The sequence below is a fragment of the Nostoc cf. commune SO-36 genome, assembly GCF_023734775.1.
Taxonomy (GTDB): Bacteria; Cyanobacteriota; Cyanobacteriia; order Cyanobacteriales; family Nostocaceae; genus Nostoc; species Nostoc commune_A.
In genome coordinates this window covers 3,298,109-3,355,779 of sequence record NZ_AP025732.1, presented here as the reverse complement: position 1 = coordinate 3,355,779, position 57,671 = coordinate 3,298,109, and the positions used below count along the sequence as shown (strand labels likewise).

At 41.4% G+C, this 57,671-nt stretch carries 38 protein-coding genes and 15 pseudogenes (1 of these 53 cut by a window edge); 24 read left to right on the top strand and 29 right to left on the bottom strand.

Annotated features, from left to right (window positions below; genetic code table 11):
* Positions 1-1,473: 1,473 nt before the first annotated feature.
* Positions 1,474-1,905: a hypothetical protein gene (locus ANSO36C_RS15085; RefSeq protein WP_251960181.1), complete on the top strand. Its 432-nt coding sequence runs from the start codon at positions 1,474-1,476 to the stop codon at positions 1,903-1,905.
* 70 nt (positions 1,906-1,975) lie between these two features.
* Here the strand turns inward: ANSO36C_RS15085 and ANSO36C_RS15080 are convergent, their stop codons facing one another.
* Positions 1,976-4,825: a hypothetical protein gene (locus ANSO36C_RS15080; RefSeq protein WP_251960339.1), complete on the bottom strand. Its 2,850-nt coding sequence runs from the start codon at positions 4,823-4,825 to the stop codon at positions 1,976-1,978.
* A 419-nt stretch (positions 4,826-5,244) separates the two neighbouring features.
* On the opposite strand from ANSO36C_RS15080, the pseudogene ANSO36C_RS34890 reads away from it, so the two are divergent.
* From ANSO36C_RS34890 to ANSO36C_RS15055, 5 genes and pseudogenes are all read left to right on the top strand, one after another.
* A pseudogene (locus ANSO36C_RS34890) lies at positions 5,245-5,537 on the top strand (sensor histidine kinase); the annotation flags it as partial.
* 238 nt (positions 5,538-5,775) lie between these two features.
* Positions 5,776-8,334 (top strand): annotated as a pseudogene (locus tag ANSO36C_RS15070) (GAF domain-containing protein).
* 20 nt (positions 8,335-8,354) lie between these two features.
* Positions 8,355-8,780: a response regulator gene (locus tag ANSO36C_RS15065; protein WP_410174713.1), complete on the top strand. Its 426-nt coding sequence runs from the start codon at positions 8,355-8,357 to the stop codon at positions 8,778-8,780.
* A gap of 5 nt (positions 8,781-8,785) precedes the next feature.
* Entirely contained in the window at positions 8,786-11,086 is a 2,301-nt protein-coding gene (locus tag ANSO36C_RS15060; protein ID WP_251960338.1) for a hybrid sensor histidine kinase/response regulator, read from the top strand.
* Between the two features lie 204 nt (positions 11,087-11,290).
* On the top strand, positions 11,291-12,202 hold the full coding sequence (locus tag ANSO36C_RS15055; RefSeq protein ID WP_251960337.1) for a hypothetical protein: 912 nt from the start codon (positions 11,291-11,293) through the stop codon (positions 12,200-12,202).
* Positions 12,203-12,418: 216 nt separating this feature from the next.
* On the opposite strand, the gene ychF is transcribed toward ANSO36C_RS15055, so the two are convergent.
* The 3 genes from ychF to yidD form a co-directional block, all read right to left on the bottom strand.
* Entirely contained in the window at positions 12,419-13,510 is a 1,092-nt protein-coding gene (gene ychF / locus ANSO36C_RS15050; RefSeq protein ID WP_251960179.1) for a redox-regulated ATPase YchF, read from the bottom strand.
* A gap of 45 nt (positions 13,511-13,555) precedes the next feature.
* A complete protein-coding gene (locus ANSO36C_RS15045; RefSeq protein ID WP_251960178.1) occupies positions 13,556-13,756 on the bottom strand; it encodes a hypothetical protein in 201 nt (66 codons plus the stop codon).
* A gap of 179 nt (positions 13,757-13,935) precedes the next feature.
* Positions 13,936-14,172, bottom strand: coding sequence for a membrane protein insertion efficiency factor YidD (yidD, locus tag ANSO36C_RS15040; RefSeq protein WP_251960177.1), 237 nt, complete (start codon positions 14,170-14,172; stop codon positions 13,936-13,938).
* A 61-nt stretch (positions 14,173-14,233) separates the two neighbouring features.
* Here yidD and ANSO36C_RS15035 point away from each other — a divergent pair, with 61 nt between their 5' ends.
* Positions 14,234-14,938: a diacylglycerol/polyprenol kinase family protein gene (locus ANSO36C_RS15035; RefSeq protein ID WP_251960176.1), complete on the top strand. Its 705-nt coding sequence runs from the start codon at positions 14,234-14,236 to the stop codon at positions 14,936-14,938.
* A gap of 33 nt (positions 14,939-14,971) precedes the next feature.
* Here the strand turns inward: ANSO36C_RS15035 and ANSO36C_RS15030 are convergent.
* Positions 14,972-15,879: pseudogene (locus ANSO36C_RS15030) on the bottom strand (alpha/beta fold hydrolase).
* A 468-nt stretch (positions 15,880-16,347) separates the two neighbouring features.
* On the opposite strand from ANSO36C_RS15030, the pseudogene ANSO36C_RS15025 reads away from it, so the two are divergent.
* The 5 genes and pseudogenes from ANSO36C_RS15025 (at position 16,348) to ANSO36C_RS15005 (ending at position 19,983) form a co-directional block, all read left to right on the top strand.
* Positions 16,348-16,903: pseudogene (locus ANSO36C_RS15025) on the top strand (thioredoxin family protein).
* Positions 16,904-16,974: 71 nt separating this feature from the next.
* Positions 16,975-17,703 carry a UMP kinase gene (gene pyrH, locus ANSO36C_RS15020; protein ID WP_251960174.1) on the top strand — a complete coding sequence of 243 codons (729 nt, stop codon included), beginning with the start codon at positions 16,975-16,977 and terminating at the stop codon, positions 17,701-17,703.
* A pseudogene (frr, locus tag ANSO36C_RS15015) lies at positions 17,690-18,240 on the top strand (ribosome recycling factor). Before pyrH ends, frr begins: the two are co-directional and overlap by 14 nt.
* A 137-nt stretch (positions 18,241-18,377) precedes the next feature.
* A pseudogene (locus tag ANSO36C_RS15010) lies at positions 18,378-19,503 on the top strand (geranylgeranyl reductase family protein).
* Positions 19,504-19,557: 54 nt separating this feature from the next.
* A complete protein-coding gene (locus tag ANSO36C_RS15005; protein WP_251960173.1) occupies positions 19,558-19,983 on the top strand; it encodes a hypothetical protein in 426 nt (141 codons plus the stop codon).
* Positions 19,984-20,759: 776 nt separating this feature from the next.
* Here the strand turns inward: ANSO36C_RS15005 and ANSO36C_RS15000 are convergent.
* Together ANSO36C_RS15000 and ANSO36C_RS14995 are read right to left on the bottom strand one after the other, a co-directional pair.
* On the bottom strand, positions 20,760-21,410 hold the full coding sequence (locus tag ANSO36C_RS15000; protein WP_251960172.1) for a hypothetical protein: 651 nt from the start codon (positions 21,408-21,410) through the stop codon (positions 20,760-20,762).
* A gap of 100 nt (positions 21,411-21,510) precedes the next feature.
* On the bottom strand, positions 21,511-21,714 hold the full coding sequence (locus ANSO36C_RS14995; protein ID WP_251960171.1) for a hypothetical protein: 204 nt from the start codon (positions 21,712-21,714) through the stop codon (positions 21,511-21,513).
* A gap of 349 nt (positions 21,715-22,063) precedes the next feature.
* On the opposite strand from ANSO36C_RS14995, the gene lysS reads away from it, so the two are divergent.
* Positions 22,064-23,602 (top strand): lysine--tRNA ligase, encoded by a 1,539-nt coding sequence (lysS, locus tag ANSO36C_RS14990; RefSeq protein ID WP_251960170.1) that lies wholly within the window; start codon positions 22,064-22,066, stop codon positions 23,600-23,602.
* A gap of 69 nt (positions 23,603-23,671) precedes the next feature.
* Here lysS and purF read toward each other — a convergent pair whose 3' ends face one another.
* The 6 genes and pseudogenes from purF to ANSO36C_RS14960 all read right to left on the bottom strand — a co-directional run bounded on the left by purF (position 23,672) and on the right by ANSO36C_RS14960 (position 30,950).
* Positions 23,672-25,168: an amidophosphoribosyltransferase gene (gene purF, locus ANSO36C_RS14985; RefSeq protein WP_251960169.1), complete on the bottom strand. Its 1,497-nt coding sequence runs from the start codon at positions 25,166-25,168 to the stop codon at positions 23,672-23,674.
* A 191-nt stretch (positions 25,169-25,359) separates the two neighbouring features.
* Positions 25,360-27,732, bottom strand: a complete 2,373-nt coding sequence (gene purL / locus ANSO36C_RS14980; protein ID WP_251960168.1) for a phosphoribosylformylglycinamidine synthase subunit PurL — start codon at positions 27,730-27,732, stop codon at positions 25,360-25,362.
* 161 nt (positions 27,733-27,893) lie between these two features.
* On the bottom strand, positions 27,894-27,968 hold the full coding sequence (locus ANSO36C_RS14975; RefSeq protein ID WP_251960336.1) for a Fic family protein: 75 nt from the start codon (positions 27,966-27,968) through the stop codon (positions 27,894-27,896).
* A gap of 2 nt (positions 27,969-27,970) precedes the next feature.
* Complete coding sequence (locus ANSO36C_RS14970) at positions 27,971-28,150, bottom strand: Fic family protein (protein ID WP_251960167.1); 180 nt, start codon at positions 28,148-28,150, stop codon at positions 27,971-27,973.
* Between the two features lie 109 nt (positions 28,151-28,259).
* Positions 28,260-29,438, bottom strand: coding sequence for an RNA-guided endonuclease InsQ/TnpB family protein (locus tag ANSO36C_RS14965; protein WP_251960166.1), 1,179 nt, complete (start codon positions 29,436-29,438; stop codon positions 28,260-28,262).
* A 1,024-nt stretch (positions 29,439-30,462) separates the two neighbouring features.
* Positions 30,463-30,950, bottom strand: a pseudogene (locus ANSO36C_RS14960) (allophycocyanin).
* A 211-nt stretch (positions 30,951-31,161) separates the two neighbouring features.
* On the opposite strand from ANSO36C_RS14960, the gene ANSO36C_RS14955 reads away from it, so the two are divergent.
* The 3 genes from ANSO36C_RS14955 (at position 31,162) to ANSO36C_RS14945 (ending at position 33,435) form a co-directional block, all read left to right on the top strand.
* A complete protein-coding gene (locus ANSO36C_RS14955) occupies positions 31,162-31,578 on the top strand; it encodes a TRAM domain-containing protein (protein ID WP_251960165.1) in 417 nt (138 codons plus the stop codon).
* A gap of 173 nt (positions 31,579-31,751) precedes the next feature.
* On the top strand, positions 31,752-32,591 hold the full coding sequence (gene rlmD / locus ANSO36C_RS14950; protein WP_251960164.1) for a 23S rRNA (uracil(1939)-C(5))-methyltransferase RlmD: 840 nt from the start codon (positions 31,752-31,754) through the stop codon (positions 32,589-32,591).
* Between the two features lie 394 nt (positions 32,592-32,985).
* Positions 32,986-33,435, top strand: a complete 450-nt coding sequence (locus tag ANSO36C_RS14945; RefSeq protein WP_251960163.1) for an ATP-binding protein — start codon at positions 32,986-32,988, stop codon at positions 33,433-33,435.
* Between the two features lie 72 nt (positions 33,436-33,507).
* On the opposite strand, the gene ANSO36C_RS14940 is transcribed toward ANSO36C_RS14945, so the two are convergent.
* Positions 33,508-33,783: a DUF6439 family protein gene (locus ANSO36C_RS14940; protein ID WP_041565907.1), complete on the bottom strand. Its 276-nt coding sequence runs from the start codon at positions 33,781-33,783 to the stop codon at positions 33,508-33,510.
* A 44-nt stretch (positions 33,784-33,827) separates the two neighbouring features.
* Between ANSO36C_RS14940 and ANSO36C_RS14935 the strand changes: the two are divergent.
* Positions 33,828-34,192 (top strand): annotated as a pseudogene (locus ANSO36C_RS14935) (hypothetical protein).
* Between the two features lie 2 nt (positions 34,193-34,194).
* Positions 34,195-35,611: pseudogene (gene asnS, locus ANSO36C_RS14930) on the top strand (asparagine--tRNA ligase).
* An 88-nt stretch (positions 35,612-35,699) separates the two neighbouring features.
* On the opposite strand, the pseudogene ANSO36C_RS14925 reads toward asnS, so the two are convergent.
* The 4 genes and pseudogenes from ANSO36C_RS14925 to ANSO36C_RS14910 form a co-directional block, all read right to left on the bottom strand.
* A pseudogene (locus ANSO36C_RS14925) lies at positions 35,700-36,480 on the bottom strand (Rpn family recombination-promoting nuclease/putative transposase).
* 418 nt (positions 36,481-36,898) lie between these two features.
* Positions 36,899-37,318, bottom strand: a pseudogene (locus ANSO36C_RS14920) (IS1634 family transposase); the annotation flags it as partial.
* Positions 37,312-37,566: pseudogene (locus ANSO36C_RS14915) on the bottom strand (DUF4277 domain-containing protein); the annotation flags it as partial. The pseudogenes ANSO36C_RS14915 and ANSO36C_RS14920, both read right to left, overlap by 7 nt.
* Positions 37,567-37,783: 217 nt before the next feature.
* Complete coding sequence (locus tag ANSO36C_RS14910; protein WP_323374589.1) at positions 37,784-38,014, bottom strand: 4-Cys prefix domain-containing protein; 231 nt, start codon at positions 38,012-38,014, stop codon at positions 37,784-37,786.
* A 637-nt stretch (positions 38,015-38,651) separates the two neighbouring features.
* Between ANSO36C_RS14910 and ANSO36C_RS35285 the strand changes: the two genes are divergently transcribed.
* Positions 38,652-40,484, top strand: a complete 1,833-nt coding sequence (locus tag ANSO36C_RS35285) for a S8 family peptidase (protein WP_251960161.1) — start codon at positions 38,652-38,654, stop codon at positions 40,482-40,484.
* A 326-nt stretch (positions 40,485-40,810) separates the two neighbouring features.
* On the opposite strand, the gene ANSO36C_RS14900 is transcribed toward ANSO36C_RS35285, so the two are convergent.
* The 7 genes and pseudogenes from ANSO36C_RS14900 to ANSO36C_RS14870 form a co-directional block, all read right to left on the bottom strand.
* Positions 40,811-42,319, bottom strand: coding sequence for an HlyD family efflux transporter periplasmic adaptor subunit (locus tag ANSO36C_RS14900; RefSeq protein ID WP_251960160.1), 1,509 nt, complete (start codon positions 42,317-42,319; stop codon positions 40,811-40,813).
* A gap of 63 nt (positions 42,320-42,382) precedes the next feature.
* Positions 42,383-43,258, bottom strand: coding sequence for an SDR family oxidoreductase (locus ANSO36C_RS14895; RefSeq protein ID WP_251960159.1), 876 nt, complete (start codon positions 43,256-43,258; stop codon positions 42,383-42,385).
* A gap of 314 nt (positions 43,259-43,572) precedes the next feature.
* On the bottom strand, positions 43,573-44,661 hold the full coding sequence (locus tag ANSO36C_RS14890) for a fatty acid desaturase family protein (protein ID WP_251960158.1): 1,089 nt from the start codon (positions 44,659-44,661) through the stop codon (positions 43,573-43,575).
* Positions 44,662-45,081: 420 nt separating this feature from the next.
* Positions 45,082-45,984, bottom strand: a complete 903-nt coding sequence (locus ANSO36C_RS14885) for a S1 RNA-binding domain-containing protein (protein WP_251960157.1) — start codon at positions 45,982-45,984, stop codon at positions 45,082-45,084.
* A 127-nt stretch (positions 45,985-46,111) separates the two neighbouring features.
* Positions 46,112-46,468 (bottom strand): annotated as a pseudogene (locus ANSO36C_RS14880) (dienelactone hydrolase family protein); the annotation flags it as partial.
* Between the two features lie 17 nt (positions 46,469-46,485).
* Positions 46,486-46,998, bottom strand: a pseudogene (locus ANSO36C_RS14875) (reverse transcriptase N-terminal domain-containing protein); the annotation flags it as partial.
* A gap of 565 nt (positions 46,999-47,563) precedes the next feature.
* Positions 47,564-47,932: pseudogene (locus ANSO36C_RS14870) on the bottom strand (dienelactone hydrolase family protein); the annotation flags it as partial.
* Positions 47,933-48,240: 308 nt separating this feature from the next.
* Between ANSO36C_RS14870 and ANSO36C_RS14865 the strand changes: the two are divergent.
* Both ANSO36C_RS14865 and ANSO36C_RS14860 read left to right on the top strand, forming a co-directional pair.
* On the top strand, positions 48,241-49,224 hold the full coding sequence (locus ANSO36C_RS14865; RefSeq protein WP_251960156.1) for a GntR family transcriptional regulator: 984 nt from the start codon (positions 48,241-48,243) through the stop codon (positions 49,222-49,224).
* A gap of 132 nt (positions 49,225-49,356) precedes the next feature.
* On the top strand, positions 49,357-49,950 hold the full coding sequence (locus ANSO36C_RS14860; protein ID WP_251960155.1) for a Uma2 family endonuclease: 594 nt from the start codon (positions 49,357-49,359) through the stop codon (positions 49,948-49,950).
* Here ANSO36C_RS14860 and ANSO36C_RS14855 read toward each other — a convergent pair.
* The 3 genes from ANSO36C_RS14855 to clpP all read right to left on the bottom strand — a co-directional run bounded on the left by ANSO36C_RS14855 (position 49,947) and on the right by clpP (position 52,947).
* The gene (locus ANSO36C_RS14855; RefSeq protein ID WP_251960154.1) at positions 49,947-50,867 is read right to left on the bottom strand and encodes an alpha/beta fold hydrolase; all 921 of its coding nucleotides are present in this window, start codon (positions 50,865-50,867) and stop codon (positions 49,947-49,949) included. The genes ANSO36C_RS14860 and ANSO36C_RS14855 overlap by 4 nt on opposite strands.
* Positions 50,868-50,964: 97 nt before the next feature.
* Complete coding sequence (gene clpX, locus ANSO36C_RS14850; RefSeq protein WP_251960153.1) at positions 50,965-52,305, bottom strand: ATP-dependent protease ATP-binding subunit ClpX; 1,341 nt, start codon at positions 52,303-52,305, stop codon at positions 50,965-50,967.
* A 9-nt stretch (positions 52,306-52,314) separates the two neighbouring features.
* Positions 52,315-52,947, bottom strand: coding sequence for an ATP-dependent Clp endopeptidase proteolytic subunit ClpP (gene clpP / locus ANSO36C_RS14845; RefSeq protein WP_323374603.1), 633 nt, complete (start codon positions 52,945-52,947; stop codon positions 52,315-52,317).
* Between clpP and ANSO36C_RS14840 the strand changes: the two genes are divergently transcribed.
* Complete coding sequence (locus ANSO36C_RS14840) at positions 52,928-53,092, top strand: hypothetical protein (RefSeq protein ID WP_251960151.1); 165 nt, start codon at positions 52,928-52,930, stop codon at positions 53,090-53,092. The two genes, clpP and ANSO36C_RS14840, sit on opposite strands and share 20 nt — an antisense overlap.
* Positions 53,093-53,352: 260 nt before the next feature.
* Here ANSO36C_RS14840 and tig read toward each other — a convergent pair whose 3' ends face one another.
* Complete coding sequence (tig, locus tag ANSO36C_RS14835) at positions 53,353-54,795, bottom strand: trigger factor (protein WP_251960150.1); 1,443 nt, start codon at positions 54,793-54,795, stop codon at positions 53,353-53,355.
* An 832-nt stretch (positions 54,796-55,627) separates the two neighbouring features.
* On the opposite strand from tig, the gene ANSO36C_RS14830 reads away from it, so the two are divergent.
* Together ANSO36C_RS14830 and dapA are read left to right on the top strand one after the other, a co-directional pair.
* On the top strand, positions 55,628-56,665 hold the full coding sequence (locus tag ANSO36C_RS14830; RefSeq protein ID WP_251960149.1) for an aspartate-semialdehyde dehydrogenase: 1,038 nt from the start codon (positions 55,628-55,630) through the stop codon (positions 56,663-56,665).
* 168 nt (positions 56,666-56,833) lie between these two features.
* Positions 56,834-57,671, top strand: the 5' portion of a protein-coding gene (gene dapA, locus ANSO36C_RS14825; RefSeq protein ID WP_251960148.1) for a 4-hydroxy-tetrahydrodipicolinate synthase. 47 nt of this gene lie beyond the right edge of the window; 838 of the gene's 885 nt are visible here — the first part of the coding sequence; it begins with the start codon at positions 56,834-56,836; the stop codon falls past the right edge of the window.

Sequence of the window (57,671 nt, the reverse complement as noted above, 5' to 3'; positions counted from 1 at the left end):
TTATCCATAAAGATGCACTTAAGATTTAGCAAAGATATGACATAGGCACTTCTGACAACTTGTGACGAATTATTAAGCATTGTTTACAGAGGATTATGGCATTGAAAACAGTCTAAAGCTTTACCTCTAGTCCTTTCTAAATTTTGTTTTCCAAAATACGAATTTTGGTAAGTATTGCGACAACTTTAATACAGGCATTCAGTAGATAAAAACCTTGCTGTAACTCTATTTTTATTTTGTTTTTCAAGCCTTTGCTCAGATCCACGCTAACAGTTACATCTATTAGTTTTTTTAATTTATGACTGATGGAGTTTATATAAATTTCAGTGCTATTACTGATAATTTTATGGAATCTAATGGTTATATTGAAAACGTAAAGAGAAACATACGAGGAGTTTGTTAATCATGAAAATTTCTGCGATCGTTAAAGCGCAGCATTTGCTTGTTAGGTTTGGTTGGCGTTGCTAGTATCTTGGCGTGCACCAGCAAGTGCAGGGCAAGCATCAGCCCGTGGTGCTGCAACTTTTGTTAGAGCTTCAGGTGCTTCTAAGCAGTGTCAGTGCGGAATTAACTTTGCCTAATAACGCTTACCTACGACACGGATGGATCTGCTGAGGCTTTAATTGTTGGTGTTGATTATGGGGATGGCACATCACTAATAGACAATGAAACCATAACTGGTCTATCTCTTACCACAGGTGCAGTTGCTGGTGTTGATGATGATGGCTTTGTTGCAGGTAGTGGCAATGCATTTGTTCAGGCAGCAGCAGCAGCTTTAGACACAGCTGTTACTAATGGAGACATTGGCGGACAAGCAGCCATCATTCGTGCTGGTGCTGGCACTAATGGCTTAGGTGGTTTAGAGTAAATTAAATTTTTGTTTCGTAAATACTTACAAAGTTTTTAGCAACTGACAGAACAGTTGAATAAATCAATACATAATAGGGAAAAGAAATAGCAACGCTATATCTCTTCCCTATATTTATATTTGTATATATGACTCCGATTTTATTTCTGAAAACATACTGAGATTGAAAAGCCTAATTCCCTACTCCCTACTCCCCACTCCCCGCCTACGCAGATAATCTCAAAATCAAATACGATTCCTATATATGATATTGCGCTTCTTTGTGGCTCAGATTCCCGATTTTTTAAAAAAGTCGGGAATCTTGTTATATAGGTCTTTAGGGCGCATAGTTCGTCCCTTCCTCATAATCGCTTTACATAGCTTTAGTGATATCAATATAAACTCTGAAACTCCCAGAAAATAATGAATAGAGCGCTTGCGTAACAATACGAATTCTCAAAATGTTCATTGTTAACAAAATGCTCATATCAGGGATTCTATATTTTTATCTTAAGAAAGTAATAAAAAATATTCCGCCTTTACTTTTGCTAGTCGAGGTTGATTTTGCATCCCTAAGCAAAATCTAGAAACAACCTAAAGCGAACAACACTAGGAGCTTATAAAACATGAATAGCTTATCCAATAACTTATTTATAATTATTCGGGGAAGTTTTTGTTTATTAGGTTTAATAAATGGAGGAAATTTTTTAGCGCCATCGGCAATTGCACAACAAGCTACTGCTCGTGGTGCTGTTACTTTAATTAGACCTTCTGGTACTTTTCTCAGCGTCAGTGGCGAGGTGACTTTACCTTCTGGCTCTTACTATGGCGGAAGTTTAACAATTTCTCCTACCTATGGAGGTATAGCAGGTGGAAATGATGAGACCATAACTAGTCTGACTATAAGCCCAGGAGTAACTAAAACTACTATCCTCTCTAACCCAAACCCATTTATTAATACAGTAGCGAATTTATTAAATAATAGTACTTCTGTTGAAGATTTAACAACTATAATCCGAGCGGGCGCTGGTAATAATGGCTTAGGTGCTTTAGATTAGACATAATTGGCAAATTAAAAATCTTATATCTCTGACTTGTTTGAGAAGCCAGGGATATTTAACAACGCTATTAAAATCGATAACCACCTTGAAGCTTTAGGTCAAATCCATTCTCACCTGTACCAATTTTAGTTTCTATAAACACACTATTTTCTGGGAAATTATGCCTCATAATGACTCCATAATTATAGCCGGGAACTCGGCTGTTCAAACCCAAATTATTAATACTATAGTTTTTTAGATAAATACCAGCAGAAATATTTTTACTGACTCTCTGTAAACCCTGAAATTCAAAGAAAAACTCTTTGCCAATTTCTAAATTTGTCTTGAAATTTAAACCATGACTGGTACTAAATTCCCCATTGAAAAGACCTAAAAATTCACCATTGCTATTATTCTCAATAAAAGCGATGCCAGGAGCTAAAGAAAAACCAAAATTCCTTTCTTGATGCTGATATAAATAACTTAAATAGCTAGAAAAAGGATTATTTTTATTAGAAGCACTATTCCAATCAACCCTCAAGTATGGTACGTGAGTATTGATAGCTACAGGTTTTTTAGCTGCATTTAACCGTATATCAGTTTTAATATAGTTGAAAAGTATGTTAGTATAAAAACCTAATGTTGGTTCTTCCTCCCCTAAATTATTATTAGAAACGCCTGGTGCTGAATTAGCATCTATATTAAACCATGTTCCTAAATTAGCACTATAGTTAAAATTTCCAGAAGAACCTGCTGCTAGCAATTCAACTGTTGGTAAAGATAGAGAACCGCTAAAGTTATTAAAACTAATACCTATTTTATCAACTCTAGTGAGTTCCATATAATCGAACGCTAAATCTGCTGCTCTTACCTGGAGCGGTACTAGTGTCGAATCTGCTGAATTAAATTTTCGTATAAATCTTTGCCCTTGGGGGTTTGTCAAAATGACTTCGACAGCAGAGGCTTCGTTAATAGGATCAATAGAAGTATCATTTAAAGGAACTGGAATACCAATGTAGGTTAAAGGGCCAAATTTTTCGTTAGAGAGCCTGAGATCAGAAAAAAATGTATCACCTTCATCTAAAACAGAAATGTTTCTTTCAAGAAACTGAACTGCTCGTTTGTGGTTTCCGGTTCTTATTTGCAAGATGCTAGATTTATTCGGAGTGACTTGACTAGGAAATGTGTAAGTCCCAGATACCTGCTCTAACCCACTAGATGCATTGGCAAAAGAGAAAGTGCGATTCAACCTGTTATTGATTTGTCTTCTTTGTTCAGGTGTAGCAGGTGTATTTAAAGGAACAAAATCTTCCCCATTTTTTAATTTTTGTTTAGCTTCTTCTAGCCCTTGTTGAATATTATCAATTTTTATGGCTTCAAAGACTCCACCTAATAGCAAACCTAATGTAGAATTTATTGATTGAATAGCATCAATACTAGTATCGCTAAAATTAGCTGTTAGGGATAATCCTGGAGCAGAAAAAATATTAGAGTAAGTAACTTTAATGGCAACTGGATCATATTGAATTAAGCTGCGATTATGAGGATGGCTAACATACAGTCTATGCCAATCAGAAGTTTCTTGAGTTTGAGATAGTGTCTTAAATATAGGCTCTCTTTTTCCTAAAGATAGCCACTGTAAAGAGTTAAGATAATGAAAATCTTTATCGGATTGAGAGAGAAAAGGATTGATTGCTACATTTAACAAATCAAAGTTATCAAATTCTCCAAGTTGAGCAACTTTAATACCTGGAAAGGAAGAAACAGGTGCAGTAAAACCAAAACCTTCTCCTGTCAAGATATCTCCCCAAAAAATGCCAGCAGCTTCTAGGGCACTATTAGGAATGATTTCGCCTTCTTGGAGTTTGACGTTTCTATCATCTAGTAAAGGTTGTAGGTTCGTCGTTGGAAAGCCTTGTAGAATTTTAGGAGCATTGGTAGCATCTAAAGCTTGAAATAAAGCTTGTCCACCATCAACACTCAAAGTAGAGGCACTACCAATAGCTGGAATAGGATTTTTTAGAACTGTGACATTAGGATCGTTTGGGTCAATTCCACTATTAATAATAACTCTGCCAGCAGGTATCCCTTCAGGATTTACCACTTGTCCAGCTATTGAGATTACAGAAAAGTTAGTAGTATCAACTTCTCCAGCTAACTCCCGAAAATCTGTCGGTATAGCGAACAGAGTTTGCAATCCCCAAAATGCCTGTTCTGAAGTAACATTCCGGGTAATATAAGTATTAGTTTGTCTTCCTTGAGAAAGGATACCGGCTTGATAGCCTTTAGTTTCAACTACTATTCTATTTTGATCAAGAACCCAGTAAAACTGGTCAGCCTTGGGAAATTTGGCATAAGTAAACTTATCAATAATCTGATTTTCTCCAGAAAATTTGACGCTTATATCCGTATCTATATAGTTTTCATTTTTATTTGGCTTAAATAATTCTATAGGAAAAGTCAGGTTATCTGTTGGATTAACAATCCAAGGATACTTATCGGCACTAGTAGTCAGAGCGTCAATAATTATTTTTTTTTGAATTGCTTGTTGTTGTGTTTTTGTTCGACGTAATTTTTGTATTAGTATTTGTTGCTGGAGTGTGTATGGTTTTGATGGATTTGAATTTGATGGTTGAATTGTATTTGGTTGAGGCTTTTCTTCCTCTTCTTCAGGTGGCTTAGGAGGTTTGGCTTTATATTCTTCGATTGGGATAACGTCAGCTATGATGAATCTGCGTAACTTTTTTAGCTTCTCTAAGTTAAAGCTAGCATTTTTTAAAGCTTGCTTTAATAGTACTGTGTTTCGGGATTTATCTATTTTATTGTGCTTTTCAATAGCGATTAAATCAACCTTGTTTTGACTTTTAATATTTAAAGCGATCGCAGATAATTCAATAAATATAATTTTGTATAAAATTGTTGAAGACAACAAACACATTCCCAGAACTATTGCGTTTTCTTGGGATTTTTTTAGGAAATTAATGAGGTTTTTTTGACTTGATATCTTCAAGGGTTTCACAATAAGAGTTTTGGCAGTTAAAGCTAAACAAATTTAGCATTGGCTAAGATGAAACTAAATCGTTCTTTAATACTTAAAATTCGGATTTATTGTTAATTTCCTTGATTCGATGGATTCAACAGTGTTTGAGTGAATATAGATAGTCGAAAAAAGTTTGATTTCTTATCCTGGCTGTAAAGAATAAAATAGGATTAAGCAGATTTACTGCAACAAGAGTGTAATTCTTGAGCAAAAATTAAACCTCAGCAAAATCACCACAACTCAAAAATAGAGCTATTGTTTAGCCGTATAAATACGTAATATAAGAATATTGACTTAAAAAAATAGACTAAAAAAACATATTTCAGACTACTCGCCGCCGTCTGGCAATTTGGTACACTGCCCTATTACTACTACTGTTTGCCAGTGGCGTTAATTTATACGTCCCAGTACACTGATTGAGCGAATGATACCTTAACCATGTAGGGGAAATAGTAAAGCGATGTCTCACAACTAGCCTCTATGCATCTATGTTGATGCAGATAAATTTCACATTAATGTAGAAGCCAGTTTTCCTGAGAATACCGACAAAGTAGATGATGATCACATCTATCTAGAATGGTTTAGTCCGACTGCTAAATCTTTTATGTCTAATAAATAAACCTAATCATGCATAGTAAATAATATCAGTCCTAAACTTGTCTACACTAGGATTAGTGCGATGTCTAGGACGAGCTACGCCTATGCAATAACCTTGTGGCGTATTTAACAGACTTTCCTGAACAGCCAAAGGTAAAGAAACCACTAAAATTATTAAAAAAGATTAAGCTCTTTTTGAGATAGCCACGCTGCTGAATGGATATCACACTTAAATTTATTAAAAAAAGTTAATGAAAGCTAGACATATTGATACAGAAGTGGCGAGGTTAGAAGCGCTCCGCCAGTATCAAATTCTTGACACAGAACCCGAAGAAGCATACAACAATCTTGCTCAATTAGCAGCCTTTATTTGTGGTACTTCCATATCCTTGGTAAATTTCATTGATGAAAACCGTCAATGGTTTAAGGCAAAAGTAGGTTTAGATGTATCAGAAATGCCCCGGTGTGTTGGGTTATCTTATCTTTGCCAAGAGCAGCGTGGTGTTGTGGTGGTTCCTGATACCCTAGCTGATGAACAGTTGGCAAATAATCCAGCTGTGACTGGCTATCCATATATACGGTTTTATGCGGGTGTTCCCTTAATTACTCCGAAGGGAGATATACTGGGAACTTTATGTGTAATTGACCAATTTCCCAAAGAATTGAGCTAAAAACAAGTGGGGGCGCTTGTGGCTCTGAGTCGTTTGGTAATCGACCAACTAGAACTCAGACTTCGTGTAACTGAGGTAGCTCAAATTACCGAGGAATTAGTGGCCCATGAGCAAGCAGCCCACGCTCAATCTAAAGCGGCCAGAACCCGCATTGCTAATTTGCTTGAAAGCATTAGTGATGGTTTTTTTGCTTTAGATAAAAAGTGGCGATTTACTTATGTTAATGGTCAAGCAGAAAGGCTGTTGCAAACAACCCAAAATCAGCTTTTGGGTAAAAACATCTGGGAGGTGTTTCCAGAAATTATCGGCACAACATTCTATCGTGAGTATCAGAGGGCAATATTAGAGCAGGTAAGTGTCGAATTTGAGGAGTTTTATCCACTACTAAATTGCTGGCTTCAAGTCCACGCTTATCCAGCAAAAGACGGCTTGTCTGTTTATTTTCAAGACATTACTGAACGACGGAAGACATCAGTTGCACTACGAGAAAGTGAAGAACGTTGGCAACTAGCATTACATGGTAATAATGATGGTATTTGGGATTGGAACTTCAAGACTAATGAAGTGTTCTTCTCAACTCGATGGAAGGAAATGCTCGGCTATAAAGACCACGAGGTTTCCAACCGTTGGGATGAATGGACAAAACGAATCCATGCCGATGAGCGAGAGGGGGTACTTCAAGCCTTTCAAGACCACTTTGCCAAGAAAACACCATTTTACGTCTGTGAATATCGAGTCCAGTGCCAAGACGGCAGCTATAAATGGATTCTAGATCGAGGACAGGCACTTTGGGACGCATTGGGTGATATAGTGCGGATGGTGGGTTCTTATACTGATATCACAGATCGCAAGCGGGCAGATAAAGAATTAAAACAGCAAAATCTGCGATCGCAATTATTTGCAGAAATCACCCTGAAAATTCGAGAATCTTTACAAATAGATGAAATTCTTAAAACCACGGTGACAGAGGTACAAAAATTACTAGAAGCTGACCGAGTTTTAATTTTTCAACTAGAGGTTGATGGTTCAGGGACAGTAGTGCAAGAGTCGGTGCTACCTGGTTGGCCCGTAATTCTGGGAAAAAATCTTTTTGACCCCTGCTTTAAAGAAGAATACATAGAAAGATATCAGCAGGGCAGAGTGAGCGTGATGGAAGACATTGAAACTGCTCACATTCATCCATGCCATCGAGAATTTCTTCAGCAGTTTGCTATCAGAGCTAACCTCGTAGTGCCAATTATTGTCAGGAACCAGATTTGGGGCTTGTTAGTGGCTAATCAGTGTGCTGCGCCTCGACGGTGGAATCACTCTGAGACTGAGTTGTTACAGCAATTAGCTAACCAAATTGGGATTGCTTTATCTCAAGCGCAACTATTAGAAAAAGAAACCAAGCAAAGTCAGGAACTTATTCGTTCTAATGCTGAATTAGAACAGTTTGCCTATGTGGCCTCCCATGACTTGCAAGAACCGTTACGGATGGTAACTAGTTATTTACAGCTATTAGAGCGGAGATACAAAAATCAACTGGATGCCAATGCAGATCAATTTATCACCTACGCAGTAGATGGGGCACGGCGGATGCAGACCCTAATCAACGATTTGTTGAACTATTCCCGCGTCACCAGCCGGGGACAGTCTTTTGTGCTTGTTGATTGTAATGCTGTTTTAGCGCAGGTGCTTGCTAATCTGCAAATTGCGATCGCAGATAGTAAAGCAGTTGTCACCTATGATACTCTACCTCAAGTGATGGCTGATGCTACCCAATTGACACAAGTATTTCAGAACTTGATCGCCAACGCAATCAAATTTTGCCATCATCAACAGCCACTAATTCACATTGGGGTAAGCAAGGGAGATGTAGATATAAATAGAAAAAATTTAAATTTTCTCCCGTCGGAGGATGAATGGCTGTTCTCAGTACGTGATAATGGGATTGGTTTGGAATCCCAATATACTGAACGTATTTTTATAATTTTTCAGCGTTTGCACGGTAGAGAAAAGTATCCAGGTACTGGAATTGGTCTGGCAATTTGTAAGAAAATTATCGAACGCCACGGCGGCCATATCTGGGTTGAATCAAAACTAGGTCAAGGGTCAACTTTCTACTTCACAATTCCAGAGAGAGCAGTTAAGCAATAGTGAGCACCATAACAGCGATTATGCCTATTGAGGTTTTGTTAGTAGAGGATAATCCTGGTGATGCCCAACTTACACGCATCGCCCTGGAAGATAGCAAAATCTCGATTCACTTGAACGTAGTCGAAGATGGTGTAGAGGCAATGGCTTTCTTGCGAAAACAGGGAAAATATGCTAAAGTACTTCATCCAGATATTGTACTGCTCGATTTTAACCTTCCTAGAAAAGACGGGCGAGAGGTATTAGCAGAAATTAAAGGAGATGAAAACCTCAAACGAATTCCTGTAGTGGTTTTAACGACTTCCCAAGCTGAAGAAGACATCCTCAAAGCCTATAACCTTTCTGCCAACTGTTATATAACTAAGCCAGTAGATTTCGATCAATTCGTTAAAATTGTCCAATCAATAGAAAATTTTTGGTTTGCAATTGTAAAACTGCCACCGGAGTAGTGGAAATGGCAGGTGAAAATATAAAAGTCTTATTAGTAGAAGACAACCCTGGTGATGTCTTGCTGTTACAGGAGTTATTCAAGGAAGTTACCACAGTTGTAGTTGATCTGATGCCTGTTGAGCGGCTTTCTGAAGCACTAAACTACCTAAAAAATGAAATTTTTGATGTGATTTTGTTAGACCTTTCGCTGCCAGATAGCCAGGGATTACAAACTTTTATCATTGCTCATAATCAGGTAAAAGCAACTCCAATCATTGTGTTGACGGGTATGAATGATGAAACTTTGGCAACTAGGGCAATGCAACAAGGAGCGCAAGATTATTTAGTAAAGGGGCAAGTAACTGGCGACTTGCTGGTGCGATCTATGCGTTATGCCATCGAACGCCAACAGGCAGACAACGCACTGCGGCAGAGTGAGGAGCGATTTCGGGTTGCTCTGAAAAACTCTCCAATTTTTGTCTACAACCAGGATAGAGATTTGCGATACAGCTGGGTTTACAATCCCCCATCTGGATTAACAGTTGAGAAAATATTAGGTAAACAAGACTTAGATATCATCCCAATAGAAGATGCTCAACGTCTGATGACAATTAAACGTGGGGTGTTGACGACAGGTATAGGAACGCGAGAGGAAGTATCAATTACCATCAAAGATACAACCCGATATTACGATTTAACTGTCGAGCCATTGCGGAATGAAACCCAAGAAATTGTTGGGGTGACATGCGCTAGTATAGATATTAGCGAACGACAGGCTGCATTACGCGAACAGCAAGCCGCGCTACGCGATCGCAAGCTAGCTGAAGAAAAAATCCGCGAACAAGCAGCGTTACTAGACGTCACCACAGATGCTATTTGTCTACGAGATTTAAACAATCAAATTATCTTCTGGAACAAAGGCGCAGAAACACTTTACGGCTGGCAAGCTACAGAAGCTAGGGGCAAAAATGCTAGTGAGCTTTTGTATGACGAACCTTCACCAGAAATTGAAGCGGCTCTGTTGCAAGCTATTAGTAAAGGTAAGTGGCAGGGCGAGTTAACTAAACTTACTAAAAAGGGGAAAGAAATCCTCGTTGCTAGTCGCTGGAGTTTGGTGTGCGATGAACAGGGGAAACCTAAATCAATTCTCTCCGTTGACACAGATATTACTGATAAAAAACACCTAGAAGCCCAATTATTTCGCGCTCAACGTTTGGAAAGTATTGGTACTTTAGCTAGTGGCATTGCTCACGACCTCAACAACATTTTGACACCGATTTTAGCAGGAGCGCAACTGCTACCGCTCAAATTTCCCGATGCAGATGAGCGAACTCGCCATCTACTAGAAATTCTGGAAATCAACGCTAGACGCGGCGCTGATTTAGTTAGACAAGTGCTGTCCTTTGCGCGGGGCGTGGAAGGTAAGCGCATCACTTTGCAGCTCAGACATATAATTGTGGAAGTTGCCAAGATTCTGAAAGAGACATTTCCCAGATCCATAGAAATCAGCACTGATGTACCGCAAGATTTGTGGATGGTTTGTGGAGATAGTACCCAACTGCATCAAGTACTAATGAACCTCTGCGTTAACGCCCGCGATGCTATGCCTAATGGCGGTACTTTGAGTATCTATGCCGAAAATCTGTTGATTGACGAAAATTATGTCCGCATCAACCTGGAAGCCAAAGAGGGGCCTTACATAGTGATTACTGTCTCCGATACTGGCGTTGGCATTCCGAAAGAAATGCTAGATAGAATTTTCGAGCCATTCTTTACTACAAAAGATGTAGGACAAGGTACAGGCTTAGGACTTTCCACAGTACTAGGGATAATTAAAAGTCATAGAGGTTTTGTAAACGTGTATAGTGAACCGGGAAATGGCACTAGCTTTAAGGTTTACTTACCAGCCGTGGAGGGAATGGAAACACTCAGCCCTGAAGATTTGCCACCACAGACAGGACATGGAGAATTGATTTTGCTTGTGGATGATGAAGTTGCCATTCAAGAAATTACGAAAACATCGCTCGAAGATCACAATTACAAAATATTAGTTGCCAGTGATGGCATTGAAGCGATCGCATTATACGCTCAAAATAGAGACAAAATTAGTGCTGTACTAATGGATATTATGCTGCCCTCGCTAGATGGTTTAACTGCCATTCGTACCCTGCGAAAAATCAATCCCCAAGTCAGAATTATTGCTAGTAGTGGACTGATGTCTGACAATAAGCTCAGTGCAGTAGCTGCTATTGGTGTAAATACGTTTTTGTCGAAGCCCTATACTGTCAACGAATTATTGCTTTCTTTACAGAAAGTCCTATCGTAAGTCAACCAATTACGTAAATATGCTGTCAAGTGCGAGTACGAAAGGCTGCTTCATTAACGTGGGTGCAAATTGCCTGGATTTGATATGATTGAGCATCGCATCGGTTAAGGCACTTCTTTTACTGATACTGGAAACTAGGTATTGGGAAGAGTTTTCCTAACCCAATGCCCAATTATCAATGCCCAATGCTCAATTCCTTATACTATGCCTCGGTTTCTTAGGTTAATCATCAATATAGTAGTCTTAAGTACATTGTTACTTGTATCACAGCAAGTTTGGGCGCAAGATTGGCGTCCGGTTCGCGGTGGTATTCCTTTTGGTATCAGTGGTATGGCTTTGATAGAGCAACAAAGCAATACGCTAGATTTTCTGATTGCCCATGACAACAAACAAAAAAATCAAGGTCGTTTAGCAATCATCAGCATTAAGGGTAAAAACCAACCTGAATATTTCCCACTAAACTGGCCAAATAACATAGAATTGCCCATCGATTTAGAAGCTTTAACATCTGTCCCAGAAAAAACAAAATCCTCTTTTATAGCCTTAAGTAGTTCTGGAAAAGCTTATTACATCCGTTTAGAGCCTGCCAATAAGACTATTTCTATTATCAAAGAATTCAACTTACCAGGAATTATTCAAGGAAATAATTTTGAAGCATTTGGATTGCAAAATATAGATGGTAAATTAGTTGCGATTTGGGGACATCGCGGTGAAGGAGAACAACCAGCAACTATTTTTTGGGGAATGTTTGACTTAGCTAAATATGAAATTACTCTCACAGGTTCTGCCAATCTGAAAGTACCATTTCCATCTAGGAATGTTCGTCATATTTCAGATATTAAGGTAGACCCCGTAGGAATTGTATACATCACCTCAGCAAGTGATGCTGGAGATGATGGCCCATTTCAGTCAGCTGTGTATGTCGCTGGTTACTTGGGATTGCGTGGCAACAAAATTGTATGGCGGCAAAATTCTCAACTTGTTCCTCTTTACCGCTCTGATTACCACAAAATTGAAGGTATGGAACTTGTTCCCGGTGCAAAAGGCGGTGTAGTGGTTGGTACAGACGACGAAAATTTGGGTTCTTATCTATATATTGTGGGTGGAAGTAGCTAAACGGTATTGTCGAATATTTCGGGAGCGTATGATACGCGATGCCTACGGCGCTCTACGCCTACATATTTCTACTTTAAGCTTGGAACGATTAGAAGCATTAGCCCTAACATAAGATGCACATATTGAAATTATTGTTAAGTTATTTAGTGCGATGCCTACGCAACTTGGTGTAAGTTGACCATTATCTTATCGATAACGGTCACTCATTAATTACCCCTACACATTAAATCGGAACAACATTACATCCCCTTCCTGCACAACATACTCTTTACCTTCACTGCGAACCAACCCTTTTTCCTTCGCAGCATTCATCGAACCAGTTGTTACCAAATCTTTATAAGCAACAGTTTCGGCGCGAATAAATCCCCGCTCAAAATCACTGTGGATTACACCAGCAGCTTGAGGTGCAGACATTCCCGCATTAATTGTCCAAGCGCGAGTTTCTTTGGGGCCACAGGTGAAATATGTCCGCAAACCTAAAAGCGTGTAAGTTGCCCGAATCAACGATTTCAAACCACCTTCTTCCACACCTAAAGACGCGAGAAAATCAGCTTTATCTTCCTCTGGTAATTCCACTAATTCAGCTTCAACTTGAGCCGAAACTATCACAACTTGGGCATTTTCTGTGGCTGCAATTTGTCGCACTGTTTCCACAAAATGATTACCAGTTGCCAACTCATCCTCAGATACATTGGCGGCGTAGATAATCGGTTTATAAGTGAGCAGTTCTAATCCTTTAATAATTTCTGCTTCTTCTTCATTCAAACTTACCTGACGCACCGATTTACCTTCATTCAAAGCCGCAGCTAATTTTTCTAAAACTGTGATTTCAAACTGTGCATCTTTGCTGGTACGAGCTTGTTTGCGAGTGCGGTCAATTCGCCGCTCAATTTGTGCTAAATCTGATAAACCCAACTCTATATTAATGATTTCAATATCTCGCGCAGGGTCAACAGAACCAGCAACGTGGATAATATCGTCATTCTCAAAACAACGTACCACATGGATGATCGCATCAACTTCCCGGATGTGGGATAGGAATTGATTCCCTAATCCCTCACCCTGACTTGCACCTTTAACTAAACCGGCAATATCGACAAATTCAACCCGTGCCGGGATAGTTTGTACCGAACTAGCAATCTTAGCAAGAACATTTAACCGTTCATCCGGTACTGCGACAACGCCGACATTCGGTTCAATCGTGCAAAAAGGGAAGTTAGCTGCTTCTGCCTTGGCATTAGCAACTACAGCATTAAATAAAGTAGATTTTCCGACGTTGGGAAGTCCGACAATTCCGGCTCTTAGCATTTTGGATTTTAGATTTGAGATTTTGGATTACATTACCAAGTTAATCTAAACAGGTTCCGGTATGGTTTGGGGAATTGGTGCTGGAACTGTTTGAGGAATGGGAGCAGGTACTGGTTCTGGTACAGGCCCCGGTACAGGTTCAGGACTAGGTAACGGATTCGGCTCAGGATTGGGGCTAGGTAGCGGACTCGGTCCAGGAGTAGGAATTTGTGGTTCAGGTATAGAAATCGCAGTAGGATTAATCATCGTAAATCTAAATTAAATTATTCAACCTCCCCACGCTAGATGACAACCTCATCTGTTGACATCTCCCCAAATAGCTATACCCACGAACACATCCTTTAATAATTTCCCCCTCTTCTCATCCTCTGCGTCCCTCCGCGCTTCCCTCCGCGCTCCTTTGCGTTTAAACTCCAATCCTCAAACTACTCCTCCTTAACCTTTTCCACCACCTCTGGCACTGGATCGTAACCACCTGGATGAAACGGATGACAGCGCAAAATCCGCCGAGTTGCCATCCACCCACCACGCAACACTCCAAATCGTTCAATAGCTTCAATAGCATACATCGAACAAGTTGGTTGAAAGCGACAAGTCGGCAGAAACAACGGCGAGATAAACATTCGGTAGCCCCGAATCAGCCAAATAAATAATAATTTCATTGCAGCTACCCAAATCTTATAAATTAGTAACAGGGGTAAAACTTTTCATTTTGTCGCATCTTTGCTAATTACATTTTCTGACTTCACCTCAATTCCGGTTTTCTGGCTGCAAATTGCGATAGCTGCAATTTGGGTGTTACTCATCCTCTTGATTGCAGGGGTGGTAAACCGCTTTACCGAAAAGCCAGAAATCGTGCGGAAGATAGTTCATATTGGCACTGGTAATGTGATTTTAATCGCTTGGTGGCTCGATATTCCCGCCAGTGTAGGGATTACAGCTTCTATTCTAGCGAGTGCAATCACCTTATTATCCTACCGATTACCAATTCTTCCTGGTATTAATAGCGTTGGACGCCAAAGTTTAGGGACGTTTTTTTACTCTGTCAGTTTCGGTATTTTAGTTGCCTGGTTCTGGTACTTGCAACAACCCCAGTACGCAGCACTCGGAATTTTAGTAATGACTTGGGGAGATGGATTAGCAGCCTTAATTGGGCAACGTTTTGGTAAACATAAGTATAAAGTTTTTGGGACAGAAAAAAGTTGGGAAGGCTCCCTAGCTATGATGCTCGTTAGCTATCTTGTCAGTAGTTTGATTTTAATTGGAACTCAAGGAAGCAATTGGCAAACTTGGGCAGTATCACTGTTAGTAGCAGTTATAGCTACTGCTTTAGAAGCTGTTTCATTTTTGGGTATTGACAATTTGACAGTTCCTTTGGGCAGTGCAGCACTTGCCTTCTTTTTAAGTCAGTTAGTTTTGAGTTACTAATCTTTCCATTATGTGAAAATTGAGCCAAATCTATTACCGCGATCGCTCCAAAATCCAATCGAGTAAAATCGGATTGACTAACTCCGGCGCTTCATCCTGCGGACAATGCCCCACCCCTTCTAAAGGAATAAACTTTTCTACTTGGGGAAAGTTAGCTAATTCTCTCCCTAATTTAATTGGTTCCCACGGATCAGCTGTTCCCCACAAGATAATCGCCGGACACTGTAACAGTGGTAAAATGTCTTCTGGTAATGGCCCTGTAGAATAAGAAGTAAAAGCCAGAAACACAGCCCCAGCCCCCGGATCGCTTGCTGGTGACATGAGAAATATCTACCAACTCATCTGTCACCATCTCAGGATTTGAGTATGCTTGCAGCAAAATCTTCCGCACTGTTTTCGGTTTGGCGAGTTGATTGAAAAAAGAAATCACCAACTGGTTTGATAGATAACAAGCGTTGTAGTACCAGGCGCTCCGTAACGACGAGATAAAGGTAAAGTTACCCCGTTTGCGATCGTGCAACAGCCGGGTAAAGAACAGTTGAGCAAAGCAACTCCCAAGGCAATATCTGGATTACTTACTGCTGCTTGCATAGCTACAATACAGCCAATAGAATTACCGACTAAAAAAGCTGGCTCACCGACAACTTCACGGCAAAAATCTGCTACTTGTTTGTCCCCAAGTTTCCAGTGTGTAGGCAATTTCTTCTCGCAGGTTGAGGTTTTGCAGAAGCGCCAAAACCAATCAAATCGATTGCATAAACACGGCAACTTTGTGCTAATACGGGAATATTCTTCCGCCAGTGCCACCAAGAAGCACCAAATCCATGTACCAGGACAACAGCTGGCCCAGTGGTTCCTTGGGTTTGATAGCAGATCGGAAAATCTTGCCAAATCCAGGTTTTTGTAGAGTTAAGTGCTGTTTTTGAACTTGAGGTTGTCATGGTAAATTTGATTAAAACAAGACTAGAAGACTTTTAGTAGCAAGGCACAAGTAAAATTGTTTTTAATTGGAATAAAATTTATCAGATTTTTAAAGTAAAGCTTTTGCTATGGTGATAGCCTATACATACACCACGGAAGCTTCTCGGCTGATAACACTAGCATCAAGCTGATAGTTTTATCCACTGTAGAGAGTTTTAATTTGGTTGATAGAGCTAATTCATTCACAACTGAGATTATGTCAGTATTATGAATCATAAGTTTTGTAATGTGAGTAATATTTTGGCTATTTTTTAGATGTAAGCGAATTAGCATCAGTGCGAGATTCAGTAGTTTCACAATTTACGATCGCAAATTTGGTCTATAAGATTGGCGAATATGAGGCATCGGCTAAGGGGTGGTTTGCAACTGGAAACTGACGCTGAATTTAATAATATTTTTCTTGTTCGTAGTTCTGCGGGTCAGAAATCATGAATCTACTAGAAACAATTGATACTCCCGTTGGGAGCTATGCACCAGATTTTGAACTGCCAGGAATTGATGGTCAAGTACACCATCTCAGGCGTTATCTTGAGAAGTTCCGAGCAGTGGGCGTTATTTCTCTATGTAACCACTGTCCTTATGTAGAGTGGTATTTAGGCAGGCTAAAAAACATTCAAGCCGAATTTGCTCCAAAAGGTTTTACACTAATTGGACTCAATGGTAGTAATGTTGATCGCGAAACTAAGTCAAGCTTTGAAAATATGAAAGCTTTTGCCCTGCGTCACCAGCTGAATTTCCCCTACCTGTGGGACTCAACCCAAGATGTGACCGGTAGTTTCGGGGCAACCAAAACACCAACAGCTTTTTTAATAGATAGCAATGGTATAGTCCGTTACAAAGGTAAAATTGATAATCATCCCCAAGACGCATCATCAATAGGAGAGGATTATTTGAGAACTGCGATCGCTTCTCTGTTTCTTGGTAAAGAAATAGAGATACCACAAACAGAAGCGATAGGTACTAACATTGATTTGGCGTAACTAGACATAGATAGTCCCTGTAACTGCTATCTTAAATTGGAGGCAATTGCAACTTTTTTGATAAAGCAGAACTTCATGGGAACGAATTACCGACGGGTTTTACTCAAACTGAGCGGTGAAGCCTTAATGGGCAACATGGGCTATGGCATTGATCCCGAAGTGGTCAAAGGAATAGCAGAAGAATTAGCAGAGGTGATAGCCACTGGCACTCAAATCGCCATAGTTGTTGGCGGCGGCAATATTTTTCGTGGCGTCAAAGCAGCGTCGGCAGGGATGGACAGGGCAACCGCTGACTATATCGGGATGATTGCCACGGTAATGAATGCCATGACGCTGCAAGATTCGTTAGAACGCATAGGAGTTCAGACGCGGGTGCAAACCGCGATCGCTATGCAAGAATTAGCAGAACCATATATTCGTCGTCGTGCCATCCGTCATCTTGAAAAAGGGCGGGTGGTAATTTTTGGTGCTGGTTCTGGAAATCCCTTCTTTACTACAGATACGACTGCGGCATTAAGAGCAGCAGAAATTGATGCTGAGGTGATTTTTAAAGCCACCAAAGTAGATGGAGTATATGATGCCGATCCTCATATTTATCCAGAGGCCAAGCGTTACAATAGCCTTACCTACGCGCACGTTTTAGCCAAAGATTTGCGGGTGATGGATAGTACTGCGATCGCCTTGTGTAAAGAAAATAATATCCCAATTCTGGTATTTGACCTAACGGTGCGAGGTAACATCCACCGAGCAGTCTTGGGAGAATCCATCGGCACCCTTGTGGGAGGTTCTTGTGAAATTAGCTGAAGCTGAAAGTACGATGCAAAAAACCGTTGAGGCAACTCAACGAGCTTTTAACTCAATTCGCACTGGTCGCGCCAATGCGAGTCTATTAGATAAGGTATTGGTGGATTACTACGGTTCGCCTACTTCGTTGAAATCACTGGCAAATATTAGCACGCCGGATGCTACGACGATCTTAATTCAACCCTACGAGCGCAACACCCTAAACATCATTGAGAAGGCTATTTCCCTCTCAGATGTGGGTTTAACACCCAGTAACGACGGTTCTGTAATCCGGTTGAATATTCCGCCCTTAACGAGCGAACGCCGTAAAGAATTCGTCAAAATGGCATCTAAATATGCTGAAGAGGGTCGTGTTGCTATTCGTAACATTCGCCGCGATGCCATAGACGCCATTCGCAAAACAAGGAGAAAGCCTCTGAAATCTCCAAAGATGAATCAAAAGACCAACAAGACAACTTGCAAAAACTAACAAACGAGTACACTGCCAAAATAGACTCACTGTTGGCGGAAAAAGAAAAAGACATTACGACTGTTTAAAGTCTCAAGTCTGAAGCATAAAGGCTGAAGGATGATGGAAAAATTCTTCAGCCTTTATTATTTCTTTGGTTTTTAACAAAAATTGATCGACTATCTCAATAGAAAATAAACTAATTAAGGAGCAAAAATTCAACCTTATGTACGACTGCATCATCGTCGGCGCTGGGCCATCTGGTGGAACAGCTGCATATCATTTAGCCAAACAAGGTCGCTCAGTATTAATTTTAGAAAAAGAATCCCTGCCAAGATATAAACCTTGTGGCGGTGGTGTATCTCCAGCGATCGCTCAATGGTTTGACTTTGATTTTAGCCCAGTGATTTCTGTAAAAGCCGACTCCCTTCGCTTTACCTGGAATTTAGGCGACCCTGTAGAAGCAAAAATCGCCACAATTGAACCAGTCTGGATGGTGCGACGAGATATTTTTGACCATTTTATAGTGCAGCAAGGGCAAAAGCAAGGGGCTGAACTACGAGATAATACGGAAGTAACGGGTATTGAGTTTCAAAGCGACTATTGGCAAGTTAACACAACTAATGGCTCAGTTAAAGGTCGCTACTTAATCGCGGCTGATGGTGTCAAAGGGCCAATGGCAAAATGGCTAGGCTTCAAGAGACCGTAAACATCGTTTAGCAGGAGCTTTGGAAGCAGAAGTTGCCGCAGAGGTCCAAGGATAAATCTACAATTCACTTCGAGTTTGGCTTGGTGAAAAAACGGCTACATTTGGAACTTCCCAAAAGGCAGATGGTTATTCCATTGGTGTTGGTACATTTGTCGGCGGCAAACGCCAGGATTTTAAGAAAATTTTAGATGAGTACGCGCGGATCGTGTAATGTAGATATCAAAACTGGTAAGCAATATGGTTATCCCCTTTGTTGTGGGATGGCAACCAAAAGTTGCATACTCAAAATGCAGTTTTAGCTGGGGAAGCTGCTTGTGTAGTTGATCCAATGACAGCAGAAGGCATTCGTCCGTCAATTTTTAGCGGTTTGATGGCAGCAGGAGCCATTAATGAGGCACTTTCTGGTGATACCAACGCTTTAGAAAAATATAGCGAAGCCATTACTGAAGAATGGGGTACTGAAATGGCTTGGGCGCAAAAATTAGGTGGAGCATTTTATCGCTTTCCAGGCATTGGCTACAAAATTGGTGTTAAACGCCCCTCTGGTGCGAAAATAATGGGTAAGATCCTGTGTGGAGAACTGCGCTATGGCGATGTTGCCGGCCGTGCCCTCAAGCGTTTAATTCCTGGTTTTGGAGCTTGAGCAACTTGTTAAAGTCAGCAAATTTCCGCCGCAGTACACTAGATATTTTTCAATATGGCAATTTACTTGACCAAACGGCTATCTGTATTCGCTAATATTCTTGCTCTCGTCCTATTCATGCCGGGAATTACCTTAGCTGCACCCGTTCAAATGAATACTACTTCTGGTGTTATTTTTGCCCAAATTACTAAAACTGCAAACTACTCCACTTCGTCGGAGATTAATCTGACTCCTCTACAACGGCAAGAACTTCAGGCTGTGCGTCAGAGAAGAAATAGAGAAATTGAGGCAATTTTAAATACATCGCAACGTGCCCAACTTAATCACAATGTCCGCGCTGGTAATAATATCAATCAAGCCCTAGAAAAAGTGCATTTGCAACCAGAACAGCAAGATTTTGTCAAGGCGATCGTGCAACTTACTAACTTGAAAATGAAAGCTATTTCATCTAGGCATTCACTAGACAACAATAAATGGTAAGAATTCAGAAGTCAGAATTCAGGAGTCAGAATCAAGACGCGACGCTCGAATACTCGCTAACGCTCCGCTATCGCGGACTCGCTAACGCTTCTCTACGAGACGCTAAAAGCGAACGCTATCAGTCGGGGATTCAAACCCGCGACTGATTGAAGACCATCAAATTTTCAATTTGGTGGGTGGGGGTCTTAAACCCGATTATTGAGGCACTCGTTCGCGCAACGTGCCGTAGGCAAGACTCGCTAACGCTACGCTATCCGCCAGTCATACACAATTCATTCTGACTCCTGACTCCTGAATTCTGTTCCATAACTCAATGTTACTTAGAGTTTGTAAGCGATCGCAGCCTACCGGATCGGAGATATACTACATACACTACGACACGCTACATAACCTAGACAATGCTTTGGCACTGTGTTGATACTGTTTTGATGCTGTGTAGGCTCTAGAGCATTAAAAATACCTTAAACGTACAAGTGGGCTTTGTAGAGCATTTAGGGCGGTGTAGCGGGTTGGAAGGTTAGAGGGTTAGAGGGTTGGGGAGGTTGGGAAGGGTTCTAGGGTTGGCAGTCTCTAAACAGATGATTAATTTTAGGTTCTTCTCCAATCCCTAACATTATGGCTTTTACTCTATGTCCCTTTTTTTTTATTTTCTGGATCATACTGGTTTATGGCAGCTTTCAAGTCTGGATTGTCGATCACTAATCTTCTATCATTAACCAATGCGTTAATCTCAAGAAAAGATTTCAACAACGCCTGGAAGGAACAGGTGCAGCTTATTATTTAGAAATTATTCTCCGGCGTTGACGCAACAATAAACTAGCACTAATTATTCCTATACCAACCAATGTTGTAGTATTTCCCGCTTCTGAAACTTTTTGAGGAACCGCAAAGGAACCACTTAAGACAACTGTACCTGTAGTTCTAGGTTCCGTTGTTGCATTCAGATTGAAAATTATGTTCTCCGAAAGCGTTAAAATTCCTGTTGCACCTTGAAAATTACCTTCTCCACCTACAATAGTTGTAGTGCCGGAAATCGATGCCGTAAAATCTTCAACGTTACGTATAGCAGTACCAGTAGTGCTTGCAAATAATTTATCGTCAACGCTACCAAAAAATGTCTCAGTAAGAATTGGTAATCCTTCTATACCAAACTCTGTGGCATCTTTAACTATTGATTCCACTCCTGTATTGTCATTCCTTTCGATATAATTCATTCTTAGAAAATTAGTCAAACCATAAGGCGCATCAGTACTTTTACCCTTTACAGTTGATTTAAATACATTATCCTGAATCGGTTCAAAAACACTTTCTGTATTGTAAGTAGCCTCAAAAGGAAAAGTAACTTCAGCATCCGCTTTTGCCACATTTAACCCCAAACTCAGTAATGCTATTTGTATGAACGATAAAGTGAGGGAGCCAAGTTTCATACGTTTTTCTCCTTTAGTAATAAATACATTCGTAGTAATTTTAGATAACGCTACTAAAATTAATCATTGCACCATTTGGTTATTCAGCCACAAAACACGTTTAATTTCTCTCTGCCTTAAAGCCTTCACCACTTAGAAATTCTTCATTTATCAGCAACAGAATTTGATTATCTGCGTCTTTCCCTTTGTTGGCATAGCTAGCAGGGTTACTGGGGTCTTTCTTGTTCTCCATGCCGAACTTAGCATTATGGCTATGGCTAATTATTTCATCCTTACGGGCTTCAATCTCTTGCTCGGTTGTCATAAGTTTCTATCTGAATTGATTTTTCAATTTAAATATCTCAAAATCTTGACAAATACGCAAGGACAGTTAATAAAAAGATTTTATTGGATGCGGGATGAAGATCGATACACTTTCGCGTATCAATCTGGACAATAGCGATATCTGGCTCAGGTTCCGAATATTGGCTTAATTAAATGGGATCTTAAACATCCGGTGATATTCGTTTACAGTCCACAAGCGCACTCTAGTTTGTGTCATTGTATATTTCCTGTGGCGGGCTACGCCTATGCACATCACTTTTAGGCGATTATTGCTTACTCTCAACTTTGGCAGCATCTATAATTAATCTTGCCCTATTTAGTTCGTTACCATGTCGGAAGAAGATATCCGAGCCGCGAGGCTGGAGAAAGTAGAACAGCTAAAGCAGCTAGGGACTAACCCTTATGCCTATCGTTGGGAATCCACCCATCAAGCGGCGCAGTTGCAAGAACAATTTGCCGATTTATCCAGTGGTGAAGAAGTTGATTTAGAAGTTGCCATAGCCGGGCGTATTATGGCGCGTCGCGTTTTCGGTAAATTGGCTTTCTTCACCTTGCAAGATGAAAGCGGTACAATTCAGCTTTATTTGGATAAAAATCGCATCCAAGAAGGTATGGCAGATATTGATGCTGATGCCTTCAATCACTTGAAACAGCTTACAGATGCAGGCGACATTCTGGGAGCCAAAGGTACTATTAAACGGACTGAAAAGGGCGAGTTATCTGTTTACGTTAAACAATATACTATCCTCACGAAATCCCTGTTGCCCCTACCCGACAAGTGGCATGGATTAACGGATGTTGCCAAGCGCTATCGTCAGCGCTACGTTGACTTGATTGTCAACCCGGAAGTGCGGCAAACTTTCCGCCGTCGCGCCCAAATTACTGCCGGTATTCGCCGTTATTTAGAACAGCGAGACTTTCTGGAAATTGAAACGCCAGTTTTGCAAAGTGAAACTGGGGGTGCAGATGCGCGTCCATTTATCACCTACCACAACACTTTAGAAATGGAGTTGTATCTGCGAATTGCCACAGAACTCCATCTCAAGCGGTTGATTGTGGGTGGTTTTGAAAAGGTGTTTGAATTGGGGCGGGTTTTCCGCAATGAGGGAATTTCGACTCGACATAATCCCGAATTTACGACGATTGAAGTTTACCAAGCCTACGCCGATTACAACGATATGATGGCGTTGACTGAAGGGATTATTACCACTGTCGCCCAAGAGGTACTCGGCACATTGGAAATTACCTACCAAGGGGAACCTATAAATTTAACACCACCTTGGCGGCGGGTAACAATGCATGATTTAGTTAAAGAATTTACGGGCTTGGATTTTAATTCGTTCCAAAGTTTAGAAGAAGCAAAAACAGCAAGTAAAAATGCTGGTATTCCTGGTATAGATGAAGCCCAATCAATTGGTAAGTTATTAAATTTAGCCTTTGAAGAGAAAGTAGAAGCTAATTTAATTCAACCTACCTTTGTAATTGATTACCCTGTAGAAATTTCGCCCCTAGCAAAACCTCACCGTTCTCAACCTGGTTTGGTGGAAAGATTTGAGTTATTTATAGTCGGGCGAGAAACTGGGAACAGCTTCTCAGAACTTACCGATCCTATCGATCAAAGAGAACGCTTAGAAGCACAAGCGGCGCGGAAAGCTGCTGGCGACTTGGAAGCCCAAGGTGTAGATGAAGATTTTCTCACAGCTTTGGAATACGGGATGCCGCCTACAGGTGGTTTAGGGATTGGGATTGATCGGTTAGTGATGTTATTAACTGATTGTGCCAGTATTCGGGATGCGATCGCCTTCCCCTTACTCAAGCCAGAAAAATCAGAATCATCCCCAGATGAAGCCAGCAGTAATAATTCGTAATTGAACTGGGGATTGGGTACGGGGGAAGATTTTAACCCTTCCTCCTCATCTCCCTAATCCCCCCAGCCCTTATACGACTACTTTTTCTAAAATCAACTTAGAACGCTTCACTTGCTCAGGAATCGTCACGGGATAATCTCCAGTAAAGCAGGCTGAACAGAAACTATTGGTGTCTTCTCGTGTCGCTTCTAGCATTCCTTCCCAACTCAGATAGGCAAGGCTGTCTACTTCCAGTTGCTTGGCAATTTCTGCTACTGACTTGGTAGCAGCAATTAGCTGATCCTGAGAATCGGTATCGATGCCATAGAAGCAGGGATGAGTTACAGGCGGAGAAGAAATTCGCATGTGTACCTCTACTGCACCTGCATCACGTAAGGTTTTGACTAGTTTACGGCTGGTAGTACCCCGTACAATCGAGTCGTCTACAATAATTACTCGTTTACCTACCAGCACATCTTTGAGGGGGTTGAGTTTCATCCGCAGACCCGATTCTCGCATAGTTTGGGTTGGTTGAATGAAGGTTCGCCCAACATAGCGATTTTTAATCAGTCCTTCGCCGTAAGCGACACCAGACGCTTGGGAAAATCCAATAGCAGCAGGTATACCAGAATCAGGCACACCAAAGACAATATCGGCATCTACAAATGATTCTTTAGCTAACTGGTGTCCTAATCGCATTCGATAGCTGTACAAACTCTCGTTGTGCATGACGCTATCAGGGCGGGCAAAGTAAATCATTTCAAAGATACACAATTTCCGCTCAGACTTTTGACTCCAATGATAAGAAGCCAAACCTTCTTCAGTAATCCAAACTAATTCACCTGGTTCTACGTCTCGCAGGTATTCGGCTCCAATGATGTCTAAACCACAAGTCTCGGAAGCCAAAACGTAACGGACTGGATTACCAGCCAAAGTGCCGATTACTAAGGGGCGAATGCCATTAGGGTCACGGACACCCATAACGCCGACGGGAGTGCCAATAACTAAACTAAAGGCTCCTTGGCAACGGTGAAATGCCTTAATTCCGCCTTCTAGCCAATCAGCGCCCGTATCTATGGCTTCTGCGATCGCAAAAGCGATCATTTCTGAGTCTGTTGTTGTGACTAAGTTACATTTATTCTCAAGCAACTCTTGACGTAGTTGCACAGTATTGACTAAATTACCATTATGTGCAAGAGCTAATGAACCTAAGCGAGTTTCTAGTACTGCGGGTTGAGCATTAACTTTGCGACTAGAACCTGTGGTGGAATAACGAGTGTGACCAACAGCAAGGCTACCGGGCAATTGATCCAAGACGGATTCATTGAAAACTTGAGACACTAAGCCCATATCTTTGTGGAGATGTACTTGTGTACCCTCAAAGGTGGCAATACCAGCTGATTCTTGACCCCGATGCTGGAGGGCATACAATCCAAAGTAGGTCAGTTTAGCAACGTTTTCTCCTGGGGCGTAGATGCCAAAAACACCACAAGCTTCTTCTGGCTTGTCAGGCCGATTTTCATGACTATTTATTGGGTTGTTGGTATCGGGGTATTCATCCGAGGTGACAGAATGAATAAAAATCATGCTAGCTTTGCTCCTGGTGGGGGGGTCAAGTCACTGGGATTATGTCTATAGATAGTTGTAGGTTTCTTAATAAATCTTTAACCATCTATTAAGACAGTACCGTAATTTTGCTCAGAGACGCTAATAAAAGAGTGAGGAGTTAGGAGTTATGCTTTTTATCTCTAACTCCTTGGTTTCAACTTCTAACTTCTTTAAGTGGGGGTATTGGTATGCATGGCGAGACGTCTGGCGATCGCATGGGAATAGCGATCGCTCATATCTTTGATACTAACTTTGATTAAGGTTTGGTTATCAGTGGTGAAAACCCCCAGACCTGTCTCAAAATTTCCAACCGTACCCAGTTTTTGCCACTCTTGGCCTAGATGTTCCTGTAAATATGATTCCCAAATTTCTTGTTGTGCTGATGCTACAGAGACTAAAATCCTGGCTCCACCTTCGGCAAACAACACCTCGTCTAAGCGTTTTAACTGTGTTGATGCTATTTCTAAATTGATTTCGGCACCAAGATTACCAGCAAGACAACATTCGGCTAGTGCGATCGCCACTCCTCCCTCAGCAGAATCGTGGGCTGAACGTACCCAACCATTACAAATGCCTTCACGACAAACTTTCTGGACGCGGCGTTCTAAGTCAAAATTTACCCGTGGTGGTTTTCCAGCAACAGTCCCGTGGATGGTGGCTAAATATTCAGATGCTCCCAAACTGATTTGGGATGCCAGAGGCAATCCGAGAAGATAAATCACATCGCTGGATGCTTGCCAACCTTGACCACAAATTTTGCTTATATCGGGAATCAAGCCCACCATGCCCACTACTGGGGTGGGATAAATAGGTTGTGGGATGCCCTGAGAATCAAGGGTTTCATTGTATAAAGAAACGTTTCCGCCCGTGACTGGTGTCGCCAATTCTCGACAACCTTCTGCCAAACCACGACAAGCTTCTGCCAATTGCCAGTAACCAATGGGTTTTTCTGGAGAGCCAAAATTCAGGTTATCTGTTACCGCCAGAGGTTCAGCGCCCACACAGCTAAGATTGCGTGCAGCTTCTGCCACCACTGCCTTAGCTCCTTCGTAAGGGTCAAGATAAACATAACGAGGATTGCAATCTACCGTCGCCGCCACTCCTGATTTGAGATTTGGAATTTGGGATTTGAGATTGGGAATTTCTTCAAGGGGACGCAAACGGATCACAGCCGCATCTGCACCACCTGGTAGTATTACTGTATTATTTTGTACCTGATGGTCATACTGACGATATACCCAATTTTTAGAAGCGATCGTGGGTGTATCGAGCAAAGTTAAGAGAATATCATTCCAACTTTGCAGTTCTCCTTGAAGTTCTATTCCAGCAGCTGTGGAAGGAGGCAAGGAATCAGCAGTCCATTCCCAAGCTTTGCGCGCATATTCTGGTGCTTCTGTCAATAGCTCCCGATTATATAATGGCGTATTCTCCGCCAAAGCCTCAGCAGGAATTTCTGCTGCTACTTCACCCTGAAAGAGAATCCGCACAAGAGGTTCAGCGATGACTGTACCAGCAACAACGGCTTGAAGCCCCCAACGGTGGAAAATGTCGATTAATTCCTGCTCACGCCCCTTGTGTGCAACGAATAGCATTCGTTCTTGAGATTCCGAAAGCAGATATTCATAGGGAACCATCCCCGTTTCTCTGACGGGAATTTTATCTAAATCTAGTTCAATTCCCACACCACCTTTTGCCGCCATCTCTGAGGTAGAACAGGTGATCCCGGCTGCTCCCATATCTTGGGCGGCGACAACTGCACCTGTCTTAAACGCCTCCAGACAAGCTTCAATTAACGACTTTTCCAAAAAGGGATCGCCCACTTGCACAGCAGGGCGATCATCTATTGACTGATCGCTCAATTCTGCACTGGCAAAACTCGCGCCTCCCATGCCATCGCGCCCAGTGGTGGAACCAACATACAGCACGGGGTTGCCTAAGCCAGATGCCCCAGATTTAACGATTTCTGGTGTTTCCATCAACCCTAGTGCCATAACGTTCACCAGAGGATTACCAGAATAAGCAGAGTCAAAGTAAACTTCGCCGCCAACGGTGGGTACTCCCACGCAATTACCATAATGTGAAATTCCCGCCACTACGCCTTGGAAGAGCCTTTGAGTTTTGGCATCTTCTAAGGAACCGAAGCGCAGGGAATTTAATAAAGCAATGGGACGCGCACCCATTGTAAAAATATCTCTGAGAATACCGCCGACTCCCGTTGCTGCACCTTGAAATGGTTCTACAGCTGATGGGTGATTGTGGGATTCAATCTTAAAAGCTAGTTGGAATCCATCACCCAAATCTACAACACCAGCATTTTCACCAGGCCCCACGAGGATACGGGGACCATCGGTGGGAAATTGTTTGAGTAGAGGTCGAGAATTTTTGTAACAGCAATGCTCTGACCACATCACGCCAAACATTCCCAGTTCAGCTTTGTTGGGATGGCGGCCTAGCCGACGGACAATTTCTGCGTATTCTTCTGGTTTAAGACCTTCAGCAGCAATTTCTTGGGGGGAAAAGGCTGGTTTTGAGGTTGCAGTCATGGAAATAATGCACTCTGGGGGACAGAGCATTATTCTATCGATTTACTTGCCTTGTAGATGCAGTTCCAGAAATGCAGATAATTCTTCTTTTGGATATTTCTTTCTGGACTACTTGAATCACCAAGTTGTAAGCTTGCTCTTGAGATAGGTTGAAAGTCTAGTCATTTAAGTTCAAAAAAAGTAAGCATAACAGCGAAAGCGGTGCGCTTGTTGCCATCGATAAACGGATGGTTCATCGCTAAATGGTACAGGTACGCTGCTGCTTGCTCGTGAATTGTAGGATGGAGAAGTTCGCCGCCAAAAGTAGCTTAGGTTGTGCCAGTGCTGAATCTAGCAAACTTTCGTCTCTAACACCTGATGTTCCACCAAATCTTTGAATTTGGCGTTGGTGAATATCTAAGACTTGAGAAATAGTCAAAAATTTAGGAGTCTGCAAGGCGGCGGAAAACCTCTTCCCATTTTTTTTCAACTGCTAATTGACACTCTCAGGTCTAAAGACACTGAGATTCTTTAATCAAAGACATGACTTACTCAGGCAGGATTTCTCCAACCTGAACAGAGGACTTATCTCCTAAAGCGTTGCTTGCGTCTAGCGCAAAGGTTCCGGTATGCCCTACCGTACCCAATCCTCGACTAAGGATTATTCTGGCTGCGTTTTCATCCCTATCCATCACGCATCCACAACTACAAGCGTGTGTTCTCGTTGATAGGCTTTTCTTGACAATTTCACCACAGCTAGAGCATTCCTGGCTTGTGTATTGCGGATTTACCGCAACTGTTACGCGTTTGAACACTTTACCAAAGTATTCAATCCAGACACGGAACTGATACCAAGATGCGTCATTAATAGACTTGGCTAAACAATGATTTTTCACCATATTTTTAATCCTCAAATCTTCATAGGCTATCAAGTCGTTGGACTGAACTACGCACCTTGCTAATTTCACAGCATGGTCTTTACGTTGCCTACTTATTTTGAGGTGGCGATTACCTAAAATCTGTCTTGCCTTGCTAAGATTGTTTGAACCTTTTACTCTTCTGGAGACTCGACGCTGGGAACGCTTGAGAACTTTTTCACCAATACGCAGAAACTTTGGGTTTTTAACCATTGTTCTATCAGAGTCGGTGTAGTATTCTTTCAACCCAACATCCAAACCAACTGTGTTGCCAGTTGGTTCTATGTTTTCAGAACGGTCTACATCAATGCAAAATTGAACATAAACACCGTCAGCACGTTTCACCAATCTCACCCGTTTAATCTGGTTAATTTGGTAGAAGTGCAAATCACGAGTGCCTTTGAGTTTTAAACGACCAATACCTTTCTTGTCGGTGAAGGTTATCGATTTACGATTATCGGCAAGCTTCCATCCTGATGTCTTGTACTCAACAGAGCGACAATCTTTCTGGAACTGGGGAAAACCTTTTTTACCTGGAATACCCTTATTGCAATTATCATAAAACCGAGAGATAGATGACCATGCTCTTTCAGCACTAGCTTGACGAGCCATTGAATTGAGTTCATTGGCAAAAGAAAAATTAGCTGCAAGCACCGCGCAGTATTTCTGCAAATCATTTTTGCCAGTACTTTTAACGTCCATCCATAGCCGAATACAGCTATTGCGAATGAACTTCGCAGTCCGAATTGCATCATTTACTGCCGATAATTGCGCCGACTTACCGTAGGCTTTGAACTCAAAAACTAGCATCGCTTTACCTCCTATCTTATACTATCATGGCTGGCGTAAAAGTCATAGTTAAGAAAGATTGAATGCGGTTAAAACCGCACGAGTCGCTTGTATCTCAGCACTGAAGTGACTGAGCTTTACGCTTACCGGATAGCTTGTAAAATTAAGATTAACTAAATGCAACAATATTGAAGTAGTAAAACGAATTTTCCTATAATCTTTATTCAGGTTTGTCACAGTCCTAATCTATTGGAATGGAGTACTATTATTGCTATAGTCGGCGCAATTTAAGTTGGTTTGGGTATAGCTGCTACTGGGATTGTTTCTATTGCAAGTACAGTAATAACAATGCTTATAGCAGGAGCTAGCATGGAGGCGATATCAACAGCAGTAGGAGGATTGCCTAATACAATTTATGCGACCACCGCATCATTTGGATTAGTAACTATGTTGGTAAATGGCGTTAAAAATATTTTAGGATGCTAAGTTAATTTATGTTGCAAAGCGCGATGCCTACGCTGAAAAGCTACGCACTTCTACTTTTGTATAAATTAAACACGATATTTCAAGATAATTTAACTAAGTAACTTCACTGAAACTCTTAACACCAAAATTTGTGGATATATACTGATACTCAGAGATTATTCGAGTATATGCAGTTTAGATGTAACAATCAAGTGACGAGAATCACACATATCTATGATTAGGATCGTCTCCCTCATCTCGCTAACTAGGCATAATTAATGACAACTGAACTCTAGCCGAGTCATTAATAGGGAACACACTTAATTGCCGACAGCCTTAATCAAGGACTGTCGGTTTTTTATGTCCGTATGTCCTTCATCCTTTGAGACATGCCCCAGAGTTATACTTAAATAAATTTCCCCACAACTGGTTAGTAACTTGACAGAGATTTTGCCACAGCAACTACCAAATGTGGGGAAGGTATGATCAAATTGGGTATCTTATGCCTATGGAGCGCTAAAATATTACACTCACTCTAGTAGACCGGAAGTATACTCCTAAAACCAGCACACACTTTGTATTAAGACATCGCTTGAATGATGTAATCAAAGTAAGGTGCCGCTTCAGCAGCGTCTTCCGTACTCAATAAGCTAAGGGAAGCTGTTTTGAGGGAATTGATCGCTTCTACCATTCCAGGCACGGGAAACACCCAACGAATTGTACATTTCCCGCACACCAATCAAACCGATTTTTTCAATTGGCTCTTTGTCACCAGCAAGAACACCATAGGTAATTAGGCGTAAGTACCAGCCAAAATCACGAATACATAGAGAGCGTTGGCGTTCTCCGTAAGCATTACCTCCAGGGGAGATAAAGTCAGGACGGCTTCTGCCAAAGTTGTTTGGTTGCTTCCTGAACTATCTTTTTTTCGTTTTCGGCTAAGGTAGACGCAATCCGCGTCCGTTGTACGCCGGTTTGCAAAAAGTCTTTGATATTTTTAAGTTCGCCACTGCTGGGATAACGCAGTTCGTCGTCAGCTTTGAGAATAACTTGGCTAATTACAGTCATGATGATTGAAATCACCTGAAATATTATCTGTTAGTTTAGCGAGTTGGAGGTACACAAGTGAAGGGATCGGAGCTAGTTATGTATTGAATTTATCTGTTTGGGGGAGTGAGGAGCAGGGGAAGCAGGGGGAGCAGGGGAAGCAGGGGAAGCAGGGGAAGCAGAGGAAGCAAGAAAAAATAACTAATTCCCAATTCCCAATGCCCAATAACAAATGACAAATGATAAACGACAAATGACTAAAATAATTTGGCAACAGGGTGAATTAATTGAAGTTACGATCGCTAATCTGAGTGATACAGGCGATGGTGTGGGACGCGCTGATGAGCGTGTAGTGTTTGTCCCAGATACTGTCCCAGGCGATCGCGCCCTTGTCCGCTTGGTTCATGTTAAACCAAAATACGCCCACGGGAAGCTCCAGGAGCTATTAGAGCCATCTCCCCACCGTATCCGACCTAATTGTATTGTGGCGGATAAGTGCGGTGGTTGCCAGTGGCAGCATATTAATTATGATTACCAGCTAGTAGCCAAGCAAAATCAAGTTATCCAAGCTTTGGAAACGTATTGGCGGTTTTATCCAACCACCAGTAGATCAGGTACTTGCTGCCCCTTCTGCTTTAGGCTACCGTAATAAATCTACATATCCTCTGGGTATATCGGCAACAGGACAGGTACAAGCTGGTTACTACCAAAAAGGTAGTCACCAATTAATTAATTTAAATCAATGTCCAGTCCAAGATTCACGATTAAATCCCTTACTTGCCGAAGTTAAGCAAGATATTCAACAACGGGGTTGGCGAATCTATGACGAACAGCGTCATCAAAGGACAAATTCGCCATCTCGGTTTACGCATTGGGCGGCACACCGGAGAAATGTTGCTGACTTTGGTAGTGAAAGACTGGAATTTATCAGGAATTGAAACCCAAGCGCAGGAATGGTTAAAGCGCTATCCCCAGTTAGTAGGAGTGTCGCTCAACCGCAATGGCGATCGCACAAATGCTATCTTTGGATCAGAAACCCGTTGCATCGCTGGAGTCCCACACCTGCGTGAAAATTTTGCTGGATTGGAATTTCAAGTGCGCCCAGATACATTTTTTCAAGTGTATACAGAAACAGCAGAGGCACTATTGCAGGTAATTCAATCAGAACTCAATCTTCAAGGGCATGAGTTGCTAGTTGATGCCTACTGTGGTATTGGAACTTTAACTTTACCCCTTGCCAAAAAAGTACGGATTGCCACAGGATTAGAAGTGCAAGCAGCAGCAGTAGAACAAGCTATTTTGAATGCCCACCGCAACGGAATTGACAATGTGACATTCCAAGTTGGGGCAGTAGAGAAATTGCTTCCAAAAATGGGCACAATACCAGAAGTAGTAATACTCGATCCGCCACGTAAGGGGTGCGATCGCGCAGTCATCGACACTTTACGGCAATTGAAACCATCTCGGATTGTTTACGTCAGCTGTAAAGTAGCTACCCTCGCCCGTGACCTGAAATTGCTTTGTGAAGATGGGCAATATACCATTACACGGGTACAACCTGCTGATTTTTTCCCTCAAACTGCTCATGTTGAAGCTGCTGCCTTTCTTGTGCTATCAAATTTGGACAAGGATAGTAATTCCTTTACAAAAACTGAAATTTGAAATTTTTAGTCTAGTGCATACTAAAGATGCTAAAATTGAATTAAGCCAAAAATAAAAATTCCTTTTGTTTAAATAAATTCAAGTTGCATAGGTTCTTAAAAATATGAAGTAGATTGTGTGAATTATAAATCGGCAACTAACTAGAGTATGCGAATACTCTCTAAAATAATCACCAGCATATTTTTCATTTGCTGACATCATTATCAAACTTATTCCAGCCGATAGAGGTTTAAACAATCCCAACTCATAGTTATAAAGCCAATGCTCCCTAGCATTTTCAAAATTTAGTTTTAAAGACGCAAGTTTGAAGGCAGCATGACCACCTCAAGTTTTATCAGGGTGACTGTAATAGCAAACCGATGTCTAGCTAACTGAAAGCTATGGGGTTTCTCTTGTGATTACTATTTCACTCCGTCCAGTTGGACGTTATTGGGGCACTATTAGTTTTGCCTCAACCCTCTACCTTTGTCCGATATTAGATTTATGGTTGGCAGAAATTCCAGCAAAATTACAAGCAGAATTGCGGCTAGGACTTCAAGAAGCCCTAGTGAATGCAGCTAAACATGGCAATAATCTTGATCCAAGTAAAACAGTTGTAGTCCGTTTTTCCTTAATAGATAATCAATATTGGTGGATAATCTCAGACCAGGGTAACGGCTTTACTCCTTCATCTACTAATGAAGAAGAACCAACAGACTATCTCCCACCAGATGAGTCAGAAAATGGTCGTGGTTTATGTCTTCTGCACCAAATCTTTGATCAGGTAGAGTGGAACCGCAAAGGCACAGAATTGAGGCTTTGTAAACAAATGGAAGCTCGTCGGGGATTATCTCTGCGGCGATAATAGGGGAATGGTGAGTGGGGAGTGGGGAAAGTTATTATTTTTTTGATTTTTTTATTCCCTACTCCCTACTCCCTACTTTCCGTGAGTAGGACAGGGAGGTGCTGAAATAGAGCGATCTAACCAACCAATTGCTTGTTCTAGTCTCGCTTGAGCTTCTTGTGGCTGATTCTTTAAAAGATACACAATAGCTGCTGCCACTTGTTCATTAGCGCGGGAATTGCGGTTAGACTTGAGGCGATGCCAATCGTTAGGGGAAATGCTCAGTCTTTCCATGAGGGCTTGAGCTAGTTCCAGAGTACTAAGTTCATTCAGTTGACTGGTTTTCGGCAGCTGGGTAGATTGGGACATAACTATTGGCACATTTGCATTTACTTCTACTTTACTACTTGTAAATGAAGCCGCCAAAACAATCACAGCCGTCAGCAGAGAATCCCGAACCAGATTTTGAACAAGAACTAGAGGAAGTAGAGCGATCGCTCTTATCCTTAAAAGAACGTTACGATCAAGTGCAACGCGATCGCCAACAACAGGCACAATGGCAACAGCGTCGGGATCAACTAAAGCACAATAAATCTCAGACACCAGAAATCAAAGCAGAGTTACGGCAAATTCAACAGCAGTTGGAAAGGCTAGAAGTGAACTTAGAAAGCCAGTTATTTTTTCTTGGCGTAGCCTCAAAAAACCTTTCTGGCAAGTCGTCCGCTTTGGTGGAATGGGCGTTATCATAGGCTGGATATTAAAGTCTTATGCTGGGTAAATATGGTAAATCGACGGATTGCAGAAATATTGCGAAGTGGCCAACCTGATGAGTCCCTCCAAGTGCAAGGCTGGGTGAGGACAAAACGTGAGTCAAAAGGATTTGCTTTTATTGAAGTCAATGACGGCTCATCGCTAGCTAATTTGCAAGTCGTCATCAATCAGGATTTGCCAGATTACGAAGCTATATTGAAAAAACTGAATACGGGTGCTGCTGTTGAGGCTACAGGGGTACTGGTGGCTTCTCTGGGTAAAGGACAGCGAATTGAGTTGAAAGCCGAGTCCGTCAAAGTTTACGGTGAAGCTGATCCCGATACATATCCCCTGCAAAAGAAACGCCATTCCTTTGAGTTTTTGCGAACCATTGGACATTTGCGATCGCGGACTAATTCTTTTGGTGCAGTTTTCCGCGTCAGAAATGCTTGTTCGACAGCAATTCACCAATTCTTCCAAGAAAGAGGCTTTTTGTGGGTACACACACCCATCATCACCGCTAGCGATTGCGAAGGCGCTGGTGAACTGTTTAGCGTTACCAGTTTAGATTTAAAGAATATTCCCCGCACAGAAAACCAAGCAGTAGATTACAGCCAAGACTTTTTTGCTAAACCTACATATTTAACAGTTAGCGGCCAGTTGGAAGCGGAAGTTATGGCGATGGCGTTTAGTAACGTCTACACCTTTGGCCCTACCTTCCGTGCAGAAAATTCCAATACCTCCCGCCACCTAGCAGAATTTTGGATGGTTGAGCCAGAAATGGCTTTTTGTGACTTAGAAGGCGATATGGATTTAGCTGAGGCGTTTCTCAAACACATTTTTAAATATGTGTTGGAAACTTGCCCAGAAGATATGGAATTTTTCAATGAACGCATTGATAAGTCTGTGTTGGCAACAGCCGAAAATATTATTAATAATCAGTTTGAACGGTTAACTTATACAGAAGCCATCAAACTTTTAGAAAAAGCTGATGTTAAATTTGAATATCCAGTGAGTTGGGGTTTAGATTTACAATCAGAACATGAACGGTATCTAGCTGAACAATTATTTAAAAAGCCTGCGATCGTTACAGATTATCCAGCGCAAATCAAAGCATTTTATATGCGCTTGAACGACGATGAAAAAACCGTCCGCGCAATGGATATTCTTGCACCGAAAATTGGCGAAATTGTCGGCGGTTCCCAGCGCGAAGAACGCTTAGAAGTTCTAGAACGCCGTGTATTAGCGCAAGGGTTAAAACCAGAAGACTTGTGGTGGTATCTTGATTTGCGTCGTTATGGTACTGTCCCCCACGCTGGTTTTGGATTAGGTTTTGAACGGCTTGTGCAATTATGACAGTATGGGAAATATTCGTGATGTGATTCCGTTCCCGCGTACACCACAAAGTGCAGAGATTTTAGTTGGAGAATTTCAATCAGGCCATTAGAAATTGCGTCTGCACGGACTTATAAAAACTTTGAAACCCGCATTAACGGGTTTTGCTTGTATAGCCATGTGTTTTATAAAGCGACTCATTAAAATTTAAGATTTTTGAATCTCTCTTGTAAAACTTGAATTTGTTCAATAGATAATTCAGTAACTTGAGCAATTTGCTCTAAACTCATTCCAATTTGCAACAAATTTAAAGCCAACTTTCTTGTTGTTTCTGCTTTACCTTTGGCTTCGCCTTCTTCTAGGATTTGTTGATAAATGACTGATTCGCGCATAATCTCACTCCTTAATATTTTGCTAATTACATTTTTATCTAACACCAGTCCTGCTAAAATTCCACTAGCAGCAGCTATATTTCTTTGTAGCTGGGCGATCGCTAATTGCTTCAACTGCTTTGGCTACTTGGGTTAATACCATTGTAGGATCGTTTGTCTGACTTAGCACGGCAAAGGGTAATAAGCCTGGGACACTCATAAATCTTTCTGTTGGTTGTTCCCACAGGCGTATTACCTCAAATTGATGATAAGTGTTGTTTAATTTAAAACTGTTTTCATTGACTAATTCTGAACTTGTTTTTCTCAAATAGATTACTACTTGACGCATTTCTTTGTTAGGAAAGCGGCGATAAACCCTAACCCTATAATCTAACATCCGAAACGGGATGGCTTCATCAGCGTCGGTTTGAAATTCGGTATGTAGAACTAAATTATCAGATTGCAATAAAATTAATGAATCGGCGCGAATTGGTTCGCTTGATAATTCAGTAGGGCTAAGTTCTGTTAATTTAATCGGTGAACCTAGTAACCAAGTTGCTAAATCATCTTTGAAGTTTTCGGCAATGAATTTACAGATATTGTCATACATGGCAGCTTTAAAGGAAAGGTATCAGGTATTGTTGGTAAAAATTAAGTTTGTTGCTGTTGGGTTTTCTTGCGTAACCCAACATATTAGTACATTACTGTTTTTAACACCACCTAATTACCAACCCACATTCCGCACCCTAACTGTCACAAAGGGGTTTTTACTGAATATTTTCTCGACAATGAGAGTAAAAAAATACTTCCCTGGCTCGTATACTCATATTATTTACTTATCCTAAATAATATTTTATTCTCAATAAGAAGCAATAAGTATTGACGTTTAATTAATAGATAAAAATTTATGAATGTTAAACTAATATCTATGTCTAGTTTATGATATACAAATTAAAAGTGATTACAATTTGTGACTATGAATTTTAATTAATAGTCTCTATGACAAATAGATTGTAGATACAGCCTGATTAACATTTATAATAATAACGACAATTCTCTGGCAAAAAACTCAGAATATATTCTGTTTCCAAATTCAAATTAGATATTGATATTTCATTATCAAATTTTACTAAATGTATAGATTGAAAGCGTTGAAATATCCATCGCATAGTCGGATTATTTATAGATTTACCAAGCTGATTTTTAATAGTAGATTCAGATGCCGATAAAGCTTTTCTTATTTGTCTTTGAGCTAAAGTATAAACTAATAGGCATAATCCCATTATCATAGCCATAGCTTCAATTCTTTCTGGAGATTTCAGAAAAATACTATCTGCAAAAAATAAGGGGTCTTTGAGAAATCCAAATCCCCGCTCACAGCTTTGCTGTGCCTTGTATTCGGAAAGCATATCATCATTACTAAGAGATTTTTCATCTAAAATTTTACTCCTTCTCCAATTAGATGTTCACAAGGTTTATCTTTAAAAAACTCTGGGAACATATATAATGGACTGCTTACAAAACCCAGTCCATTTAATATCATTGCTTTAACTACATGTCCCGGACTAATTTTTTCTTGTGCATCTTCACCGACTAATTCATTAATAATATCTACTAAGCCTATGGCATCTATAATCCCTGCAATTATACCCAAATGATCTATGTTCTGAATTTCAATCTCTTGGTGGTTAAACATGGTTATGAAATGAAAGTTACAACAACTGTCATCTTCTCATTTGATGAACATAAAAATTTATTTGTAATGTCAAACCGCGTGAGTTTACACTGTAACTTTCACATACACACCTGGAGGCTTTGGCTTAAAGTTAATCACACATTAATAGAATAAATTCTTATTAAGGTTTAAAATACAACTTCACCTTATAGTTCATAAGTACTGTTCACCGACCCAATTAGTTAAGTACTAATGAACTTGTGACAGTTAGGGTGCGGAATGTGGGTACTTTAGTTTTCCCACACTCGTCAACTTGAAAAGTGTTACCAAAGCCACCTTGTCCTAGTTGTTTGATTACCCGATAGCGACCTTGCAACAGTATTTCTGACCCACAGTTACGGCAAATAAGGTTGTTTGCATTCACTGGGTCAACAGGTTTTGGACAATAGGGATTTATACAATAGGTCATTACACAGAAGTAAATATCCTAAAGAATCGATTTTTATTGATATCTAAACAGAGTGCTAAACCTATAAGGTTCTATTAATAGAGTTCCCTAAAACTCTGAAAAAGTAACATATAGCTGTTCCTATTCAGATGCGGTACAAAATTATATCGCAAGGTGTAGGGAACATACCGTGCCCCTACGGGTATAACTCACGTAAGCGATAAACAAAGAACAATCACTCTCTATTTTGTTGCTGTGCCTGTCTAGATAATTTGCTAGCAGTCCTATTAATAGTTTTTTGCATTGACAAAGAAGTTGCTTTCCAATTCTCTATGCTTTAAATCATTTTCAAAAATTATATGTAAAAAAATATATGGGTAGGGGCGTACATCTATATGCTCCTATCCATATATTTGTATCAGCTATTTAGTTAAATAGTGTTAGATCACAAAGGCTGCCTTAACTTAACTAGTTAAGCATTTCTTCAAACAATTAGCGTGCTTGTGTGATTTAGTAGTGGGATTAGCATTTTTTTATTAGATTACATAGTAATTATTGACAAGGGAGTTTATTATTTCAACCTTAGAATCTTCTTTTGTAAAGGTGTTAACGCTTCAACCTGTTAAAAAACGATTGTTATCTTTGAGAAAAAATACTTATGCTAAATGATGATGTTAGTAACAATGTGTTGTCAAATAAACGGCTCAATGTCACTTCAATTTACTCATTAGATAGCTTTAATACGAAGAATGACTATAGTCTCAACCTCAGGGGAGGTAGTAGCTATAAATCAGCAGATGCTGATGTGCAGTTATTAAATAACGGTGACTCAGAAAATAGCAGTAACGTTAATACTTTTACTACTGAAAGTTATAACTCCATTAATGGCTATGGCTTGATTAATGGGGCAGCAGCAGTGGCCAAAGTTACTGGTCAGAATACCTTTGCTGATGTTCCTGATTTGGGTGGCAATAATTGGGGAGCAGACCTCGTTAAAGCACCGGAAGTTTGGGCACAGGGATACACAGGTAAAGGCGTTGTTGTTGCTGTCATAGATACTGGGGTTGATTATAACCATGAGGATTTAAGAAATAATATCTGGACGAATGCCAATGAAATTGCAGGTAACGGTATAGATGATGATGGCAATGGCTATATTGATGATAATTACGGCTGGAACTTCTCTGAGAAAAACAACAACACCCTAGATAACAACGGTCATGGCACTCATGTTTCTGGCACGATCGCAGGGGAAAATAATAACTACGGTGTCACTGGTATTGCATACAATGCCAAGATTATGCCCGTCAAAGTTTTGAATGAGTCTGGCTCTGGTTCCTATAGTTCCATCTCTAAAGGTATTCGCTACGCTGTGGATAATGGAGCTAATGTGATTAACCTCAGTCTAGGTGGCGGATCTGCCAATCGTACTCTAGAGTCAGCCATTAACTATGCCAGCAGCAAAGGAGTGATTGTTGTCATGGCAGCAGGTAATGATGGTGACTCATCACCAGACTATCCCGCCCGCTATGCATACAAGTCGGGAATTGCAGTTGGGGCAGTAGATAGAGATAATAATATGCCCGATTTCTCTAATCGCTCTGGAACGGATGAAATCTCTTATGTAACAGCCCCAGGAGTTAAAGTCTATTCATCAGTTCCAAATAATCAATATGCCACTTATAGCGGCACTTCTATGGCTACTCCCCACGTTGCTGGTGTAGTTGCTTTGATGCTTAGTGCTAACCCCAACCTAACTGATGCCCAAGTACGTCAGATTGTTACAGAAACAGCAGGAAATAGTACACAAACTACAACAACAAGCTCTAGTTTTAATGTTTCTAATGTCAATTCTCTAGCGAGTCGGGTAATTGCAGAAACAGCAAAAAATAACACACAAACTACAAGTTATAGTTTTAATACCAGTTCTCTGACAAGTCAGGCAATATCTGACGATAATCTGCTAAACGTCTATACACAGACCGAAAATTATCTCTCGTCACAGACGATTTCTAGTTTTAATACTTCCAATTTTGGTTCGCTAATTGGTCAAGCGATCGCACAAACAATCACACAAACAGCAACATATTTGACACCAGAGACTATGGCGAATTTGAATAATTCTGGTTTTAGTTCTCTAATTGGTCAAACAATCGCACAAAACGTAAAATATTTGACACCACAGACTATGGCGAATTTGAATAATTCTGGTTTTAATTCTCTAATTGGTCAAACAATTGCACAAACTGTAACATATTTGACACCAGAAACTATAGCGAATTTGAATAATTCTGGTTTTAGTTTTCTAATCGGTCAAATTATCGCAGAAACCGCAAAGTATCTCACGCCAGCCGAAGGTAATAATATATTAGCTAATCCAGAATTATGGTCGCAATTCCCAAACTATGAGGATATTCTGGGCAGCATCAATTTGAGTAGCAATAATAATGAGAATAATCTGAGTTTTGGTAAACTACTACAGGAAATCTAAAAACCAATAGATCGGTATGGAAAATTATAGTAATTTGCAGTTTAGTTCCATACTGGTCGATTAATAAAATCAACCAACCCGCTTATACATTGCGAATGAATTTAAGGGTTTAGCAATTCTAAACCCTTAACTTTTAGCTGTGCATTATGGGGTACATAAGCGTAGCCCAACTCAGACATCGCTTTTGAGGTGGTTATGAAAATAGAAGAGGCTAGTACCGCTACGCGGAAGTCAAAAATCAAAAGTCAAAAGTCAAAATGAATACAGCATAAGCATTTCGTCAATTTAGAATGGTTGGTTTACTTACGCCGTGTTGTACTAGAAACCTACCTAACAGAAAATGCCTCGTTGAATCGCCGTGTCACAGGCTCAGTGATGAATGTCAAAATTGACTTTTTACGAGTAACAATTTCACCTGTAGCAGTCATCCCTGGTGTAAATTCTACTTCTTGCCCCCGCACGTTGACTGAGTGTTTATTTAGCTTAATTCTTGTAGGAAAAACTAAGCCTAATTCTTTATCAATAATTGCATTGGGACTGACTTGCATGACTTCCCCATCCACAACACCAAATTCTTGGAATGGGAAAGTCGCCATTTTCACTTTTGCCTTCATTCCTTGACGGATAAACCCAATGTCGCGGTTCAGAACTTTTACCTCTAGGAGCATTTCTTCTCCTTCTGGCAAAATTGACACCAATTCTTCACCCGATTGAACTGGACCCCTAGTGGCTTTGACTCTGTAAATCGTACCAGCAACAGGAGCTTCAATGGTTTCCAAAGATTGCTGCTTTATCGCCTGCTCTAATTGACCTTGAACAGTTGTCAGTTCTTCTTTACGCTTGTTAAACTGCGTCAAAATTTCACTTTGGCGTTCTGATGATACACGCTTGGCCTGACTGCGTGCAGCGTTGTAGGCTTGTTCTGCTTGGTGAATTTCCTGGACTTGGGCAGCAATATCTTTTTCTAATGATGTGACTTTATCTTGAGCCTCTGTTATTCGGTTTTGGGCGTTGATAACTTCATCCTGCGCTCTGGTGATTTCTGTTTTTGCACGAGTTAGCCTTTCTTGGGCATCCAAGTAATCGACACGGGGAACAGCGCCAGGAGTAATTAGGGTGCGTAAGCTTTTTTCCCTTTCTTGTGCAAGTGCCAAATTACTTTCAATTTTAATTCGGATGCTATCTGCATTGACTAGGTTGCTTTTAGCATTTGCAACACTGCTTTTGGCATTAACTAAGTTGTCTTGTAAGCGACTCAAGCGGACTTTGGCTTGATCTATGAGTGCTATCTGGCGATTTGCTTCTGCTTCCGCTCCTGCTTGACGTGCTTGGAAGTCTTGCAGGCGTGAGCTTAAAAGTTCATCTTGCAATTTTGTCCCAGTAGTTGTGCCTCCAATACGTTCTGCATTCAAACGTTGCAAATCGTCCTGAATCAATCTGCTAGATTTCGCTAGGCGGGAAACATCGGTTTTTTGCAAGTCTGGATCTTTTTGAATCAGAATTTGACCTTTAGTAACGCGATCGCCTTCTCTAACTTTAACAGCAATAATTGACCCTCCACCCAAGGATGTCACTGGTCTTACCTGTGTGGAAGCAATTAATTCTCCTGGTGCTGTTGCTACTTCATCTATTTGCGAGAAATACGCCCAAGCGATCGCTCCAAATACGATGACGCTCATCGTTCCCGCTAATAATCTCGTGTACAGGGGTGGCAATTCCTGTACTGCTTTACCCAATTCATAGGTGAGTTGTTCCTCTGGTTGGGCGAATCGCTCTTTAGTCTGACGTGCTTGAGCAGCATTTACCATATATTTTTGTCCTTTGTTCTTTGTCATTTGTCATTAGTCATTTGTCCTTGATTATTCACGAATGACCAATGACTAATGACTAATGACTATTCAAACTGCTAAATAGCGCCGCAAAAAGTTTTCTAATGTCTCCAACTGAAAGTTATAAATCACTTCTAAATTGGCAATTTCATCTTTTGTACAGAAAAATTCATTTGCTAGCAATGTGCGATAAGTTCCCAAAGCTTTTTGAATTTGGGGATTAATTAAACCTAATACACTCTGTAACCCATCAACTGCAAATAGTGGTGAGTTAATTATTACTGGCTGTTTGTTGAAGATCCGACCAAAAATTCGAGGAATATCTTCTCGTAATAAAATCTCCGGCCCTCCAACGGGTAAAATCTGGTTGCGAGCGCCTTCAACTGTCACAGAATCCACTACTATCCTTGCTAAATCATCAGTACTGACAATTGAGCTACGGTTTTTGCGATCGCCAATGAGCAGATAGAATCCCGTTTCCCGAAATCGTTCTACTAATGGCAGCAAGTTAGATGCTAATCCAGATGGGCGTAAAATAGTGTAATTTAAGCCACTAGCTGACAAATATCGCTCTACTGCTCGTTTAGCTTTGAAAACGGGAGCGTCTTCATATCCGCGATCGGCTCCGAGTACGGAAATGAACACGAAATGTTCTACACCATTGGCTTTTGCCTGATCAATGAGTTCAATATTAGCGCGGTAATCTAAAGATAGGGCATCGCTATCAGAACCGTGGGCGCTGATAATATACCGCACGCCCCGACTAGCTTTCTCGATATCTTTTTCCTCTAGCAAGTCACCAATGAAGATTTCTGCACCCCGGTGTTCTAACTCGCTATAACGCGAGGTAAGGCGAACAAACGCACGCACAGACTGTTCTCTTTGCCGTAGGAGTCGGATAACTCTGCGACCAATTCCTCCTGTTGCTCCAGTTACCAGAAACATATAAATACCTAAATTGAATACTTTCAGCGTTTACATTTGTCAAAATGCCCAATATATGCTCAAAACCCATTGAGCAATACTTAAACAGAGATATGAGAATATTTTTATACTTTGTTACCATGCTGAAGATATTCTCATCTCAATAAGTCACACCTTATTCATTTTAATACTCTAAAAATTATCCCCTATATCGTTTGTAGATGCAGGGGATTAGGATAATGGAATTTGTTTTACTTGTTGATACCACGGCTACAAGCCGGGGGATTCTTGAAGAGTCCATAAACTAACTTTCAACGGGGAAGAGCAAAAACGCCCTAATTGTCGCTTGTAGGACAGGGAACAGACTTTTCTCCTGACCAATCTGTAAGAGTAATTTCATCTTTATAATGCCGAGGAGTTTGCAGCAGCAAATACCAAGCCTCCCCAGCATCCAATAAATTGAAACTTTCAGAATAGTGAGTTTCTAATAAATCCCTAACCAGAACATAATAGTCAGAGTTCATTCCTGGGAAAAGATGATGTTCGGTATGGTGAGAAAAATTTAAATGTAAGAGATCAAATATTTTGTGAACCCGGAGAGACATACTATTAATTAGTGGATCATTAACGTTAGTCATCGGACAAAGTAAATGATTTGTATAAATATAAAAAATTACTCCAGCATAACCAATTGCAATCGGTAAAAAGTAACCAAATATGAGCTTTATGGGTTCAAATTGAAGATAGATTAGGATACTTAGATGAATCACAATCATCATCAATAATTCCCCTGCGATCGCTCGACGATCTTTAGCACTAACTGTAAATGCAGCAGGAACATAATCGACGGATTCATGATTGAAAAATAGCACAGATGTCACATTGCGAAAAGTATGTACTCCCCAAGCAGAAGTCATTCCCACTATGAACCATATAGGATTGACTTCAGTTGAAGGCACAAATAAGTCCTGAATCCATTTTCCCCAGGTTGAAGGCTGTTCATATAAGTAATTGCGATCGGGGTCGTCTAAATCATTAGTGTGATTATGATGTACTCGATTATGAACTGCTTTCCACAGCGTTGGTGGCATCCACAACATTGTTAACCCTAGAAAGCTAATGATATAAGTTAACCGGGGGTTTTTAATCACGCTACCATGCATCAAATCATGGGTGCTGAACAATAAGACAACCACGCTATTGCCCATAATTATGCTTAAAGGTAGATAAAGCCATAAAAGGTATGGCGGCCAACAATCTAACCGCGCTGCTATCATCCAGCCTAGAATCAAAATTGCTAGATTAATGAATAAGATAATTAACTTACTTGGATCGGGGATAAATGCTTCAGGTGGCATCAGGGAACGTAATTCTTTCGCATATATTTTCTGATGAATCAGTGTCTGATCGGGATTAACATTCATAAATAATTGTCGCGTAGAGAATTTAGCTGAGTGAAGTTTTGCGGTAAATCTTAGCGTATTGAAATCGGATGATTCAATATCACAATAGATAAAAGTTTAATACTACATAATAATTTTTACAATAGACCTATTGGATAATTTTGGCATTGCCCACAACTCTGCCACAGAATTTATTTTGAGACTCTCAATCTGAAGCTGGCTGAAATTATTTTTACCCGCATTTCTAATCAGATCAAAGAAGAGAGTCTGTGAAAAGTTTTCTCAATTTATAATCCCCCTACATCTTTGTAGATGCAGGGGGACAAAATAACCCACTATTTGGATTATTGCTCAATTTTTGGGCTATATTCACCGATTCATTCTACCTACCACAAGTGCAATTGCACTATTTCTACTTTGTGCAAGCGGCCCACTTCAAAGCTATTCAGATACTTTGTTATTAGCTCTATTAGCACGCACCTCAGCTGAAGCCATGACTTCATCCATATTCTCTAGCACTTCGCCAGGAAAGTTTTCCAAAACTCTGGTAGAAAGAGCAACCCGCCCTTTACCTTCATCCAAGTCAATAATTACAGCTTTAATTGGCTGACCAACTTGAAATACTTTTTCTAAAGAATCAATGAATTTTTGGCTTACCTGCTTGATATGAAGTAAGGCGCTCATCCCATTTAAATCGACAAATACACCAAAAGGTTTGATGCCAGTAATTTTGCCTTCTACTAGTTGACCTAGTTCTAATAAGCTGAAGTTGCTAGAACGAGTTGCTAAACGTTGAGAAAGAATGAGTTTATTGGTGTTGCGATTAATTTCCAAAAAGCCGACAGTCAGATTTTGACCTTTGAGTGCTTCTAAATTATCACGCTCTGCCAGGTGCGATCGCGGGATAAATCCCCGCAAAGAAAGAATATCGACGGTGACACCACCTTTATTCACACCCATAACCCGTACTTGCACAGTCTGAGCATTTTCCTGCATTTCGGTCAGTCGTTCCCAGATGTGCTGAATTTCCAACTGCTTGCGAGAAAGGGTAACTTGCCCTTCTGCATCCTGATCTCGGATAATCAAAAATTGCATTTCCTCTTGCAATGGCAGCACTTCCGATAAATCGGTAACTGCTCTCAAAGAAGCCTCATCGCGTGGCAGAAAAGCTGACGACTTGCCACCAATATCCACATAAGCTCCATCATGGTCAAGTTGGAACACTTTGCCATGTACAAGCTGTCCCTTTTGAAATTGGTAGTCGTGTTTTTCTAGTGCTTTGGCAAAATCGTCCATTGTAAAGGACGAATTGGCTGTTTGAGAAAGTTTCGATTCGGAATTCATGACTTTTGAAGATTAGTTGTTATTTGATATGGTGCAACTGAAGTTTAGATTGTCATTTGTCATTTGTCATTTGTCCTTCGTATTTACCAATGACCAATGACCAATGATTAACTTGGCTGCGTATGCTTCAGTTTAGTTGACCAAAGAGTTGTTTTACTTGCTCCCAAGCATCGGCCGCAGCTTTAGGATTATAACTGGCACGGTGGTTACAGAAAAATCCGTGATCAGCTCCATCGTAGCGAAACACGCGATGAAGAATTTTATATTTTTCTAACTCTGCTGCAATCTCATCTACTTGTTCGGCTGGGATGCTAGCATCTTCTGTACCAAAGAAGGCATAGAGAGTACCTGGAATTTCTCTGGTGCGGGTGACAGTAGGAGCGCCTCCTCCCGGTGTGCGAGTGGTAATTCCAGCACCGTAGAAGGAAGCAGTAGCTTTAATATCTGGCAAGGTGGCTGCAAGATATGCAACATGACCGCCAAATTTCTCCGCCTTTGTGGTAGGTTTTTGAAGATGTATTGTTGTGCATCATGGGCAGAGCGCCCAGTTCTGAACCCGTAGCTCCTGGCATGGAAAGTGGCTTCGTGTGCTGATTCTAGTGCATATTTTGCTAGGCATTGCCAAGCTCTATCCGCGATGGTAGGTATCTTAAGTATTCTGGTAGTCCCGTCCTTCTTGGGGATGGGGATTTCCCGTAGTCCTTGATGCTTCCAATTTCCACTATTCATTTTCAGTAGTTCTTCAAGGTTGAAGCGTTCTTCAAATGTGAGGGATTTCTTACCATCAATACCAGCCGTCTTTTTACCAGCGTTTAACTGAGATACTTGCCTTATTGCAAGAAATCGAGCCGAGGTTGATTTTAGAATAAGCTTTTGGAGTAACCTAGCTTTCCGCTTGTTTCCAACTTGAACAGCTTTGTACACGCGCTTCTGAAGGCGGAAAAGATTTCGGCGGAATTTCTTCCACGGTAACGCTCTCCAAGATTCACTAGTTTTGTAACTGTGTCTAATCATTTTCTCTTCTTTAGTTTGTGTATTCTGAACACCTCAGACCAATTACGGTCTGTCCTACCCGACTTGTGAGAGTTCCGCTTCTCGTCTAGCCTACCTGGGGTTCGACTGCCCCAAGACTCACACATCGTTTTTATTCGTTCCCTCGGAAAGATTGATTGTTCCGTTAGATGTGGTCATTTCAACTACTGGATTCCCTGGACTCTTGCCGTTTCTCTGGCTAATAATGCGGCGGGAATAAACTCCAGTGAAGTCAGGGGTTTTTGGGAGTTACGCCCTGCTTTGGCTTAAGTTGCTTTTCTAGACCCTGTTTCATCATAGGAACTCCCTATTAGCGCCAGTGTCAACCCGTAACGGTTGTCTGATTGCGCCCTGTTCCCAGCTTCACTCTACAAGAACCGAGCTTGTTCGGTGTGGGCAGATAAGGAGTCAATTCTGAGTCTGAATGGTAGGGCTTTCACCTACATCAAACCGAGAGTTCAGCCTTTAATGACAGTAATCTGCTGTCGGGCTGGATTAGTTATTTACGGACTGTTTACCGTGATTCACTAATCAACGAATCGCACCAGCCAAAGCCATCTTTTTTCACTTGGGGCAGATTTTTGAGGTAGTCAATTGCTACTTGAATATCGCTCAATAACTCTGATGCTTGAGTCTGCATGGCGTAGCCTCTGCCCGTTTCAATATCTTCGGGTGTGTATCCGGTTTCAAAGCCGGGAGCAATCCGTTGAAAAAGTGCAGGTGCTATGGCAACATACCCAAGTTTGGCAATCCGTTCTGTAACTTCCCGAATGTGAGCGTTGATACCAAAAATTTCCTGTAATACCACAACTCCTGGGTAAGAGCCAGGTTCTTTTGGCTCTGCTAGATAAGCAGGCACTTGAATATTATCTTGCAAAAGATTAATCGTTGTGGTAATTGTTCCTTGCTCTGTCATAATAATTTTTACCAGTGCTATGTGATTAGCCGTGTGTTTATTTGATATAACTATGCCAGTATGCCCAGCTTTTTCTAATTAAATTATCAATTACCAATAGTAAGCGCATTAGAAATTTGTATCAGAAAAACTTTATATGTAAATAACGTATTTTGTATGTAAAAACTAAAACTAGTTATCAAAGGATGCTGAATACTAAGTGCTGAGTAGGAAAGCAACACTTAAGACTCAAACCCAGCACTCAAAACTCAGCACGGGCTAAACCCTAGCTATCCGCTAGCAGCACTTAGTATTAAGGAGGTTTGGTGATGATTCAATTCCGTATTCAGCCAGACAGCGAAATTCCGGCATCAACCCAGCTGTTTAATCAAATCCGATTTGCGATCGCTTCTCGGCAATATCCCCCTGCTTACAAATTACCAAGCACAAGAGCGCTGGCAATGCAAACTGGGTTACACCGCAATACCATAAGCAAAGTTTACCGTCAACTAGAAGAAGACGGATTTGTTGAAAGTATGGCTGGTTCGGGAATTTATGTTCGTCCCCAAGGTCATGAGGGCGGTAGCAGACTGCAATCACCAATTCTCAAACAAAATCCTGATGCCTATCAAGTTGTCCAGCAAGCACTTGACGAGTTGCTCACCCAAGGATGTTCACTGAATCAAGCCAGGGAGCTATTTTTAGCGGAAATTGACTGGCGCTTGCGTTGTAGTGCGCGGGTACTGGTTGCAGTTCCATCTTATGATATGGGTGCTGGTGAGTTGATGGTCTATGAATTAGAGAGATCGCTAAAAATACCAGTGCAGTTGGTAGCAATGGAAGAATTAACGGCTGTGCTAGATAAAACTACCTCTGCGACAGTCGTCACAAGTCGGTATTTTATCAGTAATGTGGAAGCGATCGCAGCTCCAAAAGCTGCACGGGTAATTCCTCTGGATATCTACGACTACAGCAAAGAACTCAGCCTTTTGAAAACCCTACCAAAAGAAAACTGTGTAGGCATAGTTAGCCTTAGTTCCGGGATTGCGCGAGCCGCAGAAGTCATCCTCCACGGTTTGCGGGGCGATGAACTACTGGTAATGACTTCGCAGCCAAAAGACGCTTACAAACTTCAGGCAATGGTTAAGCGGGCTGAGGTAATCATCAGCGATCAAGCCAGTTTTGCGGCAGTGCAAGCAGCCGTGCAAGCATCTGATGAAGATATTATTCGTCCACCAAAGCTGATTAAGGTTGAAAATTATATCGGCGCTAACTCGATTAACTTGCTAAAACGAGAACTGGGTTTGAGTTAATCAAAAGGGTAAAAATGGCATAGACGGACACACCTAGCAAATAACTCAGGATTATGATTGTGGAAATGCAACCCTACATTGGTTTGCTGAAAGCAATCAAGAGATGTATATCTGAAACTGTTGAGAGGCGATATGAGCATCCCACTTCTGAACTATCCCATACAAGAGAAATTAGTGACCGTCGCAGATGTTTCTTGGGAGGAATTCAAAGCTATTGAGGTACAGCTAAAAGACAACCGCAATGTGCGACTCTCTTATTTGTCAGGAATATTAGAAATTATGTCCCCCATTGGTGAAAAACACGAGGAAGTGAAAAGAACCCTTGGCTACTTGCTAGAAGCTTATATGCGAGAGTTGGGAATCCGGTTTTACGGTCGTGGTGGTTTTACTTTGGAAGAACCTGGGTATGCTTCTGGCACACCCGATGAGTCTTACAGCATCAACACAAAAGGAGAAGTTCCTGACATTGTTATTGAAATTATTGTTACTAGCGGCACAATTAACCGAAAAGAGTTATACAAACCCAAAAAAGTCCCTGAAGTTTGGTTCTGGAAGTCTAACCAGATAAAAATATTCCGTTTAAATGCAAGTGGCGAATATCAAGAAGTAAACCGTAGCGGTTTCTTTGCGAATTTAGACCCAGCTTTGTTGCTGCAATATATCGAACATCCTGACCAATACGACGCTGTTGCCGAATTTGTACAGGCTATCCGAAAAATCACTTAACTCAACTGTGGCTGTGGCGTGTTAATTTGCAAAAACTCTTGTACCTGTTGCATATAAGTTGGCGCATCTTCCAACATTGGGAAATGCGCTGTGTTACGAATCATCACAAATTTCACTTTGTCACTCAATGCAGCCGCTTGACGCCCCATCTCGGCTGGAATAATTTTATCATACTCCCCCGCCACGAGTAGAGTCGGCACTGTCAGCTTAGCAAACTCTTGCGGCATCACTTCAGATTGAGCCTTACTGACTGAAGTAAAAATTGTTCCTAAAGCCGCATCGTAATCTGCTTCGAGAAAATCTTCCAAAAAAGCTTGCCGCTCAGAATATGGTATTGAACTATACAGAAATCTGGCCATAAACATCCGGTCAACAAATGGAATTTTGCTTAACCATTTGGGACGGAATTTCACTACATAGCCACCAAATTTATGAAAAGCACTAAAAGATTTTTCATCGTACTCGAAAATGCCGCTACAAGTTAAAATTCCTCGTTCTACTCGTTCGGGATAGCGGTTAAAAAATAAAGTAGCAACAGATGCGCCCATTGAATGAGCATTGATATAAACACGCTGAAGATACAACCCATCTAACAAGACTGCCAAATCATCAGCGTATTCCTCTAATTCATAGGTTAGCTCTTTAATTGCCTCTGATTCTTCCTGTGGGGAATCAGATTCGGCAACAGCTTCACTTGCTTGGGCGATAGTTGGCTTTCCCCTAGAACGGCCAAATCCCCGCATATCGTAGAGTAAACAATCAAATTGCTCTGATAAAGCATCAGCAGTATTTTGCCAATATCTAGCCGAACCAGCCCAACCATGCATAAAAACCATCACTGGTTTTACCAAAGAACCGGATGGTTTTTTCACCCATTCGTAGTAATGCTCAACGCCACGAACATTAATATAAGGCATTAGTCATTTGTCCTTTGTCAGTTGTCATTAGTCGCTGGTATATGGTTATTATTCCTTATTTTTTGACCAATGACTAATGACCAATGACTAATGACTATTAAGCTGATTCTGGCTTCGGTAGTGAAGACGGATGTATTATCAGTTCAGCAGTCGATCGCTTCTCGACCATTTCTTTCGTAACTGTACAGCGTGTCACATCCTTACGGGATGGTAACTCATACATTACATCCAACATCAATTCTTCGACAATACCACGTAACGCTCTCGCACCAGTTTTACGCCGATAAGCTTCTTGAGCGATCGCTCGTAAAGCATCTGCTTTAAAATCTAGCTGGACATTATCCATCTTCAGTAGCTTTTGGTACTGCTTCACTAAGGCGCTGCGTGGTTGAGTGAGAATCGCCATCAGCGCTTCTTCATCTAGCGGATCTACGACTGCTACCATTGGCATCCGCCCAATAAATTCTGGAATCAGGCCAAATTTTACCAAATCATCCGGTTCTAGATGGCGAAGAGTGTCTGCTGCTCGCTTCTCTTTTGATTGCCCTTCTCCTGGTTGCACAAAGCCGATTGCTTTTTTGCCAACTCTCTGATCTACAATTTTCTCTAAGCCCCCAAAGGCACCACCACAGACGAACAAAATATTACTTGTATCAATCTGGATGCAGTCTTGATAAGGGTGCTTGCGCCCGCCCTGCGGCGGCACGGAGGCGGTGGTGCCCTCCATCAGCTTCAGCAGCGCCTGCTGCACGCCCTCGCCGGACACGTCGCGCGTGATCGACGGGTTCTCGGCCTTGCGGCTGATCTTGTCGATCTCGTCGATATAGACGATGCCGCGCTGCGCCCGCTCGACATTGTAGTCCGACGCCTGGAGCAGCTTGAGGATGATGTTCTCGACGTCCTCGCCGACATAGCCCGCCTCGGTCAGCGTCGTCGCATCGGCCATCGTAAACGGCACGTCGAGGATGCGCGCCAGCGTCTGCGCCAGCAGCGTCTTGCCGCAGCCGGTCGGGCCGACGAGCAGGATGTTCGACTTTTGCAGTTCTATGGCATCATCTGCCCCAGGTTTGCCACTGGCTTTAGACTGAATAACTGCCAGCCGCTTGTAGTGGTTGTAAACAGCAACTGACAGCACTTTCTTCGCTTCGTCTTGACCAATGACGTGTTCGTCTAAATACTTTTTAATTTCTCTTGGCTTGGGTATTTGATTAAATGAAATACTAGAAGAGTGGGTACGCCGTTTTTGAGGTGGCTCTGCTCTCGGTGCTGGTTGTGCTGCCGCACCATTAGTATCGATTAACTCCTCGTCTAGTATTTCATTACACAAGTCAACGCATTCATCGCAGATGTAGACTCCCGGCCCTGCGATTAATTTACGCACCTGCTCTTGAGACTTGCCACAAAATGAACATTTCAAATGGGAGTCGTACTTAGACATACCAGCCTCTTATTTCAGAATGGTGACGTTTTCCCCTGCTACGGGAAGATTTTGCCTGGAAATGACCTGATCAATCAAACCGTAGTTTTTTGCCTCTTCTGCCGACATAAAAAAGTCGCGCTCAGTATCTGCTTCAAGTCTTTCTAAGGGTTGACCAGTATGGTGAGCCATTAACTGATTCAACTTAGCCTTAACGTAAAGAATTTCTCTGGCTTGAATTTCAATGTCAATGGCTTGACCTTGAGCGCCACCAAGCGGTTGGTGAATCATAATCCGGGAGTCGGGCAGAGACATTCGCTTACCGGCAGCTCCTGCTGTCAACAAAAATGCCCCCATGCTCGCGGCTAATCCAAAACAGATGGTAACAACATCAGGGCGAATTTGCTGTATTGTATCATAGATTGCCATCCCTGCGTAGACCGAGCCGCCAGGAGAATTAACATACAGTTGGATGTCTTTTTCTGAGTCTTCGGCATCTAGGAATAACAACTGAGCCACAATTGAGTTGGCTACGGTATCATCTATTGGCGTTCCCAAAAAGATAATCCGCTCTCGCAGCAGGCGGGAGTAGATGTCGAAAGCTCTTTCTCCCATACCAGATTGTTCTATCACCATCGGTACGATGTTGCTAGGACTGCTCAACTGGGAGTTAATGTTTATTCGACTTAAGTTGCTGATTGGGGAATTTCCTGACTGCGATTCAAGCATACAAGCTTTCTTTGACGATAATTTAGGACAAATGTTTCAGCAACGGGTGCTGCCTTTTCAACGAATGGAATTTTTATAAGCTACGTGTTAACCATTATGCCTCATATAATTTCCTCTCGTGTAACACAGTATCAAGCCCAGGCAATAACAGATGTCACTATTTGCCGAAAATTCATTAATTCTTTAATTATTCTGACTTAATCCCTGAGTCATTGGGCATTGGGCATTGGGCGTTGAGCATTGGTTATTTCTCCCCTTGGTTCCTCATCCCCCTTACCTTACCCATTTCACCAGTACTTTAACTCAGAGCTGATGAATTCATGACTGTGGGATTTTTTATTATCCTTCTGTGACTTCTATTGTAGAAGTTTCGCTGTTTTCTTCCTCTGTCTGAGGTTCATCAGTATCAGCATCTGATTCTACGTCTTCCGTTTCCTCTGCGGGACTTAAGGAACCTTCGGGTACAAGTTCAACTGAGGAATGTTCTAATAGCCAATCAATGGTTTTTTCGGTTAATAGTTCGTTTTCCACAATTGAGCGCAGTCTATCTTCATCAACGTCTTGTTCCTCCGGGTACTGTTCCAAAAGTTCTGTGACTCTGGCTGCGATTTCTTCTGGTGTTACCTCGATAGATTCGCGTTTACTGACTTCCCGCAAGGACAAGGAACGTTTGATGCGTTCAATAGCCTCAGTACGCGATCGCTCCCGCAATTGAGGAATAATATCTTGAGTAAACAGCTTTCTCACATCCAATCCCTGCTGAGACAGCCGCATTGCTGTTTGCGTTAGCATTGCATCCACTTCTTTCTCAATCAAGGTTGCTGGTAAGTCAACTTCTACATGGTTGAGCAGTTCCGTTAACAACGCTTCCTGCTTATTTGTTTTTGTTTTGTCGTCCGCCTCTTTTTGATATTGCTCTATCAAAGAAGCGCGTAACTCTTCTAATGTTTCAAAATCGCTGATTTCTTGGGCGAAATCGTCATTTACTTCTGGTAGTTCCTTTTCCTTCAGTTCTTTGAGCGTCACGGTGAAAGTTGCCGCTTTTCCAGCTAATTCTTCATTAGCATAAGGATCTGGGAACTGTGCCGCAATTTCTTTCGTTTCTTCAGGATTCATCCCCACTATTCCTGAAATAAAGCCTGGAATAAACTTATCTTCCTGCAACTCAACTTGAAAATCAGTTGCTTCGGCTCCGGGAATCGGTTCTAGTTCGGCTGTTTCGTCTTCGCCCTCAGTTCTGGCAAATGAACCTTTAAAATCGACTACCGCAATATCGCCGATTTGAGCTGCACGTCCTTCCACAGGAATCAATGTCGCCAATTCTTGACGTTCCTTGTCAAGGCTCGCGTCTACTCGTTCTGGATCATACTTAACTTCTTCAGCTTTAGCTTGCAAATCGGTGTACTGAACTAAATTTACTTCTGGTTCTACATCGACAGCAGCCGAAATTGTTAGGGGTTTTCCCGGTTCATAATTATTAATCAAATCCTCAAAAGAGGAGCGCAATTGCGGCTGACCGATTGCTGGGATGGCTTCTTGTTTGACTGCTTGCTCAATGCCATCTTGAATTAGTTCTTCCAGCGCTGCTGCCTTGATTCGAGTTGTACCCAGCCGTTGTAGTAATATCGGCCGAGGCACCTTGCCTTTACGAAACCCAGGAATATTGGCAGTACTCGCTAAGTTCTTAATGACCTGTTCGTAAGTTTGTTTGGTAATTTCCGGCGTAATCTCTATTTCCAGGCCAATTTGGCTGGCGGGAAGTTTTTCCTGGGTGACTTTCATGCTTCGTCTCTAGGTTTCTGGTATTTTATACTCTGAGTACACACAAGACGCAATAAAATAATTGTTTGCGTTTATGGCTGTGATGTCTCTTATGGGCAATGAGAGTTTGCCAAAAGGTCTGATGACATCCAAGGATGGATGTTTGTCCTGGGGCAAAGATCCAGTTTACTGCCAATGTTCAAGGACTTGACATTTTACCTTCATAACAATTTGCTTAATGGGGCATTGGGCATACTTGTTTTTTCTTCCTTCATCTCCCCACTTCCCGTAAAAGTTAGGAATTAATTATTCAGTGGGCTAACGCTGTGATATCCTGGTTCTCAACGAGTTGTTAGTACCCCCAAGTTAAAGTTATAGTATTGAGTCTAGCTATTATTAAGTTGTGGTACGAGAGCGCATCTGTGGCTTAACCACATAGCTCAGTTTTATGGTGTGCTGGTGGTTTTATGCATTCCGATTTTAGATTTTAGTATATTCATCATCTTGGTAAGCAACTTTGTAACCAAGACGTTTGTTGCCTTACAGGTAGGATGCCTGTTAAACGTGTAAGTGCAGATATGTCCATTTTCTACTAAATGGCGGTTTGTTGTATAATAATATATAGTTAAATTCGATGAAAAAATCAGATTGCTATTGTTGTAAAAGGCAACATGACTTAACTTATTAAATAATCAAGAAAATAAATGTATTAAGTGTATAAAAATAAACTAAATTAGAGAAAAATCTAAACCTATTCAAAATCTATTTAAAGACTGCGATCGCATTTATATATAACTAAATTGTCAATTGTTCCAAGAAATTGCAGATAAGTATCTTAAAGGAGGAAGCAAATTTGTCGAGATCCTATCGTTTAGCTATTTTGGGAGCGACTGGTGCAGTAGGCACAGAGTTGCTGGAATTATTAGAAAGTCGTAATTTCCCGGTTGCTGACTTGAAGTTATTGGCATCAGAGCGGAGTGTTGGGCGATCGCTGCGCTTTAAAGGTGAAAATATACCAGTAGAGCCAGTGAGCGATCACGCCTTTGAAAATGTCGATATAGTACTAGCTAGTGCAGGTGGTTCCACATCCAAAGCTTGGGCAGCAATAGCGGTCGAGAGGGGCGCAGTGGTAATTGACAACTCCAGTGCCTTTCGGATGAACCCGGAAGTTCCCTTAATAGTTCCAGAGGTGAATCCCCAAGCCGCAGCGCATCACCAAGGCATTATTGCTAATCCCAACTGCACAACAATTTTAATGGCTGTGGCAGTTTGGCCATTGCATAAAGTTAAACCAGTGCAACGCATCGTCGCTGCAACCTACCAATCTGCTAGTGGTGCAGGGGCTAGGGCAATGGCAGAAGTCAAAACCCAAACAAGCGCTATACTACAAGGACAGCCAGCGATTGCCGAAATATTGCCTTACCCATTGGCGTTTAATTTATTCCCACATAACTCCCCATTAAACGATTTGGGTTATTGTGAGGAAGAAATGAAAATGGTCAACGAAACCCGAAAAATATTTGGTACGCAGCAAATAAGAATCACTGCAACCTGTATACGGGTTCCCGTACTCCGCGCCCACTCAGAAGCCATTAATTTAGAATTTGAGACTCCCTTTAGTGCAAAGGAAGCCAAAGAAATTTTAAATTCCTCCCCTGGAGTAAAATTGGTAGAAGATTGGGGAACGAATCATTTTCCGATGCCAATTGAAGCAACAGGGCAAGATGAAGTTTTAGTGGGAAGAATTCGTCAGGATATTTCTCATCCCTGTGGCTTGGAATTATGGTTATGTGGCGACCAAATTCGCAAAGGCGCAGCATTGAATGCAGTACAAATCGCCGAGTTATTAGTAGAGAAAAATCTACTCAAACCATTAGCTATTAGTCATTAGTCATTGATCATTAGTAAAGTGACAAATGACATAGACGCGCTAGCGGCTTCCCGCAGGGTAGGACAAACAACAAATAACTAATGACACTTGAAAGCAATTTGCAGATAGGTTATTACAATAGAGAACCACCAAGATATATAAACATGGGTAATCAGGAGTGAAAAAAGGGTGGGAGATTTTGGCAATGTTTTAACCGCTATGATTACGCCGTTTAAAGCAGATGGGAGTGTCAACTATGATGTAGCGGCGGAACTGGCGGCGCATCTAGCTAACAACGGTACAGACACATTAGTGATGTGCGGCACAACAGGAGAATCTCCAACACTCAGTTGGGATGAAGAATACCAGTTGTTTGTCGAGGTATTGCAGTCTGTTGCCGGAAAAGCCAAGGTAATCGCAGGTTGTGGATCAAATTCCACCAAAGAAGCGATCGCAGCCACCCAAAAAGCGTCTAAAATAGGAGTACATGGTTCCTTACAAGTTGTTCCTTATTACAACAAACCGCCACAAGCGGGATTGGAAGCGCACTTTAAGGCAATAGCACAAGCCTGTCCCGACTTACCATTGTTGTTATATAATGTTCCCGGTCGTACCGGACAAAACCTTCAGCCAGAAACAGTTGCCCGGTTAGCTGAGGTTAGCAATATTGTCGGGATTAAAGAATCCACTGGTAATATAGATCAGGCTAGCGTTATTCGTCGCTTGACACCAAAAGAATTCCACATCTATTCTGGTGATGATTACATGACTTTGCCCTTGTTAGCGATCGGGGCAAAGGGTGTAGTAAGTGTGGCTTCTCATCTGGTAGGAAACCAACTACAGCAGATGATCCAAGCTTTTAGGGCGGGGAAAATTGAGGTAGCCAGCGACATTCATCTCCAACTCTTCCCGTTGTTCAAAGCTTTATTTCTCACTTCAAATCCCATTCCAGTGAAAAAAGCACTGAAACTTCAAGGTTGGGAGGTTGGTTCAACTCGTCCACCTCTATGTGACGCTGATTTAGAAG

Coding starts and splice junctions, on each gene's coding strand:
- ANSO36C_RS15085 (WP_251960181.1), top strand. CDS start 1,474: ATGAATAGCTTATCCAATAACTTATTTATAATTATTCGGGGAAGTTTT.
- ANSO36C_RS15080 (WP_251960339.1), bottom strand. CDS start 4,825: ATGTGTTTGTTGTCTTCAACAATTTTATACAAAATTATATTTATTGAA.
- ANSO36C_RS15065 (WP_410174713.1), top strand. CDS start 8,355: ATGCCTATTGAGGTTTTGTTAGTAGAGGATAATCCTGGTGATGCCCAA.
- ANSO36C_RS15060 (WP_251960338.1), top strand. CDS start 8,786: ATGGCAGGTGAAAATATAAAAGTCTTATTAGTAGAAGACAACCCTGGT.
- ANSO36C_RS15055 (WP_251960337.1), top strand. CDS start 11,291: ATGCCTCGGTTTCTTAGGTTAATCATCAATATAGTAGTCTTAAGTACA.
- ychF (WP_251960179.1), bottom strand. CDS start 13,510: ATGCTAAGAGCCGGAATTGTCGGACTTCCCAACGTCGGAAAATCTACT.
- ANSO36C_RS15045 (WP_251960178.1), bottom strand. CDS start 13,756: ATGATTAATCCTACTGCGATTTCTATACCTGAACCACAAATTCCTACT.
- yidD (WP_251960177.1), bottom strand. CDS start 14,172: ATGAAATTATTATTTATTTGGCTGATTCGGGGCTACCGAATGTTTATC.
- pyrH (WP_251960174.1), top strand. CDS start 16,975: ATGGGAACGAATTACCGACGGGTTTTACTCAAACTGAGCGGTGAAGCC.
- ANSO36C_RS15005 (WP_251960173.1), top strand. CDS start 19,558: ATGGCAATTTACTTGACCAAACGGCTATCTGTATTCGCTAATATTCTT.
- ANSO36C_RS15000 (WP_251960172.1), bottom strand. CDS start 21,410: ATGAAACTTGGCTCCCTCACTTTATCGTTCATACAAATAGCATTACTG.
- ANSO36C_RS14995 (WP_251960171.1), bottom strand. CDS start 21,714: ATGACAACCGAGCAAGAGATTGAAGCCCGTAAGGATGAAATAATTAGC.
- lysS (WP_251960170.1), top strand. CDS start 22,064: ATGTCGGAAGAAGATATCCGAGCCGCGAGGCTGGAGAAAGTAGAACAG.
- purF (WP_251960169.1), bottom strand. CDS start 25,168: ATGATTTTTATTCATTCTGTCACCTCGGATGAATACCCCGATACCAAC.
- purL (WP_251960168.1), bottom strand. CDS start 27,732: ATGACTGCAACCTCAAAACCAGCCTTTTCCCCCCAAGAAATTGCTGCT.
- ANSO36C_RS14965 (WP_251960166.1), bottom strand. CDS start 29,438: ATGCTAGTTTTTGAGTTCAAAGCCTACGGTAAGTCGGCGCAATTATCG.
- ANSO36C_RS14955 (WP_251960165.1), top strand. CDS start 31,162: ATGACAAATGATAAACGACAAATGACTAAAATAATTTGGCAACAGGGT.
- rlmD (WP_251960164.1), top strand. CDS start 31,752: ATGACGAACAGCGTCATCAAAGGACAAATTCGCCATCTCGGTTTACGC.
- ANSO36C_RS14940 (WP_041565907.1), bottom strand. CDS start 33,783: ATGTCCCAATCTACCCAGCTGCCGAAAACCAGTCAACTGAATGAACTT.
- ANSO36C_RS14910 (WP_323374589.1), bottom strand. CDS start 38,014: ATGACCTATTGTATAAATCCCTATTGTCCAAAACCTGTTGACCCAGTG.
- ANSO36C_RS35285 (WP_251960161.1), top strand. CDS start 38,652: ATGCTAAATGATGATGTTAGTAACAATGTGTTGTCAAATAAACGGCTC.
- ANSO36C_RS14900 (WP_251960160.1), bottom strand. CDS start 42,319: ATGACAAAGAACAAAGGACAAAAATATATGGTAAATGCTGCTCAAGCA.
- ANSO36C_RS14895 (WP_251960159.1), bottom strand. CDS start 43,258: ATGTTTCTGGTAACTGGAGCAACAGGAGGAATTGGTCGCAGAGTTATC.
- ANSO36C_RS14890 (WP_251960158.1), bottom strand. CDS start 44,661: ATGAATGTTAATCCCGATCAGACACTGATTCATCAGAAAATATATGCG.
- ANSO36C_RS14885 (WP_251960157.1), bottom strand. CDS start 45,984: ATGAATTCCGAATCGAAACTTTCTCAAACAGCCAATTCGTCCTTTACA.
- ANSO36C_RS14865 (WP_251960156.1), top strand. CDS start 48,241: ATGATTCAATTCCGTATTCAGCCAGACAGCGAAATTCCGGCATCAACC.
- ANSO36C_RS14860 (WP_251960155.1), top strand. CDS start 49,357: ATGAGCATCCCACTTCTGAACTATCCCATACAAGAGAAATTAGTGACC.
- ANSO36C_RS14855 (WP_251960154.1), bottom strand. CDS start 50,867: ATGCCTTATATTAATGTTCGTGGCGTTGAGCATTACTACGAATGGGTG.
- clpX (WP_251960153.1), bottom strand. CDS start 52,305: ATGTCTAAGTACGACTCCCATTTGAAATGTTCATTTTGTGGCAAGTCT.
- ANSO36C_RS14840 (WP_251960151.1), top strand. CDS start 52,928: ATGTTGCTAGGACTGCTCAACTGGGAGTTAATGTTTATTCGACTTAAG.
- tig (WP_251960150.1), bottom strand. CDS start 54,795: ATGAAAGTCACCCAGGAAAAACTTCCCGCCAGCCAAATTGGCCTGGAA.